Origin of the sequence: Tsukamurella conjunctivitidis (genome assembly GCF_007858475.1) — a bacterium.
GTDB classification, from domain to species: domain Bacteria; phylum Actinomycetota; class Actinomycetes; order Mycobacteriales; family Mycobacteriaceae; genus Tsukamurella; species Tsukamurella conjunctivitidis.
The window spans coordinates 115,344-166,015 of sequence record NZ_VIGX01000008.1 but is presented as its reverse complement, the minus strand read 5'-3'; the positions used below and the strand labels follow the sequence as shown (position 1 = coordinate 166,015).

The window sequence follows — 50,672 nt, the reverse complement described above, 5'->3', positions numbered from 1 at the left end:
TTTCACGGGCGAAAGACGACATACAATCTTACGTACGGTGACTGGAGTTCCCGTCCTCGGGCCTCCGACGGCGCCGCCAGCACAAGCCGACCGGGCCTCGGCGCCGCACCCGCAGCCCCGCCCGCCGGTCGTCCCCTCGCGGCAGGTGGCTGCCGTGCCACGACGACCATCGGGGCCGTCCGCGCCCGCCGGGCACCCGGCGCGGGCCACCGCACCCGGTGCTCCCCCGGCCATCAGCGTGCGGAGCCTGGTCAAGAGCTACGGCGACGTGCGCGCGGTGGACGGCGTCTCCTTCGACGTCGCCGCCGGCAGCACCTTCGCCTTCCTCGGCACCAACGGCGCCGGCAAGTCGACGACGATCAGTTGCATCACCACGCTGAAATCCACGACGTCCGGGACGATCCACGTCGCGGGAATGCAGGTGGGCCACCAGGATCTCGACGTTCGACGCGCGATCGGCGTGGTCTTCCAGGAGTCCCTGCTGGACCCGGTGCTGTCCGTCCGCGAGAACCTCGCCCTGCGCGCGACCTTCTACGGGATCGGCGCGAAGCCGGTGAAGGAGCGGATCGCGGGACTGTCCTCGCTGCTCGGGCTCGAGGAGTTCCTCGACCGCCGGTACAAAGCTCTCTCCGGAGGGCAGAAGCGTCGCGCGGACATCGCGCGGGCACTGATCCATCAGCCGCGCATCCTGTTCCTCGACGAGCCGACGACGGGCCTCGACCCGGACTCGCGCGATCGCGTCTGGTCGACGATCCTGGACCTGCAGAAGCGCCTGCGGCTCACTGTCTTCCTCACCACGCACTACATGGAGGAGGCCGAGCGCGCCGACCGCATCGCGATCATCGACCACGGCCGGATAGTCACGGCGGGCACGCCGACGGAGCTGCGGAGCGCCCACGCGCGGGACGAACTGCGCGTCACCCTGCGGAACCCGCGGCGCTTCGACGAGACCTTCGGCCCGCGTGCACGACGCAACGGGGCCGAGCGGCGGATCGCCGTCGAGTCGAGCCGCGAAGCCATGGCACTGCTCCGCGACTTCGACGCCGACATCGCCGATTTCGAGTTCCGGCACGGGACCATGGACGACGTCTTCCTCGCGATCACCCGAGGAGGCGACCGGTGATGTTGTTCCATCTGACCCGGCGGAACGTCGTCGTCTTCTTCCGCGATCCCGCGGCGGTGTTCTTCTCGCTGCTGTCGCCGATCATCCTGTTCATCCTCTTCTCGGCGTTCCTCGGCGGCGTGCAGACCGATGCCCTGCAGAAGTCCGTGCCATCCGCGAGCGCCGACGACGTCGACGCCTTCGTCTACTCCTGGGTGATCGCCAACCTGGTCATGATCACCACCGCCACGACCAGCCTGTCGGCTCTCGTCGTGTTCGTGAACGACAGGGTGGGGAACGTCTTCCGGGACTTCCTGGTCTCGCCGATCAGCCGACTCCAGATGATCCTGAGCTACCTGCTCGGCGCCTTCGTGGTGTCGGTCGCGCTGAGCGCGACGGTGTTCGTCCTCGCTGACGTCTACCTCGGTGTCGTCCACGCGGCGGCGCTCCCCGTCGGCGCGTTCGCGCAGGTGCTGACCCAGTTGATCGGCTTCTGCCTGCTGTTCTCCGCGATCTGGAGCCTCGTGGTCACCTTCATCGGGTCCACCGGCGTCTTCACCTCCGTCGCCACGATCGTGGGCACGGCGGGCGGCTTCCTCGCGGGTGCGTACATCACCGTCGGTGCCCTGCCGAGCGGCGTGGTGACGTTCATGAACCTGCTCCCCCTGAACCAGGCCGCGACACTGATGCGGGGTCCGTTCACCCGTGCCCCGCTCGACGCCCTCGTCGGCTCGTCGGAGCAGGCACGCGAAACGGTCCGCGAGGAGTACGGCCTGATCCCCCACATCGCCTCGGCGCCGGTCCCCGAGTGGACGATCTGGCTGCTGTTCGCGGGCCTGTTCATCGTCTTCGTCGCCCTCGGCGCCTGGCGCATCGGCCGCAGGCTCGGGTGAGCGGTCGTAGCCTGGCGGTATGACCTCCACGAGCTACGCGGTCTCGATCCCGCAGATCCTCGACGGCGACTTCGACGCGGCGGGTGTCCGGGACTATCTCGTCCGCGCGGAGGAACTCGGGTTCGAGGGGGCCTGGACGTCGGAGCAGACGGTGGGCGGGGCGGCGATGCTCGCACCGCTCGAGCTGCTCTCGTGGGCGGCTGCGTGCACGGGCCGGCTGCGCCTCGGGGTGGCGGTGATCGTCTCCTCGCTGCACGATCCGCTGCACCTCGCGGCCGCGGCCACCTCGGTCGACCGGCTCAGCCACGGGCGACTCGACCTCGGAGTGGGCTCCGGCGGCGACTTCCGGCCCTTCGCGGCCTTCGGCGTCGCACGCGAGACCTTCATCGCGTCCTACACGGAGGGTATCGACCTCATGAAGGCGGCGTGGGCGGACGATCCGACGGTGACCTTCCACGGCCGCTTCCGCGAGGTCGAGGGCGTCTCGATCCCGCTCAAGCCCGTGCAGCGACCGCACCCTCCTCTGTGGTTCGGTGGCGGCGCCCCCAAGGCGCTCGCCCGCGCGGTGCGCCTCGGCGACGGCTTCATGGGCGCGGGGTCCTCGACCACGGCGCACTTCCGCGGTGCCGCCGCCACCATCCGCGACGAGCTCGCCCGGCAGGGGCGCGACGCCGCGGGCTTCCGGATCGGCAAACGCGTCTACGTGGCCGTCGATGACGATCCCGCGCGCGCCCGGCGACGCGCCGACGAGGGCCTCGACCGGATCTACGGCGCGCTGACGGCGCGGTTCGGCGACGTCGCCGTCACCGGGACGCCCGAGCAGGTCGCCGACGGCATCGCCGAGGTGGTCGCCGCGGGCGCGCAGACGGTCCTGCTCAATCCGCTGGGCCACGACGTCGCCGCGGACCGCGAGCAGGTGGAGCGGCTGCACGCCGACGTGCTCCCGCGGCTGCGATGAGACCGCGGGAGGCACCCGCCGCACGGGAGTCAGCACGTCCCGGCGCGCAGCCGGTGACACCGTCGTAACAATCCGGCTCGCCCCCGGAAACACCGCGCGGGCACGGTGGCGGCATGGATGTGGAGACGGTGTGCGGGTACTGCGGGGTGGGCTGCGGCCTCACGCTGCAGGTGCGCGACGGTGCCGTCACGGGCTCCGTCGGCACGAAGAACCACCCGGCGAACCGGGGCCGGCTGTGTACGAAGGGGACGACCACCGTCGACCTGCTCGCCGCGGGCGGCCGCCAGACCCGCGCCGAGCTGCGCCAGGACCGCGACGCGCCCCGGGGCCCCGTCGGCCTCGCGGAGGCCATCACGGCGACCGGCGAGCGCCTGCGCGCCATCCGCGACGAACACGGTCCCGACGCGATCGCCCTGTACGTGAGCGGACAGATGACGCTGGAGGCGCAGTACCTCGCCACCAAGCTGGCGAAGGGCTACCTCCGGACGAAATGGATCGAGTCCAACTCGCGACTGTGCATGGCGAGCGCCGGTACCGGTTACAAGCAGTCCCTCGGCGCCGACGGGCCGCCCGGCAGCTACGACGACCTCGACCACGCCGACGTCTTCCTCGTCATGGGCGCCAACATGGCCGATTGCCACCCCATCCTGTTCCTACGGATGATGGACCGGGTCAAGGCGGGCGCGCGCCTCATCGTGGTCGATCCGCGCCGCACCGCCACGGCCGCGAAGGCCGATCTCCACCTCGCCGTCCGCCCGGGCACCGACCTCGCGCTGCTCAACGGGATCCTCCGGCTGCTGGCCGAGAAGAACGCGCTCGACCTCGATTTCATCGCGCACCACACCGAGGGCTGGGACGCCATGCCCGCCTTCCTCGAGGACTACCCGACGGACCGCGTCGCCGAGATCACGGGCCTCGCCGCCGCCGACATCGAGCGCGCGGCCGAGCTCATCGGCGGCGCCGCGAACTGGACCAGCCTGTGGACCATGGGCCTGAACCAGTCCACCCATGGCACGTGGAACACGATCGCGCTCTGCAACCTGCACCTCGCCACCGGCGCGATCTGCCGTACCGGCTCGGGCCCCTTCAGCCTCACCGGCCAGCCGAACGCGATGGGTGGCCGCGAGATGGGGTACATGGGACCGGGCCTGCCCGGACAGCGGTCCGTCCTCGACGAGGGCGACCGCGCCCGCACCGAGGACCTCTGGGGCCTGCCCGAGGGCACGATCCGCGCGGAGGCCGGCCAGGGCACCGTCCAGATGTACCGCGATCTCGCCGCGGGCTCGATCAAGGCCGCCTGGATCATCTGCAGCAACCCCGTGGCGTCGATGGCGAACCGTTCCACCGTGATCGACGCCTTGCGGTCGGCCGAGCTGGTGGTGGTGCAGGATGCGTACACGGGCACCGAGACCTCGGAGTACGCCGATGTCGTGCTACCCGCCGCGCTGTGGGCCGAGACCGACGGCGTGATGGTCAACTCGGAACGCTCCCTCACCCGGACCGCCGCCGCGACGCCCCCGCCCGGTGACGCGCTCCCCGATTGGAAGTTGATCTGCCTCATCGCCGCCGAGCTGGGCCACGGTGCGGACTTCGACTACCCCGACGCCGCGGCGGTCTTCGACGAGCTCAGCGCCTTCCACAACCCCCGAACCGGCTGGGACGTGCGCGGCGTGGACCACGCGCGCCTGGCGCGCGGACCCGTGCAGTGGCCCGCCGCACCGGGCGGCCCCGACCGGAATCCGGTGCGTTACCTCGACCCCGAGGACACCGCGCGCGGCCCCGTCTTCGCCACCCCGTCCGGACGGGCACGATTCCTCCCGCGGCCCTACCTCCCGCCCGCGGAACTGCCCGACGACGAGTACCCGCTGATCCTCACCACCGGTCGGCTCGCGCACCAGTGGCACACCATGACCAAGACCGGGCGGGTCGCCAAACTGAACCGTCTCAACCCCGCGCCCTTCCTCCAGGTCAATCCCGAGGACGCCGACCGGCTCGGCCTCACCCCGGGGGCGCGGGTGCGGGTCTCCAGCCGCCGCGGCGGCGCGACCCTGCCCGTCGCCGTCGACGACGCCGTCCGGCCCGGGGTCTGTTTCGCCCCCATGCACTTCGCCGACTCCTTCGGAGAGGATGTGGCCGTGAACGCGGTGACCAACGACGCCGTCGATCCCGAATCACTGCAGCCCGAGTTCAAGGTGAGTGCGGTCGCGCTCACCCCGCTTCCGGCCGACCCGCCGGCCCCGGCCCCGGCTCCCGCCGCGGCCCATGCTTCGCCGCTCGCGACGGCGCTCGCGCCGTTCGCCTCGGGCCCGGGCGAGTTGACCGCGGAGGCCTCGGGATTCCTCGGCGGGCTGTTGACGGGCCTGAGCGTCGCGCCCCCGTCGGGTGTGCCGACGGTGCCCGGCGACGCGCCCCTCGCCCCGATCGCGCGCGCCTGGCTCGAGGGCGTCCTTGCGGGCGTGTACGGCGCGTCCCCGGCCGAGACGCAGCCCCCGGGCGCGACAGTCAGCATCGTATGGGCGTCGCAGACGGGCACGGCCGAGGCGTACGCCGCCGATTGCGCCGAGGCACTGAGCGGCGCCGGCATGACGACGACGATCCTCGGCGCCGAACAGGTCTCGCCCGCGCAGTTGACGGGCACCGTGCTGTTCCTGGTCGCCACGACCGGCGACGGCGAAGCGCCCGACAACGGCGTCGCGCTCTGGGACGCGCTCGCCTCGGCGGAGCCCGGCGACCTGGGCGGCCTGCGGTTCTCCGTCCTCGGCTTCGGCGACCCGTCGTACGCCGACTTCTGCGGCTTCGCCCGCAAGCTGGACGCGCGTCTCGAGCACCTCGGCGCGGCCCGGCTCGCGCCGCGTTCCTCGTGCGAGCCCGACTACGCCGAGACCGCCGCCGCGTGGCTCGGCACGGTGGTGACCGCGCTGGACCCCGAGGCCGCGCCGCCGCAACGGACGGCGGAGCGGTCGGGCCGCTCCCGGACCAACCCGCTGCGGACCCGCCTGGTGGAATCCGAGCGACTGTCCGGGGAGGGTTCGGCGAAGGACGTGCGCCGCTTCACCTTCGAGCTCCCGGCGGCGGAGCTGAGTTATCGCGCAGGCGACGCCCTCGGGATCCTCCCGGTGAACTCGGGGGCCGTGATCGAGGAGTTCTGCGCGCGCACCGGTGTGCGGCGCGACGTGGCGGATCTCGACCGCAAGGACCTCACCCGGATCACCCCCGAGCTGCTGCGCTTCGTCGCCGACCGCTGCGAGGTGAACGACGAGCTGCGCGGTGTGCTCGACGACCCCACGAAGTTCGCCTCGTGGACGTGGGGCCGTCAGCTGCTCGACCTTCTCGCCGCGCACCCGGTGCAGGCCGATCCCGCGGAGTGGGAGGCCCTGTTGCGGCCGCTCACGCCCCGGTTGTACTCGATCTCGTCCAGTCCTCGCGAGGACCCCGACCGGGTGTCGATCACCGTCTCCGTCGTGGCCTTCGAGCACGCCGGACGCCGCCGCGGCGGCGCCTGCTCGACGCACCTCGCCGGGCTCGACGCGGGCGGCGAGGTGGACGTCTTCGTACAGCCCACCCGCGCTTTCCTGCCGCCGGAGGACCCCGACGCCCCCGCGATCATGATCGGCCCGGGCACGGGCATCGCCCCCTTCCGCGGCTTCCTGCACGACCGGGCACGCGCCGGAGCGACGGGACCGAACTGGTTGTTCTTCGGCGAGCAGCACGAGGCCAGCGACTTCTACTACCGCACGGAGCTCGACGTCCTCGCCGCCGAGGGCGTGCTCACCCGCGTGGACACCGCCTTCTCCCGCGACAGCGCCCGAAAGGTGTACGTGCAGGACCGGATGCGTGAGCACGCCGCCGAGCTGTGGGAGTGGATCCGGCGCGGCGCACACGTGTACGTGTGCGGCGACGCGGCCCGCATGGCCCGCGACGTGGACGAGGCCCTGCGCGGTATCGTCGCCGAACACGGCCACATGGCCCCCCGCAGCGCCGATGCCTACCTCGCGGCGCTGTCCGCCGAACGGAGATACGTGCGTGACGTCTACTGACCGCGACCCGGCCGCGTCCTGCGACGCGGCCGTGGTCGTGGCAGGTGGCGGGGCACGCCGTCTGGGGCGCGACAAACCCGAGATCGTAGTGGGCGGGCGACGTCTGCTCGACGCGGCGATCGCCGCTGCCCGCGGCGCGCGCACCGTCGTCGTGGGCCCGCCGCGCGCGGTACCGGATCACGTCACCGTGGTCCGCGAGGACCCGCCGGGCGGTGGTCCCCTCGCCGCGATCGCCGCGGGCCTCGCCGCCGTGCCCGCGGATGCGCGGACGATCGCGGTCGTGGCCGCCGACGTTCCCGAGGTGGAGCCGTCGACCCTGGCCGGGCTGGCCGCCCTGCGTGCCGCGACCGGCGCCGCCGTGGCGATCGCCGAGGACGTGCACGGCAGACCGCAATACCTGCTCGCCGTATGGGAGGCGGACGCCCTGCGCGCGGCACTGGTGGGCATCGACGAGCCGTCCGGCGTACCGGTCCGAGCGATCGTCCCGCCGGACGCGCCCCGGCTGCGGCAACCGCTCGCCGATGTGGACACGCCCGAGGACCTGGCCCGCGCCCTCGCGTCCCCGCTCGCCGTGCGCCGGCTCCTGCGCACGACGCTCCCCGCACTGCCTGCATCTCCCGGACCGCTGGTGCCCGGGGCGGTCCTCGCGGATCCGCTCGTCGCGGCGGCTCCCTTTCCGCCGTTCGACCAGTCCGCGATGGACGGCTGGGCGGTCGCGGGCCCGCCGCCGTGGCGGCCCGTCGAAGGCGCGGCGGTCGCGGGCCACGACCCGCTGCCGCTCGGCACCGGGACCGCGGTGCGGATCGCCACCGGCGCCCGCCTCCCCATGGGCGCCGATCGCGTGGTCCGCGACGAGGAGATCGTGCGCGACGGCGCGCTGCTCGGGTGCGCGGATCCCGCTCGCGACGATGTCCGGCGCATCGGCTCGGCGTGGCAGGCGGGCACGACGCTCGCACCCGCCGGCACCGCGATCGACCCGGCCACCGTCTCACTCGCGACGGCCGCCGGAGTGTCCTTCCTCCCCTCCCGCGGTCCGGTCCGGATCCGGCTGCACACCTCCGGCGACGAGGTCGGGGCCGCCGGCCGCACCGGCCTGCCCGAGACCGCGTGGGGACCCGTCGCCACGACCTTCGAGACGGCTGGCGCGGACGTGCGGCGGGGGCCGCACCTGCGCGACGCGCCCGCCTCGTTCGGTGCTGCGCTCCTCCCGGACGGCGCCGACGTCGTGGTGATCATCGGCGCGACCGGCCGCGGTGCCGCGGACCGTCTGCGAGACGCGCTCGCCGAGGCCGGGGCGACGCAGCTCGTCGACGGCGTCGACGTCCGCCCCGGTGGCTCGCTCCTCGTGGCGACGGTGCCGGACGGCCCGATCGTGGTGGGCCTGGGCGGAAACCCGATGGCGGCGATGCTGGGCGCCGCACTCCTCGCCCGCCCTCTGTGCGCGGCGCTGCTGAGGGAGGGCCCGCGGACCGTCGACCTGCTCCTCCTCGCCGACGGCAACCCCGACGACCGCTGGCGCATGCTCCCGGTCGAACCCGACGGCGCCGGACGGTGGCTCCTCCCCGCGACCGTTGCGACGCCCCACCTGCGGGACGCCGTGGGCCGCCGCGCGGTGGCGCTCGTACCCCCGCTCGCACGCCCGGGCGACCTCGTCGAACGGCTCGCCTGAGTCCTCACGTCCATGCCTCGCCGCCTGTGAGGAAGGCGTGATCGACGGGCAACACGGCGGCACAGCCCCGCAACACCACCTCCTTAGATTCGGAGCCAACGGTTTCCGGCGAGAGGAGAGGTCCTATGGTCACCCAGCGCACCGTCGTCGTGGTGGGACACGGCATGGTCGGCCACAGGTTCGTCGAGGCGCTCCGCGCCCGTGACGAGGCGGGCGAGTGGCGGGTCGTCGTCCTCGGCGAGGAGACGGACGGCGCCTACGACCGCGTGGGACTCTCGTCCTACGTCGGGACCTGGGACCGCGCCGGACTCGCTCTCGCGGGCAACGACTACGCGGGTGATCCGCTGGTGGAGCTGCGGCTCGGCGTCCGGGTGACCGGGATCGACCGCGCGGCGCGCACCGTCGCGACGGCCGACGGCCCGATCGCCTACGACGCGCTCGTGCTCGCCACCGGCTCCTACGCCTTCGTGCCGCCCGTCCCGGGCCACGACCTGCCCGGCTGTCACGTCTACCGCACCCTCGACGACCTGGACGCGCTCCGCGCGGACGCCGACGCCGCGCTGGCCAGCACGGCCGAGCCCGTCGGGATGGTGGTCGGCGGTGGCCTCCTCGGCCTCGAGGCGGCGAACGCCCTGCGCAGCCTGGGGCTGCGCCCGCACGTGGTGGAGGTCAACCCCCGCCTGATGCCGCAGCAGGTGGACACCGGCGGCGGCGAGCACCTGGCGCGGATGATCGGCGACCTCGGGATCGACATCACCCTCTCGTCCGGCACCACCGACATCTCCCCCGGCGAGCACGGCCTGGCCGTGACGCTCAAGGACGAGACGGTGGTGAACGCGGCCGTCGTGGTCTTCGCGGCCGGTGTCCGGCCCCGAGACGAACTGGCCCGCGAGGCCGGGCTGACCGTCGGCGAGCGGGGCGGGGTCATCACCGACCTCGGCTGCGCCACCTCGGATCCCGCCGTCTTCGCCATCGGCGAGGTGGCGGCGATCGAGGGCCGCTGCTACGGCCTGGTCGGCCCGGGCTACGCCACCGCCGAGGTGGTCGCCGACCGCCTGCTGGGGGGCGACGCGCAGTTCCCCGGTGCCGACCTGTCCACCAAGCTCAAACTGCTCGGGGTCGACGTGGCCTCCTTCGGCGACGCCCTCGGCACCACCCCGGGTGCCCTCGACGTCGTGGTCAGCGACCCGATCGGCGGGACCTACGCCAAGCTCGTCCTGTCGGACGACGCGTCGACGCTGCTGGGCGGCGTGCTCGTCGGCGACGCCTCGCAGTACGGCGTGCTGCGGCCGCTCGTCGGCTCGTCGCTGCCGGGCGACCCGGTCTCGCTGATCGCGCCCGCCGGCGACGGTTCCCCCGGTATCGGGGTGGGCGCGCTCCCCGATGCGGCGCAGGTCTGTTCGTGCAACGACGTCTCGAAGGGCACGCTGTGCTCGGCGATCGCCGAGGGCGCGTGCACGGTGGCGGACCTCAAGGGCTGCACCAACGCGGGCACCTCGTGCGGATCCTGCGTGCCGTTGCTGTCCCAGCTGTTGGAGGCCGAGGGCGTCACCGTCTCGAAGTCGCTGTGCGAGCACTTCACCCAGTCCCGCGCGGAGCTCTTCGAGCTCGTCCAGGCGAGCGGCATCCGCACCTTCTCCGGCCTGATCGAGCGCTTCGGCTCCGGCACCGGCTGCGACCTCTGCAAGCCGACGGTGGCGTCGATCCTCGCCTCCACCAGCTCGGACCACATCCTCTCCGGCGAGCAGGCGTCGCTGCAGGACAGCAACGACCACTTCCTCGCCAACATCCAGCGCAACGGCACCTACTCGGTGGTGCCCCGCATGCCGGGCGGCGACGTGACCGCCGAGCAGCTGATCGTGATCGGCGAGATCGCCCGCGACTTCGGGTTGTACACGAAGATCACCGGCGGCCAGCGGATCGACATGTTCGGCGCCACCGTCGACCAGCTACCGCTGATCTGGCGGCGACTGGTGGACGCCGGCATGGAATCCGGTCAGGCCTACGGCAAGTCGCTGCGCACCGTGAAGAGCTGCGTCGGCAGCGACTGGTGCCGCTACGGTCAGCAGGACTCGGTGCAGATGGCGATCGACCTCGAGCTGCGCTACCGCGGGCTCCGATCACCGCACAAGATCAAGATGGGCGTCTCCGGCTGCGCCCGCGAGTGCGCGGAGGCCCGTGGCAAGGACGTCGGCGTCATCGCGACCGAGTCGGGCTGGAACCTCTACGTCGGCGGCAACGGCGGCATGACCCCCAAACACGCGCAGCTCCTCGCGGGCGACCTCGACCGCGAGACGCTCATCACCTACGTCGACCGATTCCTCATGTACTACATCCGCACCGCCGACCGGCTCCAGCGCACCGCGCCATGGGTCGAGAGCCTGGACGGCGGGATGGATCGCCTGCGCGAGGTGGTCATCGACGATGCACTCGGCCTCAACGCCGACTTCGAGGCCACGGTCGAGCGTCATGTGGACGGCTACGGGTGCGAGTGGAAGGGCGTCCTCGACGATCCCGACAAGCTCGCTCGGTTCGTCTCCTTCGTCAACGCCCCCGGGGCGCCCGATCCGACGGTCGACTTCGGCGAGAAGAACGGCCGCAAGGTGCCGATCCTGCTCGGCACCCCCACCCCGTCGATGCCCCCGAAGAAGGAGAAGGCATGACCACGACCCCCTTCGATCTGCACCGGTGGACCCGCGACTGGACGGCGGCGTGCCCCGCGGCCCGGCTCGAACCGCTGCGCGGCGTGGCGGTGCTCCTCCCCGACGGCGCTCAAGTGGCCCTGTTCCGGCTGGCGGACGACAGCATCCGGGCGATCGGGAACATCGACCCGATCGGGCGGGCCGCCGTGATGTCGCGCGGCATCGTCGGCGACCGGGGCGGCTTCCCCGTCGTCCAGTCGCCGTTGAAGAAGCAGGCCTTCAGCCTGCTCGACGGCCGCTGCCTCGACGCTCCCGGCGTCTCGATCCCGGTGTACGACACCAGGATCTCGCTCGATGGGACGGTCTACGTCGCGAACTCCCCGGAGGTGCGCTTCGGCTTCCGTCCCCGTCCCGGCATTCTGTGATCGCAGCACCGCTACTCTGCTCCTGACTGGTGAAGGAGTAGCGATGACAGGTCACGGCGACCCTTCGGTTCGACTGCGCGACCGGCGGCCCCTGGCGGCCGCCGACGTCGGCTTCCTCATCGGCTCGATCGCGCCCGCCGTCGATGCCCGGGGGCGTGCAGGCACGCCGCACGGACGGATCAGTCCGGCTGCGCTCTCCATCGATCCCGCGGGGAACCCGCAGCTGATCGACGTGTCCGACAGCGACGAGGCCGTGATCTACGCCGCCCCCGAGATCCGGGACACCGGGCTCATCACCGGGCAGTCCGAGGTGTACTCCCTCGGCAACACCACGTACACGCTGCTGACCGGCCATCCGCCCAACCCGTACGGTTTCGCGACGGTGCGCCGCGACCGCCCCGACCTCGGCCCCGGGGTCGACGGCGTCCTCCTCCAGGCGACCGCTCGCTCTCCGGAGTTGCGGTTCGCGACCGCGACCGAGTTCGCGACGGCACTGTCGGAGGCGCTCGACCAGCCCGTCCATGCCTCGACGATCCCGGTGCGGTCCCCGGCCCCCGCGCCGGAGCCGGAACTGGTCGTCCCCGCCCCGGCGGCGCGGGCGGCGCCGGACCCGCGGCGGCGTTTCGAGCTCCCCGAGGCCGCGCTACCGATCGTCTTCCTCCTGCTGATCGTCCTCGCCGCGGCGGGCTTCATGGCGCTGTTCCTCAGCGGCTCCTGACCCGGAGGTGACCCGATGACCGACGGCGACTTCGCCGGCCGCGTCCGTGCGACGGGGCCGCTCGCCGCGAATCAGGTCGCTTACGTCGTCTCGGCGGTGGCCGCGGAGATCGACGGCCGGGCGGCGGCGGGCGACCCGCACGGGCGGCTCAGTCCCGCCGCGATCGCGCTGGCCTCGGACGGCCGCGTCGTCCTCGTCGACCCGGCGAGCCTCGGCGCAGCGCCGGACACCGGCGCACACGCGGCCCCGGAGATCTTCGGCGGAGCGATCCCCGATGCGCGATCCGAGGTCTTCTCCCTGGCCAGCACGGCGTACACGCTCCTGACGGGAACGACGCCCAACTCCTTCCGGATCGCCAATGCACGTCGCGCTCGGCCGGCTCTGGGACCGGGTCTCGAGGCTGCGCTCACCCGGGCGACCTCGCGCGATCCCGCGTTCCGATACCAGTCGGCCACGGACTTCGCCCGCGCGCTCGCAGCGGCGCTCGCACCTCCACCCGCGGACACCGTCGCCCCGGAACTCTTCGACTTCCCGGAGGGAGTCGCCGACCGGGCTCGACGGATGTCGGCACTCCGGCTGCTCGCACTGATCGCCGCCACGCTCGCGGTGCTGAGTGTCCTGTTGTGGGTCGGGATCCTCGTCGTCGACTCGTTGTCCTGACCGGCGCGGCGACCGGCCGGCCGGCTCAGCGACCGACGATGACGTCCCGGCGCGGCGGCGCGGTCAGACCCGCGTGGCGCCGACGCAGGCACGCCAGCCGCACGACGGCCGGGTGCAGGCCCAGCGGAGCGGCGACCACCTCGGCACCGGCGTCCCGCAGGCGCTGCTGGAACAGCCCCTCGGCAAGCAGGTAGGAGGCGACGGCGACGGACCGCGCACCGTCGGCCCGGACGCGCGCGACGACCTCCGGGACGGACCGGTAGCCCTCGCTCTGCTGGCTCGGGGCCGCGAAGGCGATGGAGACCCGGCTCCCCACCAGGGCGGAGAGCGCTGCGGCGGTCCGCCGCAGCTCCCCCTGCGCGTGGATGTCGCGAGTGCCGGCGGCAGCCATGACGACGGCGTCGCCGCGCTGCCAGCCCGCTTCCTGCAGGCGCCCCAACATCGCCCGGGCGAGCTCCGGGGAAGGGCCGAGCGCCGGTGTGACCGTCGTTGCGCGGTGCCGCGATTCGGCGACCTCCCGCGGCAGGTCGTGACGGACGTGGAAGCCGCTGGACAGGAATGCGGGCACCACCACCGTCGGCTCGTGGTCGAGGTCGGCGAGGACCTCCGCCGGGGTCGGACCGAGGACGTCGACGAAGGCCACCCGGACGGTCTCGGACAGCCGCGCGGACATCGCCGCCGCCAGATCGCCTACCATCGCGACGCCGTGGTCGCTCCGGGTGCCGTGCGCCACCAACAGGGTTCCCACGTCAGTGCTCCTCATCGAGTGCGAGGCGGTAGCCGCGTTTGACCACCGTGGCGACGATCTCCTTGTGCCCCAGGCCCGTCCGCAGTCGTGCGACCGCCGCCTCGACGGCGTGCGGATCGTCACCGCCCAGTGCCGCGAGCAGGTCCTCCCGGGAGACGACGGCGCCGGGCTCGCGGGCGAGCAGGCGCAGCAGGACGATCGACGTGGGCGTGAGCTCACGCTCGTCGCCGTCGACGACCGCGCCCCGCGCGCGCAGGCCGAGGCGGTGCCCGGCGACGGGGAGGTCGGGTCTGCGGGCGGGCAGGTCCTGTTCGACCAGGCGTGCCAGTGCTCCGAGCCGCATCCGCTCGGGGGTGACGGTGTCGATCCCCAGGCGGTCGAGCGGAGTCGCGGTCACCGGCCCCACGCAGTAGGGCACGACGGCGCCGCCCAGCGCGCCCCGCACGGCCCCGTCGAGCCCGAGTTCCGCGGCCCGTTCCAGGATGGACGCGGCGGCGGGCGCGGAGGTGAAGGTGACGGCGTCGACTGCGGACGTCGCGAGCGCCTCGATGATCCGGTCGAGCCCGGTCACGTCGGCGGGCCGCTCCCAGCGATAGACCGGGACCTCGACGATCCGTGCGCCGAGGGCCCGCAGCCCGTCGAGGAGGCCCGGGTTCGGGTCCCACTTGTCGGTGGCTCCGTGCAGCTGGACCGCGACCCGGAGCCCGCTGAGATCGGAGGTCGAGAGGTGACTGAGCACCTCGGCGGAGGACTCCGACTCCGGCGACCATTCCTCGCGCAGGCCCGCGGCGCGGAGCGCGCCGGTCGCCTTGGGCCCGCGGGAGATCACCCGGCCGCCCCCGAGGGCCGCGACGAGCTGCTCCGCGAGCCCCCACCCCTCGGCCGCTTCGAGCCAACCGCGGAAGCCGATGCCGGTGGTCGCGACGAGCAGATCGGGTGGACTCGCCAGCAGTTCCTCGGTCGCGGCGCGCAGGCGTTCGTCGTCCGAGAGCGGCACCATCGCGATCGCGGGTGCGGCGAGCACCGCCGCGCCGCGCCGCTCGAGCAGGGTGCCCAGCTCGTCGGCGCGGCGCGCGGCGGTGATCGCCACGGTGAATCCGACTAGGGGGCGGGCCGGCGCCTCGGTCATCGGATCGGACTCCTTCGGTACTGCGGTCATCGGGTGTCGGCGACGGTGAGCGCATCGTCGCGCGGCGTTGCGTCAAGCGTCCCATGTCCGCGCGGGGCGGGCGTACGCACGTAGACCTTCCAGGTGACCAGTGCTGCGAGAACGTAGAAGGCGCCGAACACCCAGAACGCGATCGTCGCCGTGCCGGAGGACTGGTACGAGGCCCGCAGCACCAGGTTGATCCCGACGCCACCGAGGCCGCCGATCGCGCCCGCGATGCCGATGACCGCCCCCGACATGGCGCGGGAGTAGTGGGTGCGGGTTGCCTCATCGGCGTCGAGCGAGCGCGCCTTGGCCTCGAAGATCGACGGGATCATCTTGTAGACCGAGCCGTTGCCCAGGCCGCTGAGCAGGAACAGGGCGATGAATCCGAGGACGTACGCGCCGAGTACGGCACCGGACGGGGCGCCCGAGCCGGCCGTCGTGGCCGCCGCGATGAGGACGCCGCCCGCTGCGATCATTCCCGTGAAGACGTAGAGAGTGACCCGGCCACCGCCCAGCCGGTCGGCGAGCTTGCCGCCGTAGACCCGGGAGATCGAACCGAGCAGCGGACCGATGAAGGCGATCTGCGCGGCATGGAGCGAGGCCTGCGCCGCGGACTCGCCGCCCGCCCGGAAGGTGGCCTGCAGGACCTGGCCGAAGGCGAAGGAGAAACCGATGAAGGAGCCGAACGTGCCGATGTAGAGCAGGGAGACGATCCAGGTGTCCCGGTCGCGGGTGGAAGCCCGCATCGCGGCGGTGTCGACCGTCGGGACCTGGAGGTTGTCCATGAACAGGGCCGCGCCGATCCCGGCCACGGCCAGCAGCGCCAGGTAGACGGCGCACACCCAGTACGGCTCGCGGTTGCCCGCGGTCGCGATGACGAGGAGCCCCACCAGTTGCACAGCGGGCACGCCGATGTTGCCGCCGCCCGCGTTGAGCCCGAGCGCCCAGCCCTTGAGCCGCTGCGGGAAGAAGGCGTTGATGTTGGTCATCGATGACGCGAAGTTCCCGCCGCCGAAACCGGTGAGCGCCGCGCACGCGAGGTACACCCACAGCGGCTGCCCGGGGTTCGCGAGGATCAGCATCGTCGCGATCACGGGGACCGCCAGGACGAAGGCGCTGAAGATCGTCCAGTTGCGGCCGCCGAAACGCGCCGTGGCCAGCGTGTACGGGATCCGCAGGCACGAGCCCACGAGGGTCGCGGTGGCGCCGATGAGGAACTTGTCGGCCGTGCTCAGGCCGTAGACGTCCTGCGGCATGAACAGGACCATCACGGACCACAGGGACCACACCGAGAAACCCACGTGCTCGGCGACGACGGACCACAGCAGGTTCCGCTTCGCGACCTTCTCACCGCCCGACTCCCATTGGCGTCGGTTCTCCGGATCCCAGTCCGTGATCGTGTGTGATCGGCTCATGTCCCAGACCTCTCGGTGCGTCGACGATCTCTTTCGCGTCGAAGGTAGGCAGCCGATGTTGCGGCGCCGGTTCCCGCGGTGTCCGCCCCGTGAACTCGACCTCACGCCCACGCACCACCGGGTGTGAGGCCGACATCGGGGCTGCGGCGACGCCCCGGCTCGTCCGCGGTCTCCGGGTGAGCGAGGCCCCTGCCTCGTCGCCGCACCGGGGCGCGGCCGCGGCCGCTCTAGAAGTCCGGCGCGCCCACGGCGGCCGGTGCGCGGCCGGCCTCGTCGCCCTCGCCCACGACGTCCTGCGCCGGGCCGTCGTGGACGGGGTCACGAACCGAGTCGTCGTCGGCGGGCGTCGCTCCCGCCGCCCGGTCACGATCCGGCCCCCCGGCAGCGGTCTCCAGCGGCGGCGACGCGATCTCCCGGTACCTCTCCCCCGTGCCGACGTACTGGCTCGCGCACATCCGCAGGTTGAGGCCGATCGCGTCGGCCTTGAGATCCAGCGAGCTGTGCCGCTGCCCGTCCGCGCCGTCGAAGGTCTCGTGTTTGAGCTCGCCGTGCACGATGACGGGCCGGCCCTTCGCGATCACGGCGCGCGCGTTGCGGGCGAGCGCGCCGAAGGCCTTGACGTTGAGCCAGACGGTGCTGGTCTGCTTCCACTCGCCGTTCTCGTCCAGGTAGCCGTTGTTGGCCGCCATCGTGAAGCTCAGGAAGTCGTGCCGCTGATCGCGGGTGGACTCCCGGTAGGTCAGGTCGTTCGTGACGTTCCCCGCTGCGAAAACAAGTACCCCGGGCATGACGCGCCTCCTCGTCGTGTCGCGGCCGGTTGTTCCCGGCCGTCGTGAACGAGTGTCATGCGCGGGTCCCGCCCCGGACGGCGTCCAGGGCGGGACCTGTGGAGAAAACACGTTTCGTACGCTTACTTGTGGATGGCGGCGGTCTCGACGGTGCGCGTGTCGGACCGCCGTGGCAGGGTGGCTACGCCAGCCACCCCGCCGCGGTGAAGCCATCGAGGTACCGACCGACGAGTGCACGATCGAGGTGCGGGATGTCGCCGGGCCCCACCTTCGCCTCGCGCACCGCCTCCCGGAACCGGTCGGCCGTCAGCGCCGAACCCGCGCCGGCCGCTGCGGGCCGGGCGAACGAATGCAGCAGCGGGAGGACCGACCGCTGGCGGTCCTCGGCGGGCAGCGCCCGCAGCGCCGCCTCGAACCGTGCGAGCCACTCGGAGTAGTCCGCGACACGCTCGATCGGACGGTCCTCAGCGATCCAGTCGACGAAGTCGTCCAGCCCGGCACCGCCCTCGTCGACGTTGAGGACGTGGAAGGTCCGGAAGCCCTCGCGCCCGGCGGCGCCGAGGGTGACGATCGACTCGGCGGTGAAGTCCACCGGCAGGCCGTCGTAGTGCGCCCGCGGCCCGCTCGGATCGGCGGAGAAGGAGGCGGGCGCGAGCCCCGTCTCGGCGATGCTCAGCAGCAGCCGCGTGAACTGGTCCACCGGGTTGTACTGACCGCGGAACCGACTGTGCGCCAGGATCATGTTCGAGCGGAACACCCGCACCGGCAGGTGCGCGAGGTCGGACGCCTCACGGAGCAGTACCTCGCCCGCCCACTTGCTCACCGCGTAGCCGTTGGCGTAGGCGTCCGCACCGATCCGGCGCTCGGCGCCCGCCACCCGGACGTCGTCGTCCTCCGCCAGGAGGCGGCCGTCGTCCTGCGGGACCACGGCGACCGTCGAGACGTAGTCGATCGACTTGCGCCGCACGGTGATCGCGAGGCGGGCGATCTCCGCCGTGCCCACCACGTTCGGGCCGAAGAGCTGGTCGTAGGGCAGGACGTGGTTGACCATAGCGCCGCAGTGGACCACGTGGTCCACGCTGTTCGCCAAGCGTTCCCAGGTCGGACCGTCGAGGCCGAGGGACGGCGCGCCGAAGTCGCCGGCGACCACTTCGAGGTGACGCTCGGCGAGGCTCGCGAACTCCGTCGTGAGCGCGGGATCGGAGGTCCCGATCGCGTCGAAGACGCGGCGACGTGCGTCGTCGGCGTCGGCGCCGCGGACCAGCGCGACGACGGTGCCCCCGTGCGGCGCGACGCGGCGCAGCCACTCGAGCAGGAGGAACCGGCCGAGGTAGCCGGTTCCGCCGGTGACGAAGACCGTCGAGGGTTCTCCGTGCGGCGCGGGGATCGACGGGGCCGCCGCCAGCAGCCCCGGGTCGATGAACCGGTCGAGGCGCAGGTCGGCCGCGCGCGCCACCTCGGCGTCGGCGCCGTGGATGGACGCGGCGGTGGGAGCCTGAACGCCACCCGCGCGGGCCTCCTCGATGTGCGCGATCACGCCGCCCAGCGTCGCGGTGGGGCCCACGATCGCCTGTACCGGCACGGGGAGGTCGTAGACGCCCTCGAGGGTGGTCGCGAGCGAGAGGGCGGAGAGCGAATCACCGCCCAGGTCGAGGAACCTGGTGTCCTCGTCGAGCTCCTCGGGCAGCACACCGAGGGTGAGAGCAGCGGCCCGCACGACGGTCTCCGCCACCGAGCCGTCGGCGTCCAGCGCGCGCAGTCCGTCGCGGCGACGCTCCTCGGCCGCGGCGTACAAGGCGTCGAGCTCCGCGCCGTAGCGGGCGTTGAGGGCCGGGCGGACGAGCTTGCCGATTCCGGAGCGCAGTCCGTTCTCCTGGGAGAAGGGCTCGCGTTCGATGATCACATCGCGCGGCAGCTCGTACCCGGCGAGGTCGTTGTCGCGCGCGATCGCCGCGAGTCCGTCGAGCACGCGGACACGGGCTTCCGAGTCGCTCTCCCCGTCGGGCCCCGGCGCCGGCACCACGACCCCGAGGAGATACGACCGCTCGCTGGTGCCGTACAGGAAGATCTGGTGCACATCGGGGCCGGCGGCGTACGTGGCCTCGAGCTGCGCGATCGGCACGAACTCGCCCTGCGCCAACTTGATCACGTTGCTGCGGCGGTCGACGTACTGGAGGTGATCGGGCGCGAGCTCGGCCATGACGTCCCCGGTGCGGTAGAAACCCTCGTCGTCGCGGATCCGCTTGTCGGAGTTGTAGTACCCGGGGATGAGCTGCGTCGATTTGACCAGGAGCTCGCCGCGCGGATGCGGGGAGTCGGTGACGAAGTAGCCCAGTTCGGGGACGTCGATGAGCTTGTACTCGGTCACCGGGGGCCGCACGACCACGCCGTCGCGGATGACGCCGCCGGCCTCGGTGGAGCCGTAGCCGATCTGGATGTCGATGCCCAGCAGCCACTCCATGAAGGCCTGCAGGTCGGCGGACAGCGCGGCACTGCCGCACATCGCGGCCTGCAGCCGCCCGCCGAGAACCCGGTCGCGCAGTTCTTCGCGGGCCGTCTCGGTGTCGGTCTCCGCCTCGACGGCGAGGAAGCGTTGGTGGATCAACTCGCACACCCGGGGCACGAGGCCGATCGCGGTCGGGCGCGCGGCTGCGAGGTCCTCGAACAGCGTCGACATGTCGGACGCCCCGGCGAAGTAGCCGGTCCCGCCCGAGGCCAGTCCGGCGATGAGCCAGTTGCGGCCGTACATGTGGCTCATCGGTAGGAAGTGCAGCAAGGACTCGGACGGCAGGTCGACGTCGACGATGCTGTCCACCTTGAGCCACGCGTCGGAGACCAGCTGCTCCGTGTACATCGCGCCCTTCGGGGTCCCGGTGCTGCCCGAGGTGTAGATCAGGGTGACGAGCGGGTCCGAGCCCGGTTCGGGCGCGAAGAGCGCGGGCGCGGGAAGCGCCTCACCCGCGAGGACGTCGGCCTCCAGGCCCTCGTAGCCGGGGTGGTCACCGTCGAAGACGACGACCCGCGGCGTGGCGGAGCATTCCGCCAGCGCCTGCTCGGCGAGGTCGACCTGATCGGCGCTCACGGCGAAGATCTTCGGCCGGGTCTCGTCGAGGATCGTGGCGATCCGGGCGGCGGGGGCGCCGGCCTGCAGGGGAACGTTCGGCGCGCCGAGGATCGTGGTCGCGAGGTCGACGGTGACGAAGTCGGCACTGGTGAAGCCCAGGATCGCGACGAAGTCGCCCGCGGCCAGTTCGCTCTGCCAGGCGGCGGCGAGCGCGGTGACCCGCCGCCAGATCTCCCCGTACGAGACGGTGACGTACGGAGCGCGCGGCCCACCGTCCCGAGTGGCGAACGCGGGCCGGTCCGCGAACCGGGCGAAGATCCGCGCGATCACCTGGGGAAGCCGCTCGTCGTGCGCACCGGCCTGTCCGGTGGCCTCCGAACCGGTGATCGCCGGATCGCTACCCTGCACTGCCTCGATCGACATCTGACACCTCATTTCACTACGGAACTCTAACTAACCCTTTCCCTAGCTTAGCTACTGATCGGTAACTCCGCACGTTCGACGCATCGCGAGTCCAAACCTGGCCCCCGCGACGCCATGGTGGTGGACTTGCGCTCCACATCCCGATCCACCGAACGGAAGGCCGACGTGAGCCCGCGCACCCCCCTCCACCTGCACTGGTTCCTGCCCACCTACGGCGACTCACGGAACCTCATGGCGGGCGGGCACGGCAGTTCGATGAGCGGCGACCGGCCGGCGAACCTGCACTACCTCAAGCAGCTCGCACTCGCCGCGGAGGCGAACGAGTTCGAGGCCGTCCTCATCCCCACCGGGCTGTGGTGCGAGGACGCCTGGCTCACGGCGGCGCTGCTCACCGAGGCCACGCAGAAGCTCAAGTTCCTCGTCGCGTTGCGTCCCGGCCTGGTCAGCCCGTTGCTCTCCGCCCAGATGGCGAGCACGCTGCAGTGGCAGTCCGGCGGGCGGGTGCTGCTCAACGTCGTCACGGGCGGCGAGTCGTCCGAGCAGCGCGCCTTCGGCGACACGCTCAGCAAGGACGAGCGGTACGCCCGCTGCGGCGAGTTCCTGGACATCACGCGGCAACTGTTCAGCTCGACGCAGCCCGTGAACGTCGCCGGCCAGTACGTCTCCGCCGAGAACGCCCTGCTCGCGCGCCGCCCGGACCCCGCGCCCCCGATCTTCTTCGGCGGCAGTTCCCCCGCCGCCGGCGACGTCGCCGCGAAGCACGCCGACACCTACCTCACCTGGGGCGAGCCGCCCGCGCAGGTGAAGAAGAAGCTCGACTGGATCCGCGGTCTCGCCGCCGCACAGGGGCGCGAGCTCACCTACGGAATCCGCCTGCACGTGATCTCGCGCGACACGAGCGAGGAGGCCTGGGCCGAGGCCAACCGGCTGCTGGGCAACCTCGACCCCGCCGCGGTGCGCGCGGCGCAGGCCAACCTCGCCCGGAGCGAGTCGGAGGGCCAGCGGCTCATGCGCGAGCTGCACGGCGGCGGAGCGGCCTTCGACGAGGCCGCCGACGCCCGCTCACTCCAGGTCTACCCGGGACTGTGGACCGGGGTGGGACTGGTCCGCGGCGGGGCGGGTACCGCTCTCGTCGGCTCGCACGACGAGGTCGCCGACCTCATCGCCGAGTACGCCGACCTCGGGCTCGACCACTTCATCCTCTCCGGGTACCCGCACCTGGAGGAGGCCTACCACTTCGGCGAGGGCGTCCGGCCCCGCCTCGCGGCCCGCGGCCTCCTCGGCGCTCCAGGCGCATCGTCGGAGCCCGTGCGCGGCGCCTTCCTGCCCAACCTCTCCCCCACTTCCTAGCCCCGGTTCTCCGACCCGAAGGACTCCGCATGACCACCGAGAAGATCGCCGACGAGATCAAGTTCGCCTACTGGGTGCCCAATGTCTCGGGCGGCCTGGTGACGAGCGACATCGAGCAGCGCACCAGCTGGGACTTCGAGTACAACAAGAAGCTGGCGCAGACAGCCGAACGCGTGGGCTTCGAGTACGCCCTCTCGCAGGTCCGGTACATGGCGAGCTACGGCGCCGAGTACCAGCACGAGTCCACCTCCTTCAGCCTGGCCCTGCTCGGCGCCACGGAGAAGCTCAAGGTCATCGCGGCCGTGCACCCCGGCCTCTGGCACCCGGCGGTCCTCGCGAAGTTCGGCGCCACCGCCGACCACCTGTCGAACGGCCGGTTCGCGATCAACGTCGTCTCGGGCTGGTTCGCCGGCGAGTTCAAGGCCCTCGGCGAGCCCTGGCTCGAGCACGACGAGCGCTACCGCCGCAGCGCCGAGTTCCTCGAGGTGATCCGCAAGATCTGGACCGAGGACAACGTCGACTTCGGCGGTGACTTCTACCGCATCCGCGACTTCACCCTCAAGCCCAAGCCGCTCAACACCCCCGAGCGCCCGAATCCCGAACTCTTCCAGGGCGGCAACTCGTCGGCCGCGCGGATCAACGGCGGGAAGTACGCCGACTGGTACTTCTCGAACGGCAAGGACTTCGACGGGGTCACCGACCAGCTCGACGATCTGCGCCGCGTCGCCCGCGAGGCGCAGCGCGAGGTGAAGTTCGGGCTCAACGGCTTCATCATCGCCCGCGACACCGAGAAGGAGGCGCGGGACACCCTGCGCGAGATCGTCGAGAAGGCGAACAAGCCCGCCGTCGAGGGCTTCCGCGACGCGGTGCAGCAGGCCGGCAAGTCCACCTCCGATGGCCGCGGCATGTGGGCGGACTCCTCGTTCGAGGACCTCGTGCAGTACAACGACGGCTTCCGCACCCAACTGATCGGCACGCCGGAGCAGGTCGCGGAACGGATCGTCGCCTACAAGGAGCTCGGCGTCGACCTCATCCTCGGCGGCTTCCTGCACTTCCAGGAGGAGATCGAGTACTTCGGCGAGAAGGTCCTGCCACTGGTCCGCGAGATCGAGGCGAGCCGCGCCGGGGCGCTGGTGTGACGGTCGCGCCGGTAGCCGACTCGCGGCCCGCCGCGGCGATCGACTCCGCCGCGGCCGCCGTCGACGCGGCGCGCGAACTCGCGGCGCGCTTCGCCGACGGTGCCGCCGAGCGCGACCGCGAGCGGAGCCAGCCCCACGCGGAGGTCGAATACCTCTCCGACGCCGGCCTGTTCGCGCTGACCGTACCGGCCCGCTTCGGCGGGCCCGACCTGCCGCCGTCGGTCGTCGCCGAGGTCTTCCGCACGCTCGCCACCGCCGACCCGTCGTTGGCGCAGATCCCGCACAGCCACTACGTGTACCTCACGGCGCTGCGTCTGGCGGGCTCGGAGATCCTGCAGCGCAGGATCTTCGGTCAGGTGCTCGACGGGGCTCGGATCGCCAACGCCCAATCCGAGCGCGGCGGAAGAACGGTGGCGGACGTCGCGACCACGCTGACGCGCACGGCTGAGGGCGCACACCTCGACGGCGAGAAGTTCTACTGCACGGGCTCGCCCTACGCGCACCTTCTCGCGGTACTGGCGCGCGACGCGGACTCCGGGGAGCAGATCATCGCCTTCGTCCCGGCGGACACCCCGGGCATCACCATCGCCGACGACTGGAACGGGCTCGGGCAGCGGACGACCGGGAGCGGAACAGTGCGCTTCGACGACGTCGCCGTGCCCGTGGACGCGATCCTCCCGCGCTCGCCCGCGGTCTCCGAACCCACCGGCTACGGAGCCTTCGCGCAACTGCTGCACGTCGCAATCGACACCGGTATCGCGCGCGGCGCACTCGAGGCCGCCGCCGAGTTCGTCCGCACCAAGTCCCGTCCCTGGTTCGAGGCGGACGTCGATCGCGCGCAGGACGATCCGCTCGTCATCCAACGCTTCGGCGAGCTCACGGTGACGGTCCGCGCCGCGGAGGCGGCGCTCGCCGTCGCCGCGCGTGCGGTGGACGGCGCCTTCGCGGCGCCGGGGCCCGACACCGCCGCCGAGGCCTCCCTCGCCGTCGCCACCGCGAAGGTACTCGCGGACCGTGCGGCCGTCGAGGTGCCGTCGGCACTGTTCGAGGTGAGCGGCACCCGGAGCGCCGCGGGCGACGCCGGCCTCGACCGGTACTGGCGCGACGGGCGTACCCACACCCTGCACGATCCGGTGCGCTACAAGGTCAATCACCTGGGTCGGTTCACGCTGAACGAGGAGCGGCCGCCGCTGCACGGCGTCGTCTAGCGCCCCGAGCGCTCGATACGGACTGCGGTCCGATTGGTGTACGATGGCGACCGTGAAGATTCCCGAGTTCGGTGTGGACACGTTCGGCGGCGTCACCAAGGACGCGCAGGGCGCGCCGCTGCAGCATCCCCAGGTGATCCGCGACCTCGTCGAGGAGGCCGTCGTGGCCGACCGCGCGGGCCTCGACTTCTTCGGCGTCGGCGAGCATCACCGCGCGGACTTCGCCGTCTCGAGTCCGGAGATGGTGCTCGCGGCGATCGCTGCACGCACCGAGTCGATCCGCCTCGGTTCCACGGTGACGGTCCTGAGCTCGGACGATCCGGTCCGCGTCTACGAGCGCTTCGCGACGCTCGACGCCGTCTCGCAGGGCCGCGCCGAGATCGTCGCCGGCCGAGGATCGTTCACCGAGTCCTTCCCGCTGTTCGGTTACGACCTGCAGGACTACGAGCTGCTGTTCGAGGAGAAGCTGGAACTGCTGGCCGCGCTCCTCACCGAGGAGCCGGTCACCTGGTCGGGCACCACCCGCGCGCCGCTCACCGACCAGCGCGTGTACCCGACCACGGCCGATGGCATCCGCGCCTGGGTCGGCGTCGGCGGCAGCCCCGAGTCGGTGGTCCGCACCGCCCGGTACGGCTTCGGTCTCTTCCTCGCGATCATCGGCGGGCCGGCGGAGCGCTTCACCGCGTACACCGATCTGTTCCGTCGCGCCGAGAACGAGTTCGGCGGTGCCCCGCAACCGATCGCGGTGCACTCACCCGGCCTGGTCGCCGACTCCGACGATCGCGCCCGCGAACTGGTCCACGACGGTTGGCTACAGATGCGCCGCCGCATGGGTGCGGAGCGCGGATGGCCGCCGCCCGCACCCGGCGACTTCGAGCGCGAGGTCGAATCCGGGTCGCTGTACCTCGGCTCGCCGGAGACCGTCGCGCGGAGGATCGCCGCGACGATCCGCACGCTCGGCGTAGACCGGTTCGACCTCAAGTACGACCAGCCCGTGACGCACGCCGACCTGATGCACTCGATCGCGCTCTACGGCGAGCAGGTGGTCCCGATGGTCAAGGACATGCTCAGCGACTGACGCCGTGCCCGCTGTTCGTCCTCGGTGATCCCAACCCCTGCGATGACGTGTCCGCGCGCTGGCGGGGCGCCCTTCGCCCAGGGCGAACTCCGCTCGACGGCACGCCCGAGGAACCGCACATATCCTGGTCGGGTGCCCCCTCCTCGCGCTCTGCGCGGCGCCGTGCAGCGCCCCCTCCTCACCGGTGCGGCGCTGGTCGCCGTCGTGATCATCCTCGCCGCGTTCGCCGCGTGCGGGCTCGGAGGTCGGAGCGCGCCGTCGTTCCAGCGCACCGACCAGGTCGTCGACGGGGCGGGCGTGAACCTGGACACCTCCTTCTTCCGGCCCGACGGTGCCGAGCCCGTCCCCGCAGTGCTCCTCGCGCACGGCTTCGGCGGCTCCAAGGAGGATGTCCGCGCCGAGGCGGAGCAGCTGGCCGGACGCGGCTACGCGGTGCTCACGTACACGGCGCGCGGCTTCGGGAAGTCGACGGGGCTCGTCGGCCTCGATTCCCCCGACGCCGAGGTCGCCGACGCCCGCAAACTCCTCGACTGGCTCTCCGCACGCCCCGACGTGCAGCAGGACGGGACCGGCGATCCCCGCGTCGGTGTAGCCGGCGGGAGCTACGGCGGCGCCCTCGCGCTCCTCCTCGCCGGGCACGACAAGCGCGTCGACGCGATCGCACCGCGGATCACCTACTGGGACCTCGAGCAGGCGCTCTTCCCGGGCGGCGTCTACAAGAAGCAGTGGGCGGGGATCCTGTTCACGATGGGCGGGGGCTGCGCACGGTTCGAGCCGGCCGTCTGCGAGATGTACACGCGGATCGCACAGGGCGGCGCCCTCACCGAGGCCGACCGCGCGCTGCTCGCCGCGCGGAGCCCCGCGTCGGTCGGCGCGGAGATCCGAGTACCGACCTACCTTGCGCAGGGCGAGCTCGACTCCCTGTTCCCGCTCGACCACGCCGACGCGGCGGCGCGACGCATCGCCGCGAACGGCGCGCCCGTCGCCGTCGACTGGATCGCCGGTGGCCACGACGCCGGCAGCGCCGAGGACGCCCGGGTGAACGCACGTACCGCCGAGTGGTTCGACCGCTACCTCAAGGCCGGGGACGCCCCCGCGGTGCCGGCCTTCCAGGTGTCCCGCTCGGGCGGCGTCGACCGCGAGACCGGCGAGCGCACCGTGCGGACCTCGACGACCGACGCCTATCCCGGGCTCGACGGGACCATCACGCGCACCGTCGCCCTACCGGGCGGCCCGCAGCTTGCCGAGAACCCCGCGGGCGGCGCGCCGCCGTCGATCTCCGGCGTCCCGGGGCTGGGCGGCCTGGCGTCGTCCGCGGCGGCACTCGGAGGGTTCGGACTCTCACGCGATCTGCCTGCGCAGGCCGCGGTCTTCGACTCCGAACCGCTGAGCGGACCGGTGACCGTTACCGGCGGCCCGACGGTGACGATCAAGGTCGACTCCCCAGCGCCGGAGGCGGTGCTCTTCGCGAAGCTCTACGACGTCGGCCCCGAGGGCACGCCGATCCTGCCGCAGCAGCTCGCCGCTCCGATCCGGATCCCGCTGACGGCGGGGGCCGCGACGGCCACGATCCGACTGCCCGTCATCGACCACGAGTTCGCGGCCGGACACCGGATGCGTCTGGCGCTCGCGACCACGGACCTGGCCTATCTCTCGCCGAACGCACCGGCGACGCACACGATCACGCCGACGAGCCCGCTGACGGTGCCGGAGGTGCCCGCCCTGAAGACGGCGCCGGCGCCACTGCCCACCTGGGTGTGGGTGCTGCCGATCGCGGCGCTCGCGATCGGCGCGGCCCTGCTGCTCGTGCGCCGTCCGCGCGGCGCGCCGGCCGCGGACCCCGCTCTCGCCGACGTCGCACTGCAGGTCACCGGGCTGTCGAAGAAGTACGCGGGCGGCGACGGCTACAGCGTGCAGGACGTGACCTTCCGCGTGGACCGCGGCCAGGTCCTGGGCCTCCTGGGCCCGAACGGCGCCGGCAAGACGACCACGCTGCGGATGCTGATGGGCCTGATCACACCCGACGAGGGCGGGATCCGGGTCTTCGGACACGCGATCCGCCCGGGCGCGCCGGTGCTCTCCCGCGTCGGCGCCTTCGTCGAGGGCGCGGGCTTCCTCCCACACCTCTCCGGCCGCGCGAACCTGGACCTGTACTGGCGCGCCACCGGCCGCCCCGCCGATCAAGCACATCTCGCCGAAGCGCTCGCGATCGCGGACCTCGGCAGTGCTTTGGAACGCCCGGTCCGCACGTACTCGCAGGGCATGCGGCAGCGACTCGCCATCGCGCAGGCCATGCTCGGACTGCCCGACGTGCTCGTCTTGGACGAACCGACGAACGGGCTCGACCCGTCTCAGATCCGCGAGATGCGCGACGCGATCGTCCGCTACGGCGCCACCGGCCGCACCGTGATCGTGTCCAGTCATCTGCTGGCGGAGGTCGAGCAGACCTGCACGCACGTCGTGGTGCTGCAGCGCGGCCGGCTCATCGCCGCGGGCACGGTCGACGAGATCGTGCAGGCCGGCGCGGACGGCGGCTCCCGCACCCTCGAAGACGCGTTCCTCCAGCTGACGGGAGACGAGGCATGACCACCACCGCGAAGGACTCCGCGATCGCGCGCGACGCGACCCAGGGCGCCGCCCCGGGCTACGCGCCCCGACGCACGCTGACGATCCGCGTGGAGCTCGCCCGGCAACTGCGGCGCCGACGCACCCTGGTGATGGCGGCACTGCTCGCCGCGCTGCCGATCGTGCTCATCATCGCGCTCGCCATCGGGACCGACGACTCGAGCCGCGACAACGGGCGGCCGTCGATGTTCGACGTGGCGACCGCATCGGGGCTCAACCTGACGGCGACCGTCCTCATCGCGGGAACCGGCTTCCTCCTGGTGATCCCGGTGGCGCTGTACTTCGGCGACGCCGTGGCCTCGGAGGCCGACTGGTCCTCGCTGCGATATCTGCTGGCCGCACCCGTCCCCCGGACGCGCCTGCTGGCGACGAAGGCGATCGTGGCGCTGATCCTCTCGGTGGCGTCGGTCGCCCTACTCACGGCGGTGGCGCTGATCGCGGGGACGCTCGCCTACGGCTGGGGTCCCCTGCAGACCCCTGCGAACGCGGCCCTGCCGCCGGCCGAGGGCCTGTGGCGGCTCCTCCTCGCGGCCGGGTTCATCATCGTCTCCGAGCTCGCCACGGCCGGCCTCGCCCTATGGCTCTCGACCCGCACCGACGCGCCGCTCGCGGCGGTCGGAGGAGCCGTGGGCCTCACGGTGATCGGCAGCGTCCTCGATCAGGTCACTGCGCTCGGAGGCCTGCGCGCCGCGTTGCCCGCGCACTGGCAGTACGCCTGGACCGATCTGCTCCAGCCCAGCATCGAGTGGGCGGCGATGGCACAGGGTGCGTCGCTGTCGGTGAGCATCGGCGTCGTCTTCGTCGCACTCGCCGTGCGCGGCTTCCGCACCAAGGACGTGGTCAGCTAGGAACCGGAGGGGGAACAGTGCGGCTGTCGCCGCGGAACTCGGCGATCACCTCGTCGCCGCGGCGCACGGTCACGTCGTAGAGGCCGTTGCGTCCGAATCGCTCCCGCTCGACCGCAGTGGCGGTGAGCACGTCGCCGGCGCGCGTGGCACGGAGGAACCGGATGTCGCCTCGCGCGGCCACGGCGGCGTCGCCCCGGGAGTTGCAGGCGAGGGCGAAGGTGGTGTCCGCGAGTAGGAAGACGTAGCCGCCGTGGGTGATCCCGTGGCCGTTGACCATCGTCTCCCCCACCGTCATCGTGGTCATCGCGGTCCCGGCGCTGAGGTCGACGACAGCGATCCCGAGCGCCCGGGAGGCGTTGTCGGCCGCGAACATCGACCGCGCGGGCTCGCAGCCGCCGCTCACCGCCGTACTCATGCGCTCTCGCCCCCGTCCAGGGTCTTGGCGACCAGCGTCAGCACGTCGTAGGTCGCGACCGGTGCGCCGTCCTGATTGGTGACCACCGCGTCCCACCGCACCTCGCCGTAGTCGGCACCGCTGCGGGGGGTGATCTGCTTGGCGGTGAGGGTGACGGTGAGCGCGTCGTCCGCGCGCACGGGCGTGAGGAAGCGCAGCGAGTCGACGCCGAAGTTCGCCAGTACCGGCCCCGGAGCGGGATCGACGAACAGGCCCGCCGCCAGGGAGACCACGAGGTAGCCGTGCGCGACGATGCCGCCGAACAGCGGGTTCGCCGCCGCGGCCTCGGGGTCGGTGTGGGCGTAGAAGGTGTCGCCGGTGAACTCCGCGAAGTGGCCGATGTCCGCGAGGGTGACGGTGCGCGGGCCGCCGACGATGGTGTCGCCGAGGCGGAGCTCGGCCAGGGACTTGCGGAACGGGTGTTCGTCGCCCTCCGTGCGCGGCGCCCCGGCGACCCACTGGCCGGTCGCGGCGGCGAGCACCTCCGGGGTGCCCTGGATCGCGGTGCGCTGCATGTGGTGCAGCACGCCGCGGATGCCGCCGAGCTCCTCGCCGCCGCCGGCCCGGCCGGGACCGCCGTGCACCAGCACGGGCAGCGGCGAGCCGTGGCCGGTGGACTCGCGGGCGTCCTCGGCGTTGAGGACCAGGAGCCGGCCGTGGAACGGGGCTATCCCGAGCAGCACCTCTCGGGCGAGCTGTGGATCGGCGGTCACAAGGGAGGCGACGAGGCTGCCCCCGCCCCGGGCGATGAGCTCGACCGCGTGGGCGGTGTCGCGGTACCCGATGATCGTCGCGACGGGCCCGAAGGCCTCGATCTCGTGGACCTCGGGCGCTTCGGGATCGGTACTGCGCAGCAGCATCGGCGGCAGGTAGGCACCGGTCGTCGCGTCCCCGCCGACCACTGCGATGTGGTCCGGGTCGCCGACCACGAGCTCGGCGGCGCCGCGCAGCTTGTCGACCGCGGCGAGCACGTCGGTGCGCTGCGAGAGGGAGACGACCGGCCCCATGGTGACCCCCTCGGCGCCGGGGGCACCGACCACGACGCGGTCCAGCCGCGCCCGCGCGGCCTCGATCACCGCCTCGACCATCGGCTCGGGCACGAGGGCCCGGCGGATCGCGGTGCACTTCTGCCCCGCCTTGACGGTCATCTCGGTGGTGAGCTGCTTGACGTACAGCTCGAACTCGGGGTCGTCCGTCGTGACGTCGGCGCCGAGGACGGAGGCGTTGAGCGAGTCGGCCTCCGCGGTGAAGTGCACGCTGCGCTCCACCAGCGCGGGGCGCGCGCGCAGCGTCGCCGCGGTGTGCGCGGAGCCGGTGAAGGCCACGGAGTCCTGGCCGCCGAGGGCGTCGAGGAGCGGCGCCGGGTCGCCGCACAGCAGCTGCACGGATCCCTCGGGAAGCAGGCCGGATTCGATGATCCGGCGGAACACCAGCTCGGTGAGGTAGGCGGTCTGGGTGGCGGGTTTGACGATGGTCGGCACGCCGGCGATGAAGGCGGGCGCGAGCTTCTCGAGGAATCCCCACACCGGGAAGTTGTACGCGTTGATCTGCACGGCGACGCCGCGCCGCGACGTGTGGACGTGGCGGGCGAGGAAGGTGCCCTTCTTGCCGAGCACCTCCACGGGACCGTCGAGGTGGATCACGTCGTTGGGGAGTTCGCGCTTGGCCTTGCTCGCGTAGCTGAGCAGATTGCCGAAGCCGCCGTCGATGTCGACGGCGGAGTCGCGCTCGGTGGCGCCGGTCCGCGCGGACTCGGCGTAGAACTCGGCCTTGCCGGCCATGAGCGTCAGGCCCAGCGCCTTGAGCGCCGCGGCACGCTCGTGGAAGGTCAGCGCGGCGAGCGCGGGCCCGCCCGTCTCCCGGGCGTACGCCGCCATCGCCGCGACGTCCAGCCCGGCGGACGAGACCCGTGCGACCTCGGCACCGTCGACCGGGCTGATCACCGCCCGCCCCTCGTCCGTCGCCCGGTGCCACCGGCCGCACGCGTAACTCTCGACCATCCTGCTGTCCATGAAGCACGCTCCTATTACCGTATGTTCGGTCGGTAATCAGGGTGGCCCGGAACGCCGCCCCGTGTCAAGGGGAACGGTCGATCCTCGATCAGGTCCGGCGCAGCCCGTCGAAGGCGATCGCCACGAGCGCATCGGCGACCTCGCCGACGGGGTGATCCGGGCGCGGCCGGTACCACTCGATGAGCGAGTTGACCATGCCGAACAACAGACGGCTCGTCACCGCCGGGTCGGCGTCGGCGCGCACGTCGCCCTCCGCCACGGCGCCCGTCACCAGGTCGGCGATGACGGCGTCGAACTCGCGGCGGCGCGCCAGCGCTCGCCGCTCGACGTCCGAGTTGCCGCGCACCCGCAGTAGCAGGGTCACGTACGGCAGCTCCGCCACCAGCACCTCAACGCTGCGCCGCAGCACGTACTCGAGCCGATCGACGGACCGCCCCGTGATCGCGCCGGCCTCCGTGGTCACCGCGAACAAGCCGCTCAGTGCGCGATTGAGTGCGAGCTCGAGCAGCTCCTCCTTGCCGGCGACGTGGTGGTAGATCGACGACTTGGTCAGCCCGAGGTTCTTCGCCAGGACGTCCATGCTCGTCGCGTCGTAGCCACGCTCGTTGAACACGCGAACCGCGACGGCGAGCAGGGAATCGAGGTCGTAACCGGGACGCCCCGGCGAGCCGGTGCGACGACGGACGGGTGTTGCGCTCATGCGCCGATTCTCCCATTCATCCCCAGAATCCGATCAAGATCTTGTTACCGACCGAATGATCGGTTATTATTTCGAGGCACCGACCGAAGAGGAAGCGATATGACCGACGCCCCCACGGCAGCCCTTCCCGGCCTCCGCACCGTCTCCGTCACCCGCGCGGACGACCGGTACGTGGTGACGCTCGACCGCCCCGCGGCCCGCAACGCCATCGACGCCGCGATGATCGCGGAGTTGCACACCGTGTGCAGCATGATCGAATCGGACCCCGCCCCCGTCCTCCTGACCGGCGCCGGCGAGCACTTCGCCGGCGGCGCCGATATCGGAGAGCTGCGCGAGCGCGGCCGCGACCAGGCGCTCGCCGGGATCAACCGCACGCTGTTCGACCGGTTCGCCGCACTCCCCCTGCCCACCGTCGCCGCGGTGAGCGGCTACGCACTCGGGGGCGGCGCCGAGCTCAGCTACGCCTGCGACATCCGGATCGCCACCGAGACCGCCGTCTTCGGCAACCCGGAGCCCGGCCTGGGCATCCTGGCCGCCGCCGGCGCGACCTACCGGCTACCGGATCTGGTCGGCCGGTCGGTCGCCAAGCAGGTCCTGCTCGCGGGCCGCACGCTGGACGCCGCCGCCGCGCTCCGGTGCGGCCTCGTCATGGACGTCGTCCCGGACGGGGAACACGTCGCCGCCGCTCACCGCGCCATCGACCGGATCACCGCCTCGTCCGCGCTCGCGCTGCGCCTGACCAAGTCGATCGTCGACGGCACGGGGCGGGCCGAGGACATCGCCCAGGCGGTGCTGTTCGAGACCGCGGACAAGCGAGATCGCATGACCGCCTTCCTGGAGAAGAGGAACCGCCGATGAGCACAGCACCGTCGAACGTCGGCGTCGTCGGCGGAGGCCGGATGGGCGCGGGCATCGCGCAGGTCTTCGCGACACTCGGCGCCACCGTCGTCCTCGTGGAGAGCGGCGACCGGGCCGCGGCGGCGGAGCGGGTCGCCACCGGCCTGCAGCGCGCCGCCGAGCGCGACAAGCTCGGCGGAGCGACGCCCGACGAGGTGCTCGCGCGCGTCGCCTTCGCCGCCGGCATCGACGAGCTGCCCGCGGACGCCGACGTGGTGATCGAAGCCGTGCCCGAGGTAATCGACCTCAAGCTCGACGTGCTGCACCGCATCGAAGGCGCCGTCGGCCCGCAGTGCGTGATCGCGAGCAACACCAGTTCCCTCTCCATCGCCGCCCTCGCGGCCGCCCTGGACGCCCCGCAGCGGCTCGTGGGGATGCACTTCTTCAATCCGGTGCCGGCATCGACGCTGGTCGAGATCATCCGCACCGACGACACCGATGCCGCCGTGGTCGAGCGGGTCCGCGGCTGGGTCTCCCTTCTCGGCAAGCAGGAGGTGCTGGTCAACGACTCCCCCGGCTTCGCCACCAGCCGGCTCGGCGTGTGCCTGGGCCTCGAGGCGATCCGCATGCTCGAGGAGGGCGTCGCCGACGCCGAGTCCATCGACCGCGCAATGGAACTGGGCTATCGCCACCCGATGGGACCGCTGCGCTCCACCGACCTCGTGGGCCTCGACGTGCGGCTCGCGATCGCCGAGCACCTCGCCGCCACGCTGGGCGAGCGGTTCACGCCGCCGCAGCTCTTGCGCGACATGGTCGCCCGCGGCGACCTCGGCCGCAAGAGCGGCCGCGGCTTCCACACCTGGCCCTGACCCGCTGACATCGATCCGAGGAGACCCCATGGATTCCGCCACCCTCACCGTCACCGACGGCCTCGCCGTGCTCACGCTCAACCGCCCGCAGGCCGCCAACGCTCTCGACCTGTCGCTCAAGACCGCACTGCTCGACGGTGTCCGGTCGATCGCCGCCGACGACACGGTCCGGGCGGTGCTGATCCGCGCCGAGGGCCGCAACTTCTGCGTCGGCCAGGACCTCGGCGAGCACGCGGCCGCGCTGGGCCGATCGCCCGAGCGCTCCATGGACACGGTCGCCGAGCACTACAACCCGCTCATCTCCGGCATCGCCGCGCTCGAGGTCCCCGTCGTCGCCGCCGTGCAGGGCGCGTGCGTCGGCGCCGGACTCGGCCTCGCGCTCGCTGCCGACGTGGTCGTCGCCTCCGAGGGCGCGACCTTCGCGACCGCCTTCACCGCCATCGGCCTGGCCTCGGACTCCGGCCTCACCAGGACCCTCGTCGACGCCATCGGCGCGGTCCGCACGCGCGCGTTCATCCTGCTCGGGACGAAGATCCCCGCGGCACAGGCGCTCGACTGGGGACTCATCGCGCAGGTCGCACCCGACGACGAGCACGCCGCCACCGCCGAGAAGATCGCGCGGCGGCTCGCGGGCGGCCCAACCGCGGCGTTCGCCGCGGCCAAGTCGCTCATCGCGGAGTCGCTCCCCTCGCTCGACGACGCCCTCGAACGCGAGCGCGCGAGCGCCGGCCCGCTCGCCGCCACCGCCGACCACCGCGGCGCCGTCGAGGCCTTCCTCGCCAAGCGCCGCCCCGAGTTCACCGGTCGCTGACCCAGCCGCACGGAAGGCACAGCCATGACAGACACCACCACCGAGCTGGAGACCGAGTTCGAGCGGATCGTCCAGTCCGACCAACGCATCGAGCCGCGGGACTGGATGCCGGACGGGTACCGCAAGACCCTGATCCGGCAGATCGCCCAGCACGCGCACTCCGAGATCATCGGCATGCAGCCCGAGGGCAACTGGCTCACCCGCGCGCCCTCGCTGCGCCGCAAGGCGATCCTCATGGCGAAGGTGCAGGACGAGGCCGGCCACGGGCTGTACCTGTATTCCGCCACCGAGACGCTCGGCGTCGATCGCGCCGAGCTCACCGCGAACCTCATCGAGGGCCGCCAGAAGTACTCGTCGATCTTCAACTACCCCACCCTGTCCTACGCCGACGTGGGCGTGATCGGGTGGCTGGTCGACGGTGCCGCCATCTGCAACCAGGTACCGCTGTGCCGCAGCTCGTACGGTCCCTACGGCCGCGCGATGATCCGCGTGTGCAAGGAGGAGTCCTTCCACCAGCGCCAGGGATTCGAACTGCTGATGACCATGATGTCCGGCACGCAGGGCCAGCGGGACATGGTGCAGGAGTCGGTGAACCGCTGGTGGTGGCCCGCCCTGATGATGTTCGGCCCGCCCGACGACCGGTCCCCCAACTCGGCGCAGTCGATGGCGTGGCGGATCAAGCGGCACACCAACGACGAGCTGCGGCAGCGCTTCGTCGACATGTCGGTGCCCCAGGCCGAGGTCCTCGGGGTGACCTTCCCCGATCCGGACCTGGCGTGGAACGCCGAGCGCGGCTCGTACGACTTCGGCGAACCCGACTGGGACGAGTTCATGCAGGTGGTCAAGGGCAACGGCGCGACCAGCGTCGAGCGGATCGCGAACCGTCGCGCCGCGCATGAGAACGGCGCCTGGGTGCGGGAGGCCGCCGCGGCCTTCGCCGCCCGCACCGCCGGATCGGAGAAGGAGTAGAGATGACCGAGCAGACCCGCATCGACTGGCCCCTGTACGAGGTCTTCCTGCGCGGCAAGCGCGGGCTCAACCACGTGCACGTGGGGTCCCTGCACGCCGCCGACGCGGAAATGGCGCTGCGCAACGCCCGCGACGTCTACACCCGCCGCAACGAGGGCGTGAGCATCTGGGTGGTCCGCTCCACCGACGTCGTCGCCTCCAGCCCGTCGGAGAAGGACCCGTTCTTCGCGCCGAGCGGCGACAAGGTCTACCGCCACCCGACCTTCTACGACATCCCCGAGTCCGTCCCGCACATGTGACCGATCGGCCACCATCCGGCCGCTCTCTCGCTCAGCCCGCGAACAGGAATGACAGCCATGATCGATCACGACAGCGCCTACGACGGCCTCGTCGACTCGGACTCCCACGGCCAGTGGGCCTTCGGCACCGGCTTCGACGAGCCCCTCGCCGGCGTGGACACGACGATGCCCGACGGCGCCGACCCGCATGCCCTCGCCGTCTACTGCCTGATGCTCGGCGACGACGCGCTGATCTCCGCGCAGCGGCTCGCCGAATGGAGCACCCGCGCGCCCGAACTCGAGGAGGAGGTCGCGCTCGCCAACGTCGGCCTCGACCTCATCGGACAGGCCCGCCTGCTGCTGGCCCGCGCGGCGGCGGCCGACCCCGCGGTCGTGCCGCACGTCGCGGACGACTCCCCCGTGCCTGCCGAGGACGCGCTGGCCTTCTTCCGCGACGATGCGGCGTTCCGCAACGTCCGGCTGGTCGAACTCGACAACGGCGACTTCGCCGTCTCGATGGTGCGGCTGCTGGTCTTCGCCACCGCCCGCCTGGCCCTGTTCGACCGCCTGCGGACATCGCGCGACCCCGTGCTCGCCGCGGTGGCGGCCAAGGGCGTCAAGGAGATCACCTACCACCGCGACTACGCCGCTCGGTGGGTGGTCACCCTCGCGCAGGGCACCGACGAGTCACGGCGGCGGACCGAGGCGGCGATCGCCAGGGTCTGGCCGTACGTGCCCGAGCTGTTCGAGCCGTCGGCCGAGGAGCTCGCGCTCGCGGCCTCCGGCATCGCCGTGGACCCGCGCGAGCTGCGGGCCGAGTTCGATGCGGTCATGGCGCTCACCTTCGGCGCCGCCGGGCTCCCCGTCCCCGATGCGCCGGGCGTGGCACGCGTCGGCGGGCGAGCCGGGCGACAGGGCCTGCACACCGAGGAGCTCAGCCGCATCCTCGCCGACATGCAGTCCGTGGCACGCGCACACCCCGAAGGGAGGTGGTGACGTGCCCACCACCGCGACCCGCATCGCCCTCGACGTCGTGGGCGCCGTCCTCGACCCGGAGATGCCCCAGGTCACGCTCGCGGACCTCGGCATCGTCCGCGACGTCTCCGAAACCGCCAACGGCACTGTGACCGTGACGATCACCCCCACCTACTCGAGCTGCCCGGCGATGGGCACCATCCGCGCGGACATCGAGAGCGCACTCCGCGCCGCCGGATACGGCGAGGTCACGATCGAGACCGCCCTGTCCCCCGCGTGGACCACGGACTGGATCACCGACGCCGGCCGCGCCAAGCTCCGCGCCGCCGGGTACTCGACGCCCGGCCCCGCGCCCCGCCGCGGCGACGGCCCCATTCCTCTGACCCTGCGGCCTCGGCCGCGCCGGATCGCGTGTCCGGCCTGCGGTTCCACCAGCACGCGCCTCGGCTCCGAGTTCAGCGCGACGCCGTGCAAGGCGCTCTACCGCTGCCTGGACTGCCGCGAGCCCTTCGACCACGTCAAGGAGATCTGATGACCGCCACCGCCCTCCGCGGCCGCGCCTTCCACGCGCTCACCGTGGCCGACGTCGAGTCGCTGTGCGACGACGCGGTCGCCGTCACCTTCGACGTCCCCGCCGACCTCGCCGACGAGTTCGTCTTCGCCGCCGGGCAATCGCTGACGCTGCGCCGCATCATCGACGGGGTCGAGCACCGCCGGTCCTACTCGATCTGCGCCCCGGTCGGCGAGCGGCCCCGCGTGGGCGTCCGCGAGGTCACCGACGGCCTGTTCTCCTCGTGGCTGGTGCACCGGGTCCGCGCCGGCGACACCATCGAGGTGCAGGGCCCCACAGGTACTTTCGCGGCCGACCCCGACGCGGGCGGCGTGCACGTGCTCATCGCCGCGGGCTCCGGCATCACGCCGATGCTGTCGATCGCCGGCACGGTGCTCGCCAATCCCGCGGCCCGGGTGATCCTCATCTACGGCAATCGGCGCACGCGGTCGGTGATGTTCGCCGACGAGATCGCCGACCTCAAGGACCGCTACCACGACCGGCTGGACGTGATCCACGTCCTGAGCCGCGAGCCGCGCGACGTGGAACTGTTCACCGGCCGCGTCGACGCCGAGCGCCTGCGCGCGCTGCTGCGCACCGTCGTCCCGACCGCGGACGTCGACCACTTCTGGCTCTGCGGACCGCACGGCATGGTCACCGACTCGGAGGCCGTCCTCGCCGAACTCGGCGTCGCGCGCACCGCGATCCACCGCGAACTGTTCTACGTCGACGACGGCACCCCGCCGCCCCAGGAGCGGCACCGCGAGCCCGGCGTCACCGGGCCGAGCAGCGCCGTCACCGTCGTGCTCGACGGACGGAGCGCCACCGGCACGATCGCGCAGGACGACACCCTGCTCGACGGTGCCGAGGCCTTCCGTCCCGACCTGCCGTTCGCGTGCAAGGGCGGCGTGTGCGGCACGTGCCGCGCAAAGGTGCTGTGCGGCACCGTCGACATGCGCCGCAACTACGCCCTCGAGGACGACGAGGTGGCCGCCGGCTTCGTCCTGACCTGCCAGACGTATCCGACCAGCGACGCCGTCACCGTCGACTACGACGCCTGAACCCGCCGCGATCAGCCGACCCAGCCCGAGGAAGCCAGCCATGACATCGACCGTCCCGACCGACGACATCGAGTTCGCGACCCGCGACCGGATCTCCGCCCTGCAGCTCGAGCGCATGCAGTGGTCCCTCACCCACGCCTACGAGAACGTGCCCCACTACCGCCGCGCGTTCGACGAAGCCGGCGTGCATCCCAGCGACCTGAAGGAGCTTTCCGACCTCGCGAAATTCCCGCTCACGACGAAAGCCGATCTGCGGGAGAACTACCCGTTCGGCATGTTCGCGGTGCCCCGTGAGCGGGTCGCGCGGATCCACGCCTCGTCCGGCACCACCGGCCGTCCCACCGTGGTGGGGTACACGGCCGACGACATCGCCATGTGGGCCGACGTGGTGGCCCGGTCGCTGCGCGCCGCGGGCGTCCGCGCGGGCGACCGGGTGCACGTCTCCTACGGCTACGGCCTGTTCACGGGCGGTCTCGGCGCGCACTACGGAGCCGAACGCCTGGGCGCGACCGTGATCCCGATGTCGGGCGGGCAGACGGAGAAGCAGATCCAACTGATCCAGGACTTCGAGCCCGACGCGATCATGGTGACGCCGAGCTACATGCTCACCATCGTGGACACCATGCGCGCCATGGGGATCGACCCGCGGGCGACGTCCCTGCGCACCGGCGTCTTCGGCGCCGAGCCCTGGACCGACCGGATGCGCACCGAACTCGAGCAGGAGGTCGGCATCGACGCCGTGGACATCTACGGCCTTTCCGAGGTGATCGGTCCCGGCGTCGCGATGGAGTGCGTCGAGACGAAGGACGGCCTCCACGTCTGGGAGGACCACTTCTACCCCGAGATCATCGATCCGATGACCGGGGAGGTACTGCCCGACGGCGAGCACGGCGAGCTGGTCTTCACCTCACTCACCAAACAGGCCACGCCCATCATCCGGTACCGCACCCGCGATCTCACCCGCCTGCTGCCCGGTACCGCCCGCACGATGCGCCGGATGGAGAAGGTCACGGGCCGCACCGACGACATGATGATCCTGCGCGGCGTCAATCTCTTCCCCACCCAGATCGAGGAGCTGATCCTCGGCATCGACTCCCTCGCACCGCAGTTCCAATGCGTCCTGGACCGCCCCGGACGCATGGACCGGCTGACGGTGAAGGTCGAGCACCGCCACGACCGCCCCCTCGACGAGCGGGCGAGCGACACGCTCACCGAGCTCATCAAGGACAGGATCGGCGTCACCGTCGATGTCGAGGTCCTCCCGCCCGGCGGCATCGAGCGAACCGTCGGGAAGGCCCGCCGGCTCGTCGACAACCGGCCGAAGGACTGACGCTCAGCCCTCGGCGGTGCGCCCGCCGAGGTGCTGCGCCAGGAAGCGCTCCGTCGCCCGGAACATGTCGATCGTGTTCTCCGGATTGACGAAGCCGTGGCCCTCGTCGGCCTTGATCATGTACTCGACGTCGACGCCGCGGGCGCGGAGCGCCTCCACCAGGTTGTCGGACTCGGCCTGGACCACCCGCGGATCGTTCGCGCCCTGGACCACGAGGAGCGGGGTGCGGATCTCGTCGACCCGGGTGATCGGTGAGCGGGCGAGCATGTCGGCGCGCTGATCCGGGTCCGACGGGTCGCCCACGTAGCGGATCCAGTTGTTGGCGAGGTACGGCCGCGCGATCTCGGGCAGCGTCGCCATGAAGTTGGGCAGGCTCGAGATGCCGACGTAGTCGATCGCGGCGGCGAAGACGTCCGGGGTGAAGGTGACGCCGACCAGCGCCGCGTAGCCGCCGTACGAGCCGCCGAAGATCGCGAGCCGCTCCGGATCGGCGATCCCCTCCGCCACGGCCCACTGCACCGCGTCGATAAGGTCGTCATGCATGGCTCCGGCGAGTTCGCCGATGCCCGCCTGCATGTGGGCCTTGCCGTAGCCGGTGGAACCGCGGAAGTTCACCTGCAGCACCGCGTAGCCGCGGTTCGCGAGCAGCTGAACCTCGCCGTGGTAGCCCCAGGTGTCGCGGAACCACGGGCCGCCGTGCACGAGGAGCACCAGCGGCAGGCCGACGGGGTCCACACCCTGCGGCAGCGTGAGGAACGACGGCAGCGCGCGCCCGTCGCGCGCGGTGATCGTGATGGGCCGCATCGGCGCGAGGAGCTCCGGATCGAGGTGCGGGAACGGGCGGAACAGCAACCGGGATCCACCGGTGCGGTGGTCGTAGAGATAGGTGACGCCCGGGTCGCGGTCGTGCACGAAGGAGACCACCCAGCGGTTCCCGTCGAGGTCCGACGACAGGGCACCGATGTCGCCGTCGGACAGGCTGCGCAGTGCCGTCAGCACCTCTCCGAAGCCCGCGTCCAGGGCGTGGATCTCCTGGCGCTCCCCCAGGTAGCGCACGCCCAGCAGGGCGCCGGTGCGGGGGTCGACGATGAGCGGCTGCGGCAGGGTCGGCGCGACCAGGCCGGTGGTGTCGAGGTCGAGCGTCGGGTGCGCGTCCACCTCGGTCAGCGCTCCGGTGCGGCCGTCGACGTGCACGACGCGCGTGCGGTCGGTACCGCGGTTGGACCCGAGCCAGAGGCCGCCGTCGGGCGACGGGACGATCGGGAAGACGCCGAGCGGGTAGTCGATCCCGTCGAACTCCGCGATCGGGCGGAGCTCCCGTGCCGCGGAATCCCAGCGGCGGATCGTGATCGCGCCCTCCGCGTCCTGCGTGGAGGCGAACAGGGTGCCGTCGGCGCCGTACACCCAGCCGGCGACGTTGCCGGGGTTGCGCTCGATCTCGGTGAGCGTTCCAGTGGCGATGTCGATCTCGAAGACGTCGAACTCGTCGACCTTGCGCGCGTTGGTCGAGACGATGGCGACGCCGGGGCGCGCGATCGGGAGATCCATCAGGAACGTGGTCGCCCCCTCGAAGGGGGTGAGGTCGACGGCGGACGCGTCCGGGTCGTCCAAGTCCGCCCGCAGCAGGTGCCAGCGCTCGTCGCCGCCGTTGTCCTGCAGGTAGATCAGCCAGCGCGGATCGGTGGTCCAGTAGAACATCTGAACGCTGCGGGTCGCGTCGGCGGTGACGCGTCGGGCGGGTTCGTCCCCATCGAGGTCCTCGACCCAGACGTTGAGCCGCCCCTCCGACGGCGCCAGGAAGGCGATCCGGGTGCCGTCGGGCGAGATCTTCGCGGCGGCCCGGACGGGCGATGCGAAGAACTCCTCGACGGTGATGATGTTCGGTAGCGGCATGGCGATCTCCTCTCGGCGGGGTGGCTCCAGGAGAAACCATGACGTCGCGGCATGGTCAAGCGCGCCGGTCGCCGGCGCCGGATCCGGCGTGGGCGATCAGGCGAAGACGCGCGCGAGGAAGGGCGTCGAGTCCTTCATCGACTGGAGCACGGCGCCGCTGTGATCGGCGGTCGGGTACTGGTGCAGTTCGACCGTCGTGCCGCTCTTCTTCAGCGCCGCGGCCAGGGCGATCGACGACTGGACCGGCACATCGGTGTCCTTGAGTCCGACGCCCAGGAAGACGGGCCGGTCGTACCCCGAGGTGGGGGTCCCCATGTACCGGTCGAGCGCCGCACTCGCTCCCGGCACGGTGCTCACCTTCGCGCTCACGAAGTCGGTCGGCTTCTGCCCGGCGAGTGTGGTGCTGAGCTGCGCGTAGCACTGGATCTCCGCCTTCGCGGCGGCCGCCTTGCCACGCGGTGTGAGCACCGAATCGAAGTCCACGCCGGGATTCGCCTCGCGGATCCCTGCGAGGATGTAGGCCGTGTAGGAGGTGGCCGCGGAGCTCAGGCCGCCGGGCAGATCGGTCGCGGGGCCGACGTTCTTGACGACTTCTTCGATCTTGAACGGCGTCCCCGTGGCGACGACGCCGCGGTAGTCCAGGCCGCTCCCGGCACTGAACTCCGTCGCCCAGCGCGCGCTGTTGACGGCCGCTCCGCCGCCCTGCGACTGGCCGACGATCGCCCACTTCTTCGACAGGTTCAGCGACCGGTCCTTGTGTGCGGCCACCACCGAGTCGACCACGTTGTGCGCGGTCGAGACGCTGTTCAGGTAGCTCATGAGGCCCGGCGTCCCGAGGCCCGCGTAGTCGGACGCCACGATCGCGTAGCCCTGTGCCAGCCAGTGCCCGAGGTACTCGCGGTCGCGGGCCGAGCGGGGGTTCGCCGACGGGGCGCAATCATCACCGAGGCCGACGGTGCCGTGGGCCCACGCGATCACGGGCCAGCCGCCCGCGGGGGCCGCTCCCTCCGGCAGGAAGATCGCCCCCGTGCTGGTAGCGGGTTTGCCGTGCTGATCGGTGGTCGAGTAGAGCACCCGCTTGGCCGTCCCCGCGCCGGGGAGCGACAGTCCCTGCGCGAGCGGGACGGACCTGATCTGCTCGCCGCCCTCTCCCGGGACCGGTCCCGAGTAGTTCGCCGCGTCCAGCCCCGACCAGACGGGCGCCGCGCCGGCCGGCGCGGCCACCAGCCCGGCCCCCAGCAGTGCGGTAGTGGCGGCAGCGAACGCGAGCCGAGTGATTCTCATGCGATGGACTCTAACGCCAACATCGTCGCGGCACCCGGGGAGTCGATCGATCGGTTCCCGGCGCGCGGAAGTCGGCTCAGCTCAGTGCGTACCGCTGCCGGGGGCGGCCGGTGGTCCCGTACTGGAGCGCCATCGTCAGCGTCCCGTCCCGCACCAGTTCCGCGAGGTAGCGGCGCGCGGTGGCGGGTGAGACCCCGACGTCGGAGGCGATGTCGTCGGCGAGCATCGGTTCTCCGGACCCCCGCAGCGCCTCGACGATCCGGCGTTCCGTCACCGAACCGCCGTCGTCGCGGCGCGGGGCGGGACGCTCGCTGCGCAGCACCGAGGACGCGGCGTCGACCTGTTCCTGGGTGACCTCCGCGGAACCGAGGATCCGGCGGTACGCGGTGTAGGCGCCCAGCCTGCGTGCCAACTCCGTGGCGGGGAAGGGCTTGATCAGGTACTGCAGCGCGCCCGCCGCGAGTCCCGCGCGGACGCTGGCGGCATCGTCGGCGGCACCGAGGATGAAGGCGTCGCACCGCAGCTCCCGCACCAGGTCGATGCCCGAGCCGTCGGGGAGGTAGACGTCCACCAGCGCGAGGTCGACCCGCTCGCGCTCGAGGATCGCCCGCGCCTCGGAGACCGTGCGCGCGGAGCCGACCGTGGTGAGTCCGACCATCGTGTCGACGATCTTCGCGTGCAGTGCTGCCACGCGGAAGTCGTCGTCCACGACGAGGATCCGCACGTCGTCAGACATCGTCGCGCACCCCCTCGGGCAGCGTCGCCATCACCGTCGTGGGCGCTGCTGCGCCGCCTCGCTCCACCACGACCACCTCTCCCCCGTGGCCCCGTGCCACCTGCCGGGCGATGACGAGCCCGAGCCCGCGACCGCCGGGCACCGTCGGGTCGGCGCGCGTGCTGACGCCCTCCACGAACGGATCGTCGACCGTGAAGCCGGGGCCGCTGTCGACGACGATGACGGCGAGGTCGTCGCCGTCGCGCAGCACGTCCACCTCGACCTCTCTGGGTTCGGCGCCCTCGGCGGCGGCGTCGATGGCGTTGTCGAGGAGGTTCCCGACGAGGGTCGTGGTGTCGACGGGGTGCGCGAGCACTCCGACGAACGACGTATCCGCTCCGACGCGCAACAGCACGCCGCGTTCGCGGGCCCGCGCCGCCTTGGCGGAGACGAAGGCCCGCAGGTGCGGCTCGTCGAGGCGGTCGAGGCCCGGGACGGGCAGGACGCCCGTGCGTCCGGCGATCTCATCGAGGTACGCCACGGCCTCATCGGTGCGGCCATCGCGGAGGAGGCCGGCGACCACGTGGACCCGGTTCGCGGACTCGTGCCGCTGGGCCCGCAGTGCGGCGCTCATGGCCTGCACGGAGTCGAGTTCGCGGGTCAGGGCCTCGACGTCCGTCCGGTCGACGGCCGTCAGCACCGTGCCGAGGTCCGTGTCGCCGCGGTGCACGCGGCGGGACGTCACCAGCACGACTCTCTCGTTGACGGCCGCCGCGACCGGCGCTTCGGTGGGCGTCGCGACGACCCGGGCGACGCGCTCGGTCAGGCCCAGATCCGCGAGCGGCGTCCCGGCCGCTGCGGTGACGCCGAGAAGTTCGCGCGCCCGGTCATTGATCACGCGGACGATGCCCTGCGCGTCGATGGCGATCACTCCTTCCGAGCCCGAGTACAGCACCGCGTTCTGCTCGCGGATCAGTTCCGCCATCTCCTCCGGTTCCAAACCCAAGGTCAGACGGCGCCACCGTCGGGCCAGGAGGGCGGAGCCGAGGACGCCGACGGCGAGGGCGAGGGCGGCGAGCCCTGTCAGCAACAGGAGGGTGTGCCGTGCCGCCCGCGCAACGGTCTCCGTGGAGATGCCGACGCTCACCAGGCCGACGACGGTGCCGTCGGCACCCAGGACCGGGGCCTTGGCGCGCACGGAGTCGCCGAGGGTGCCCTGCTGCCGCGTGACCTCGACATCGCCGCCGAGGGCGGTGGACGGGTCGGTGCTGAGCGGCGCGCCCAATTGAGCGGGGTCCGGATGGGCGATGCGGTACCCGGCGTCGTCGGCGATCACCACGAAGAGCACGCCGGTCCGCTCGGTGATGGCGAGCGCCTGGCGCTGCAGCGGCGCCGCTCCCAGTTCCTCCCGGGAGGCGGGACGGCCGGCGCGCCGCGCGGCCGACTGTGCCGCGGCGCCCGCGCGGACATCGGTGTCCGAGGCGACGGTCTCGGCGATCACCGCCGCCCGCTGCCCGTACTCGGTGCGGGTGTCGGTGTCGACCCGGTGCAGCACGATGCCGAAGCCGGCGGCCAGGCTGACGATGATGATCACCACCTGGAGGAGGAGGATCTGCGTGCGCAGCCGGATCCCGGGCATCGTCTGAGCCTAGCCATTCGCCGCCCGTTCAGAACGGGATCTGGCCGAGGAGGACACCGACCACCAGCATGACGATCGAGACCACGAAGGCGCGCCAGAGCACCTTCTTGTGGTGATCGGCCAGGCCGACGCCGGCGAGCGCGACGAGCAGCAGGATGGCGGGGACCAGGGGGCTCTGCATGTGGAAGGGCTGGCCGGTGATCGAGGCCCGGGCCATCTCGGCGGCGCTGATGCCGTAGTGGCTCGCGGTCTCGGAGAGAACGGGCAGGATGCCGAAGTAGAAGGCGTCGTTGGACATCAGGAAGGTGAAGGGGATCGACAGGACGCCGGTGATGACGGCCAGGTGCGGCCCCATCGAGGACGGGATGATGCCGGTGACCCAGGCCGCGACGGAGTCCACCATGCCGGTCCCCTTGAAGACACCGGTGAGAACCGCTGCCGCGAAGACCATTCCGACCACGGAGACGATCGACGTCGAATGCCGCGTGATGGCCTCCTGCTGATCGGCGACCTTCGGGAAGTTCACGGCGAGTGCGATCGCCGCGGCGATCATGAACAGCACGGGGATCGGCAACAGATCCAGGGTGAGCACGGAGAGCAGCGCGACCGTGAGAGCGGCGTTGAACCACATCAGCTTCGGGTTGCCGTGCGCCCCGGCGACCGCCGTCAGGGCGCTGTCGGAGGTTCCGCCGGTGGGCGGAACGGACGCGTCCGCACCGTCGCCGCCGACGGTGCCACCGGACCCGCCCGCTCCGACGCCGGAGAGGACGCGCTCACGGATCACGATGCTGCCGAGACGCTTCCGCTCCATCAGGCCGAGGTGCCACGCGAAGGCGAGGACCACGATCATGCCCGCGACGAGCGACGGGATCATCGGCACGAAGACGTCCGACGGCGAGATCTTCAGCGCGGCAGCCGCACGCGCGGTGGGCCCGCCCCACGGGAGGATGTTCATCGTGCCGTTGGCGAGGCCCGCGACCACCGTGAGGACGACCGGGCTGACACCCAGCTTGAGGTACAGGGGCAGGAGCGCCGAGGTGGTCACGATGAACGTGGTCGAACCGTCACCGTCGAGCGAGACGACACCCGCCAGGACCGCCGTGCCGAGCACGAGCTTGGCGGGGTCCTCGCCCACGACGCGCACGACCGCGCGCACGACCGGGTCGAACAGCCCGACGTCGATCATCACCCCGAAGAAGATGATCGCGAAGAACAGCATCGCGGCGGTCGGCGCGAGGTCCTCGATGCCGCCGACGATCATCGTGCCGATGCCCGTCCCCGCTCCGGCGAGCAGGCCGAAGACCACCGGGACGGCGATCAGTGCGACGATGGGCGTCGCGCGGCGAGCCATGATGACGACCATGAACGCGGCGACCATGGTCAGTCCCAGGACTGTCAGCATGGGGTTCTCCTCGTGAATCACGTGATCGGGGTAACACGAGGAGCATGGTGGTGACGGGCTTCACAGCGCGCTCTTGTGCGTCTTAGTCGCACTTCTGCGCGTTTTGCGCGCTGATCCGGTACCCGTCGAGCCCGCGATCAACCGAAGGTGAACGAGTAGGCCGTCAGCCCGGGACTCAGGCCGATGGTGACCGTGCCGGCGCCGGAGGCGGGCCGGTCGACGACGGTGCGGATGTCGGGCGGACCGTCGACGGGGATCGTCCGGACGGCCCCGCCCTCGGTGACGGTCAGCGTGCCGGTGCCGCCGACGTCGAGGAAGACGCGCTGCGCCGTGTAGGCGAGGGTGAGGGCGGCCCGTTCGCCGGCGCGGATGTCCTCGGCGCCGACCGTCCAGGTCCCGTCGAGCGCGAACCTGTTCGGCTGCACCACGTCCGGTCGGGTGAATACGCGGGTGCCGGCCGCGTAGTCCCCGGTGCCGCCGTAGCCCTGCTGCTTCTCGGCACCGAGGTAGAGCTCCGGCGTGCGACCCGCGTTACGGGGCGTCGCGTCGGGGATGTCGGTCGCGGGTGGCAGGGTCGCACCCGGACGGGCCGCGAGCAGGAGCGAGCGAATGGCGCTCTCGGCCTTGTCGTAATGCCCCTCGCCGAGGGTGACCAGCCGGATCGTGCCCGTGGCGTCGACGAGGTAGCCCGCCGGCCAGGCGACGTTGCGGTAGGCCGCCCAGGTCGCGGACCGGTTGTCGACGGCGATCGGGAAGGTCAGGCCGAGCTTGCGCGCGCCGGCGGTGACGTTGCCGACGTCGTGCTCGAAGGCGTACTCCGGAGTGTGCACCCCGATGACCTCGAAGCCGAAGTCGCGGTAGTTCTTCCACCAGGCCTCGGCGTGCGGGAGCTCGCGCTGGCAGTTGATGCACGAATACACCCAGAAGTCGATCAGGACCACTGTGCCACGCAGGTCCGCCATGGTGCGCGGCGCGGCGCCGAGCCACGGTCCGAGGCCGGCGAACTCCGGGGCCCGCCCGCAATCGGTGAGCTGCGCCGTTCCCGTGAACGCGGCCTGCTGGCACTGCTGCAGCGAGCCCGCACCCGTGACCTGCGGGGCGACGGCGACCGCTCCCAGCCGGTCGCCGACCGCCTGCGTGTAGTCGGGCACGCGGCGCTGGATGAGGTCCGTGACGTTCAGCGCGAGCGCGACGGCGAGCGCGATCACGAGCACGCCGCCCACGGCCCGGATGGTCCGCTGGCGGCGCTGCAGCGCGCGGACCCGGTCCGCCAGGCGGTGGCCGGTGAGGGCGATCGCGAGCAGCGGGATCGCGGTGCCGACGGCGAACGACGCCGTGAGGATCAGGGTGCGCGGGCCGATCGTGTCGGTGGCGCCGGCCAGCGCGATCGCAGCCAGGACCGGCCCCGCGCAGGGCACGTAGACCGCGCCGAGGGCGACGCCGAGCGCGAAGCCGCCCGCGGCGCCGTCGCCCCGGAATCCAGGAATCCGCTGCGGGATCCGCGCGAAGGGCCGCTCCACCAGACGCTCGAGCGGCGGGAACAGCATGGCCGCGCCGAGCACCAGCAGCGCAGCGATCCCGACCCAGCGGATCAGCCCGGTGGGCAGGTGCAGGAGCGAGAGGACGACGGTGCCGAACAACGTGAACAGGGAGAAGCTGAGCACCAGGCCCGCGACGATGGCGATCGGGCGGGCCCGGGAGGTGCGGTGACCGTCGGCACCCGTCCCGGCGCTGCCGAGTAGGACGATCGGCAGCACCGGGAGCACGCACGGGGAGACTCCCGCGAGGACGCCGCCGACGAGTCCGACGAGCGGGAGCGCGAGCTCGCTCACGTCACCAGGTGGTCCCGTTCATTCCCGGGATCACGCAGTGCCCCCACTTGTCGACCCGACCGATGATCATCATGTCGTAGCCCGTGCACGAGGAGTTGACCTTCGCGCACGTGTGAATAGTGGTGATCACTTTGTTCTCGCCCGGCTTGCCGCACTGCGAGCCGACCGGCGGTGGCGCGGGGGTGGGATCGGCCGAGGCCGCGCCGGCCCCGCCTCCACCGAAGAGCGCGACCGCGCAGGCCGCCACCGCGAAGGTTCGTACTGTCCGCTTCATCGAGCACCTCCTGTGAGGCCCCCACGTCACCGTTGATCGTAACGCCGCACGCGCGGCCGAGGACACCCCATTTCGACCGGTTTTTGCAGGTCGGATCACGTACGCGTACGCGCCGCGACGCTCAGATGTTGTGCGCCCCCGGCAGGAATCGAACCTGCGACATTCGGATTAGAAGGCCGATGCTCTATCCAACTGAGCTACGGAGGCAGTGGTGCGAGCACATCTTATCGGCACCTCCGGCTGCACCGGATCAGTGCATCCACACGCAGTGCAACTAGTTGCATAGTCGACGGAGCGGCGGTAGCGTCGTGCACGTGGCACTCGAACACGCGCTCCTGGTGTCCCTGAGCGAGCGCTCGGGCACCGGGTATCAGCTCACCCGGCGCTTCGACCGCTCGATCGGGCACTGGTGGCGCGCCTCGCACCAGCAGATCTACAAGACGCTGGCGCGGATGACGGAGAACGGCCTCGTCACCTACGTCGAACAGGCGCAGGACGGCAAGCCGGACAAGAAGGTCTACTCGATCACCGAAACGGGTCGGAAGACCCTGTCAGAATGGATCCGCACCCCGAGCAAGGACGCGGCGGACCGGCGCGAGCTGGCCACCCGGATCCGCGGTGCGGCACCGTCGGACCTGCCCGAACTGGCGACGGAGATCCGGCGCGTCCGCGATCTGCACGCCGAGCGGGCCGAGCTCTTCCGCACCCTCGAGAGCCGCGACTACCCCACCCCCTCCACCCTCACCGGCACGGAGCTGCAGCAGTACCTCGTACTGCGCGGCGGCGTGCTCTCGGAACAGGGCACCGTCGACTGGCTCGACGAGGTCCTGGCCGCGCTCGAACCAGCCTCCACCAGCCCCAGCCCCGTCTCAGCGGATTAAGAGGAACAGCCATGTCAGCCAAGTACCCCCACCTCTTCGAGCCCCTCGACCTCGGTCACACGACGCTGAAGAACCGCGTCGTCATGGGGTCCATGCACACCGGCCTCGAGGACATGCCGTGGGACATCGGCAAGCTCGCGGCATATTTCGCGGCGCGCGCCAAGGGCGGCGTCGGCCTCATCATCACCGGCGGCTACTCCCCCAACATCACCGGCTGGCTGCTGCCCGCGGGTGCGAAGATGTCCAGCCCCATCGACGCGATCCTGCACAAGCGCGTGACCGACGCGGTCCACAAGGAGGGCGGCAAGATCGCGATGCAGCTGCTCCACGCGGGCCGCTACTCGTACAACCCGCTCAGCGCCTCGGCCAGCGCGATCAAGGCGCCCATCAACCCGTTCAAGCCCCGCGCGATGTCGGGCTTCGAGGTCCGCAAGACCATCCGCGACTTCGGCAACGCCGCGCGCACCGCACAGAAGGCCGGCTACGACGGCGTCGAGGTGATGGGCGGCGAGGGCTACCTGATCAACCAGTTCCTCGCGGCGCACACGAACAAGCGCACCGACGAGTGGGGCGGCTCCGCCGAGAACCGCCAGCGGTTCCCGGTCGAGATCGTGCGGGAGATTCGCAAGCGCTGCGGCAAGGACTTCATCGTGGTCTTCCGCCTGTCGATGGCGGACTTCGTCCCGGACGGGCAGACGCGCGACGAGATCCTCACCCTCGCGCACAAGCTCGAGGACGCCGGCGTCGACATCCTCAACACCGACATCGGCTGGCACGAGGCCCGGGTACCCACGATCGTGACCTCGGTGCCGCGCGCCGCGTTCGCGGCCTTCACCGCCGACGTCACCCGCGCCGTGAACATCCCCGTCTGCGCCGCGAACCGCATCAACATGCCCGCCACCGCCGAGGAACTCCTCGAGCGCGGCGACGCCCAGCTGGTGCAGATCGCCCGCCCCCTGCTCG

Annotated in this window: 41 protein-coding genes and 1 tRNA gene (1 of these 42 only partly in view); 26 read left to right on the top strand and 16 right to left on the bottom strand. The window is 71.9% G+C overall.

Annotation, left to right across the window (positions count from 1 at the left end; genetic code table 11):
* Positions 1–154 precede the first annotated feature (154 nt).
* The 9 genes from FK530_RS15660 to FK530_RS15620 all read left to right on the top strand — a co-directional run bounded on the left by FK530_RS15660 (position 155) and on the right by FK530_RS15620 (position 13,104).
* Positions 155–1,123: an ABC transporter ATP-binding protein gene (locus tag FK530_RS15660; RefSeq protein WP_166443298.1), complete on the top strand. Its 969-nt coding sequence runs from the start codon at positions 155–157 to the stop codon at positions 1,121–1,123.
* Complete coding sequence (locus FK530_RS15655; protein ID WP_231706662.1) at positions 1,123–1,995, top strand: ABC transporter permease; 873 nt, start codon at positions 1,123–1,125, stop codon at positions 1,993–1,995. Before FK530_RS15660 ends, FK530_RS15655 begins: the two co-directional genes overlap by 1 nt.
* A 19-nt stretch (positions 1,996–2,014) precedes the next feature.
* Complete coding sequence (locus FK530_RS15650; RefSeq protein ID WP_146487961.1) at positions 2,015–2,953, top strand: LLM class flavin-dependent oxidoreductase; 939 nt, start codon at positions 2,015–2,017, stop codon at positions 2,951–2,953.
* A 113-nt stretch (positions 2,954–3,066) separates the two neighbouring features.
* Positions 3,067–6,990: a bifunctional nitrate reductase/sulfite reductase flavoprotein subunit alpha gene (locus tag FK530_RS15645; protein ID WP_146487960.1), complete on the top strand. Its 3,924-nt coding sequence runs from the start codon at positions 3,067–3,069 to the stop codon at positions 6,988–6,990.
* The gene (locus FK530_RS15640) at positions 6,977–8,659 is read left to right on the top strand and encodes an NTP transferase domain-containing protein (RefSeq protein ID WP_158645114.1); all 1,683 of its coding nucleotides are present in this window, start codon (positions 6,977–6,979) and stop codon (positions 8,657–8,659) included. Before FK530_RS15645 ends, FK530_RS15640 begins: the two co-directional genes overlap by 14 nt.
* Before the next feature lie 125 nt (positions 8,660–8,784).
* On the top strand, positions 8,785–11,322 hold the full coding sequence (gene nirB / locus FK530_RS15635) for a nitrite reductase large subunit NirB (protein ID WP_146487958.1): 2,538 nt from the start codon (positions 8,785–8,787) through the stop codon (positions 11,320–11,322).
* Positions 11,319–11,726: a nitrite reductase small subunit NirD gene (gene nirD / locus FK530_RS15630; RefSeq protein WP_146487957.1), complete on the top strand. Its 408-nt coding sequence runs from the start codon at positions 11,319–11,321 to the stop codon at positions 11,724–11,726. Before nirB ends, nirD begins: the two co-directional genes overlap by 4 nt.
* Positions 11,727–11,769: 43 nt before the next feature.
* Entirely contained in the window at positions 11,770–12,444 is a 675-nt protein-coding gene (locus FK530_RS15625) for a serine/threonine-protein kinase (protein ID WP_146487956.1), read from the top strand.
* A gap of 15 nt (positions 12,445–12,459) precedes the next feature.
* Entirely contained in the window at positions 12,460–13,104 is a 645-nt protein-coding gene (locus tag FK530_RS15620) for a protein kinase family protein (RefSeq protein ID WP_146487955.1), read from the top strand.
* A gap of 25 nt (positions 13,105–13,129) precedes the next feature.
* Here the strand turns inward: FK530_RS15620 and FK530_RS15615 are convergent, their stop codons facing one another.
* From FK530_RS15615 to car, 5 genes are all read right to left on the bottom strand, one after another.
* Entirely contained in the window at positions 13,130–13,852 is a 723-nt protein-coding gene (locus tag FK530_RS15615; RefSeq protein ID WP_146487954.1) for a sirohydrochlorin chelatase, read from the bottom strand.
* A gap of 1 nt (position 13,853) precedes the next feature.
* On the bottom strand, positions 13,854–15,011 hold the full coding sequence (locus FK530_RS15610; RefSeq protein WP_231706660.1) for a uroporphyrinogen-III synthase: 1,158 nt from the start codon (positions 15,009–15,011) through the stop codon (positions 13,854–13,856).
* Positions 15,008–16,420, bottom strand: coding sequence for a nitrate/nitrite transporter (locus FK530_RS15605; protein ID WP_146487953.1), 1,413 nt, complete (start codon positions 16,418–16,420; stop codon positions 15,008–15,010). The genes FK530_RS15610 and FK530_RS15605 overlap by 4 nt, the downstream gene beginning before the upstream one ends.
* 227 nt (positions 16,421–16,647) lie before the next feature.
* Positions 16,648–17,208, bottom strand: a complete 561-nt coding sequence (locus FK530_RS15600) for a single-stranded DNA-binding protein (RefSeq protein WP_158645113.1) — start codon at positions 17,206–17,208, stop codon at positions 16,648–16,650.
* Positions 17,209–17,389: 181 nt separating this feature from the next.
* Positions 17,390–20,695: a carboxylic acid reductase gene (car, locus tag FK530_RS15595; RefSeq protein ID WP_231706659.1), complete on the bottom strand. Its 3,306-nt coding sequence runs from the start codon at positions 20,693–20,695 to the stop codon at positions 17,390–17,392.
* A 231-nt stretch (positions 20,696–20,926) separates the two neighbouring features.
* On the opposite strand from car, the gene FK530_RS15590 reads away from it, so the two are divergent.
* The 6 genes from FK530_RS15590 to FK530_RS15565 all read left to right on the top strand — a co-directional run bounded on the left by FK530_RS15590 (position 20,927) and on the right by FK530_RS15565 (position 28,943).
* Entirely contained in the window at positions 20,927–22,045 is a 1,119-nt protein-coding gene (locus tag FK530_RS15590; RefSeq protein ID WP_223120280.1) for an LLM class flavin-dependent oxidoreductase, read from the top strand.
* Positions 22,046–22,074: 29 nt separating this feature from the next.
* Positions 22,075–23,184 carry a dimethylsulfone monooxygenase SfnG gene (gene sfnG, locus FK530_RS15585; RefSeq protein ID WP_146487949.1) on the top strand — a complete coding sequence of 370 codons (1,110 nt, stop codon included), beginning with the start codon at positions 22,075–22,077 and terminating at the stop codon, positions 23,182–23,184.
* Positions 23,181–24,392: an SfnB family sulfur acquisition oxidoreductase gene (locus FK530_RS15580; RefSeq protein ID WP_146487948.1), complete on the top strand. Its 1,212-nt coding sequence runs from the start codon at positions 23,181–23,183 to the stop codon at positions 24,390–24,392. The genes sfnG and FK530_RS15580 overlap by 4 nt, the downstream gene beginning before the upstream one ends.
* Before the next feature lie 43 nt (positions 24,393–24,435).
* Positions 24,436–25,470: an Atu2307/SP_0267 family LLM class monooxygenase gene (locus FK530_RS15575; protein WP_146487947.1), complete on the top strand. Its 1,035-nt coding sequence runs from the start codon at positions 24,436–24,438 to the stop codon at positions 25,468–25,470.
* A gap of 132 nt (positions 25,471–25,602) precedes the next feature.
* Positions 25,603–28,056, top strand: coding sequence for an alpha/beta fold hydrolase (locus FK530_RS15570; RefSeq protein WP_231706658.1), 2,454 nt, complete (start codon positions 25,603–25,605; stop codon positions 28,054–28,056).
* The gene (locus tag FK530_RS15565) at positions 28,053–28,943 is read left to right on the top strand and encodes an ABC transporter permease (protein WP_146487945.1); all 891 of its coding nucleotides are present in this window, start codon (positions 28,053–28,055) and stop codon (positions 28,941–28,943) included. The genes FK530_RS15570 and FK530_RS15565 overlap by 4 nt, the downstream gene beginning before the upstream one ends.
* Here the strand turns inward: FK530_RS15565 and paaI are convergent.
* The 3 genes from paaI to FK530_RS15550 form a co-directional block, all read right to left on the bottom strand.
* Positions 28,936–29,358 carry a hydroxyphenylacetyl-CoA thioesterase PaaI gene (gene paaI, locus FK530_RS15560; RefSeq protein WP_231706657.1) on the bottom strand — a complete coding sequence of 141 codons (423 nt, stop codon included), beginning with the start codon at positions 29,356–29,358 and terminating at the stop codon, positions 28,936–28,938. The two genes, FK530_RS15565 and paaI, sit on opposite strands and share 8 nt — an antisense overlap.
* Positions 29,355–31,409 carry a phenylacetic acid degradation bifunctional protein PaaZ gene (gene paaZ, locus FK530_RS15555; protein WP_146487944.1) on the bottom strand — a complete coding sequence of 685 codons (2,055 nt, stop codon included), beginning with the start codon at positions 31,407–31,409 and terminating at the stop codon, positions 29,355–29,357. Before paaZ ends, paaI begins: the two co-directional genes overlap by 4 nt.
* A gap of 88 nt (positions 31,410–31,497) precedes the next feature.
* Positions 31,498–32,109, bottom strand: a complete 612-nt coding sequence (locus FK530_RS15550) for a TetR/AcrR family transcriptional regulator (protein WP_146487943.1) — start codon at positions 32,107–32,109, stop codon at positions 31,498–31,500.
* Between the two features lie 99 nt (positions 32,110–32,208).
* Between FK530_RS15550 and FK530_RS15545 the strand changes: the two genes are divergently transcribed.
* From FK530_RS15545 to paaK, 9 genes are read left to right on the top strand one after another with little or no spacing between them, the layout of a single operon-like run.
* Entirely contained in the window at positions 32,209–32,967 is a 759-nt protein-coding gene (locus FK530_RS15545) for an enoyl-CoA hydratase/isomerase family protein (protein WP_146487942.1), read from the top strand.
* Complete coding sequence (locus tag FK530_RS15540) at positions 32,964–33,815, top strand: 3-hydroxyacyl-CoA dehydrogenase family protein (RefSeq protein WP_146487941.1); 852 nt, start codon at positions 32,964–32,966, stop codon at positions 33,813–33,815. Before FK530_RS15545 ends, FK530_RS15540 begins: the two co-directional genes overlap by 4 nt.
* A 28-nt stretch (positions 33,816–33,843) precedes the next feature.
* Entirely contained in the window at positions 33,844–34,626 is a 783-nt protein-coding gene (locus FK530_RS15535; RefSeq protein ID WP_146487940.1) for an enoyl-CoA hydratase/isomerase family protein, read from the top strand.
* A gap of 24 nt (positions 34,627–34,650) precedes the next feature.
* The gene (gene paaA, locus FK530_RS15530) at positions 34,651–35,595 is read left to right on the top strand and encodes a 1,2-phenylacetyl-CoA epoxidase subunit PaaA (RefSeq protein WP_146487939.1); all 945 of its coding nucleotides are present in this window, start codon (positions 34,651–34,653) and stop codon (positions 35,593–35,595) included.
* 2 nt (positions 35,596–35,597) lie between these two features.
* The gene (gene paaB / locus FK530_RS15525; RefSeq protein WP_146487938.1) at positions 35,598–35,894 is read left to right on the top strand and encodes a 1,2-phenylacetyl-CoA epoxidase subunit PaaB; all 297 of its coding nucleotides are present in this window, start codon (positions 35,598–35,600) and stop codon (positions 35,892–35,894) included.
* A gap of 57 nt (positions 35,895–35,951) precedes the next feature.
* Positions 35,952–36,869, top strand: coding sequence for a 1,2-phenylacetyl-CoA epoxidase subunit PaaC (paaC, locus tag FK530_RS15520; RefSeq protein WP_146487937.1), 918 nt, complete (start codon positions 35,952–35,954; stop codon positions 36,867–36,869).
* A gap of 1 nt (position 36,870) precedes the next feature.
* Complete coding sequence (gene paaD, locus FK530_RS15515) at positions 36,871–37,380, top strand: 1,2-phenylacetyl-CoA epoxidase subunit PaaD (protein ID WP_146487936.1); 510 nt, start codon at positions 36,871–36,873, stop codon at positions 37,378–37,380.
* On the top strand, positions 37,380–38,459 hold the full coding sequence (gene paaE / locus FK530_RS15510; protein WP_146487935.1) for a 1,2-phenylacetyl-CoA epoxidase subunit PaaE: 1,080 nt from the start codon (positions 37,380–37,382) through the stop codon (positions 38,457–38,459). The genes paaD and paaE overlap by 1 nt, the downstream gene beginning before the upstream one ends.
* Positions 38,460–38,499: 40 nt before the next feature.
* Positions 38,500–39,789: a phenylacetate--CoA ligase PaaK gene (gene paaK / locus FK530_RS15505; RefSeq protein ID WP_146487934.1), complete on the top strand. Its 1,290-nt coding sequence runs from the start codon at positions 38,500–38,502 to the stop codon at positions 39,787–39,789.
* A 3-nt stretch (positions 39,790–39,792) separates the two neighbouring features.
* Here the strand turns inward: paaK and FK530_RS15500 are convergent, their stop codons facing one another.
* The 8 genes from FK530_RS15500 to FK530_RS15465 form a co-directional block, all read right to left on the bottom strand.
* The gene (locus FK530_RS15500) at positions 39,793–41,682 is read right to left on the bottom strand and encodes a S9 family peptidase (protein ID WP_146487933.1); all 1,890 of its coding nucleotides are present in this window, start codon (positions 41,680–41,682) and stop codon (positions 39,793–39,795) included.
* A gap of 96 nt (positions 41,683–41,778) precedes the next feature.
* Positions 41,779–42,966, bottom strand: coding sequence for an alpha/beta hydrolase family protein (locus FK530_RS15495; protein ID WP_146487932.1), 1,188 nt, complete (start codon positions 42,964–42,966; stop codon positions 41,779–41,781).
* 76 nt (positions 42,967–43,042) lie between these two features.
* The gene (locus FK530_RS15490; RefSeq protein WP_146487931.1) at positions 43,043–43,702 is read right to left on the bottom strand and encodes a response regulator; all 660 of its coding nucleotides are present in this window, start codon (positions 43,700–43,702) and stop codon (positions 43,043–43,045) included.
* Positions 43,695–45,320, bottom strand: coding sequence for a sensor histidine kinase (locus FK530_RS15485; RefSeq protein WP_146487930.1), 1,626 nt, complete (start codon positions 45,318–45,320; stop codon positions 43,695–43,697). The genes FK530_RS15490 and FK530_RS15485 overlap by 8 nt, the downstream gene beginning before the upstream one ends.
* Positions 45,321–45,348: 28 nt before the next feature.
* Positions 45,349–46,722 (bottom strand): CitMHS family transporter, encoded by a 1,374-nt coding sequence (locus FK530_RS15480; RefSeq protein ID WP_146487929.1) that lies wholly within the window; start codon positions 46,720–46,722, stop codon positions 45,349–45,351.
* A gap of 137 nt (positions 46,723–46,859) precedes the next feature.
* Positions 46,860–48,554 carry a cytochrome c biogenesis protein CcdA gene (locus FK530_RS15475; RefSeq protein ID WP_146487928.1) on the bottom strand — a complete coding sequence of 565 codons (1,695 nt, stop codon included), beginning with the start codon at positions 48,552–48,554 and terminating at the stop codon, positions 46,860–46,862.
* Position 48,555: 1 nt separating this feature from the next.
* Positions 48,556–48,828, bottom strand: coding sequence for a hypothetical protein (locus FK530_RS15470; RefSeq protein WP_146487927.1), 273 nt, complete (start codon positions 48,826–48,828; stop codon positions 48,556–48,558).
* A 133-nt stretch (positions 48,829–48,961) separates the two neighbouring features.
* A tRNA-Arg gene (locus tag FK530_RS15465) sits at positions 48,962–49,035 on the bottom strand.
* 107 nt (positions 49,036–49,142) lie between these two features.
* Between FK530_RS15465 and FK530_RS15460 the strand changes: the two genes are divergently transcribed.
* Both FK530_RS15460 and FK530_RS15455 read left to right on the top strand, forming a co-directional pair.
* Entirely contained in the window at positions 49,143–49,709 is a 567-nt protein-coding gene (locus tag FK530_RS15460) for a PadR family transcriptional regulator (protein ID WP_146487926.1), read from the top strand.
* 11 nt (positions 49,710–49,720) lie between these two features.
* Positions 49,721–50,672: the start of an NADPH-dependent 2,4-dienoyl-CoA reductase gene (locus FK530_RS15455; protein ID WP_146487925.1), read on the top strand. The gene runs 1,079 nt beyond the window's last position; 952 of the gene's 2,031 nt are visible here — the first part of the coding sequence; it begins with the start codon at positions 49,721–49,723; its stop codon lies off the right edge, out of view.

Coding starts and splice junctions, on each gene's coding strand:
- FK530_RS15655 (WP_231706662.1), top strand. CDS start 1,123: ATGTTGTTCCATCTGACCCGGCGGAACGTCGTCGTCTTCTTCCGCGAT.
- FK530_RS15650 (WP_146487961.1), top strand. CDS start 2,015: ATGACCTCCACGAGCTACGCGGTCTCGATCCCGCAGATCCTCGACGGC.
- FK530_RS15645 (WP_146487960.1), top strand. CDS start 3,067: ATGGATGTGGAGACGGTGTGCGGGTACTGCGGGGTGGGCTGCGGCCTC.
- nirB (WP_146487958.1), top strand. CDS start 8,785: ATGGTCACCCAGCGCACCGTCGTCGTGGTGGGACACGGCATGGTCGGC.
- nirD (WP_146487957.1), top strand. CDS start 11,319: ATGACCACGACCCCCTTCGATCTGCACCGGTGGACCCGCGACTGGACG.
- FK530_RS15625 (WP_146487956.1), top strand. CDS start 11,770: ATGACAGGTCACGGCGACCCTTCGGTTCGACTGCGCGACCGGCGGCCC.
- FK530_RS15620 (WP_146487955.1), top strand. CDS start 12,460: ATGACCGACGGCGACTTCGCCGGCCGCGTCCGTGCGACGGGGCCGCTC.
- FK530_RS15610 (WP_231706660.1), bottom strand. CDS start 15,011: ATGACCGCAGTACCGAAGGAGTCCGATCCGATGACCGAGGCGCCGGCC.
- FK530_RS15605 (WP_146487953.1), bottom strand. CDS start 16,420: ATGAGCCGATCACACACGATCACGGACTGGGATCCGGAGAACCGACGC.
- FK530_RS15600 (WP_158645113.1), bottom strand. CDS start 17,208: ATGCCCGGGGTACTTGTTTTCGCAGCGGGGAACGTCACGAACGACCTG.
- car (WP_231706659.1), bottom strand. CDS start 20,695: ATGTCGATCGAGGCAGTGCAGGGTAGCGATCCGGCGATCACCGGTTCG.
- FK530_RS15590 (WP_223120280.1), top strand. CDS start 20,927: ATGGCGGGCGGGCACGGCAGTTCGATGAGCGGCGACCGGCCGGCGAAC.
- sfnG (WP_146487949.1), top strand. CDS start 22,075: ATGACCACCGAGAAGATCGCCGACGAGATCAAGTTCGCCTACTGGGTG.
- FK530_RS15575 (WP_146487947.1), top strand. CDS start 24,436: ATGGCGACCGTGAAGATTCCCGAGTTCGGTGTGGACACGTTCGGCGGC.
- FK530_RS15565 (WP_146487945.1), top strand. CDS start 28,053: ATGACCACCACCGCGAAGGACTCCGCGATCGCGCGCGACGCGACCCAG.
- paaI (WP_231706657.1), bottom strand. CDS start 29,358: ATGAGTACGGCGGTGAGCGGCGGCTGCGAGCCCGCGCGGTCGATGTTC.
- paaZ (WP_146487944.1), bottom strand. CDS start 31,409: ATGGACAGCAGGATGGTCGAGAGTTACGCGTGCGGCCGGTGGCACCGG.
- FK530_RS15550 (WP_146487943.1), bottom strand. CDS start 32,109: ATGAGCGCAACACCCGTCCGTCGTCGCACCGGCTCGCCGGGGCGTCCC.
- FK530_RS15545 (WP_146487942.1), top strand. CDS start 32,209: ATGACCGACGCCCCCACGGCAGCCCTTCCCGGCCTCCGCACCGTCTCC.
- FK530_RS15540 (WP_146487941.1), top strand. CDS start 32,964: ATGAGCACAGCACCGTCGAACGTCGGCGTCGTCGGCGGAGGCCGGATG.
- FK530_RS15535 (WP_146487940.1), top strand. CDS start 33,844: ATGGATTCCGCCACCCTCACCGTCACCGACGGCCTCGCCGTGCTCACG.
- paaA (WP_146487939.1), top strand. CDS start 34,651: ATGACAGACACCACCACCGAGCTGGAGACCGAGTTCGAGCGGATCGTC.
- paaB (WP_146487938.1), top strand. CDS start 35,598: ATGACCGAGCAGACCCGCATCGACTGGCCCCTGTACGAGGTCTTCCTG.
- paaC (WP_146487937.1), top strand. CDS start 35,952: ATGATCGATCACGACAGCGCCTACGACGGCCTCGTCGACTCGGACTCC.
- paaE (WP_146487935.1), top strand. CDS start 37,380: ATGACCGCCACCGCCCTCCGCGGCCGCGCCTTCCACGCGCTCACCGTG.
- paaK (WP_146487934.1), top strand. CDS start 38,500: ATGACATCGACCGTCCCGACCGACGACATCGAGTTCGCGACCCGCGAC.
- FK530_RS15500 (WP_146487933.1), bottom strand. CDS start 41,682: ATGCCGCTACCGAACATCATCACCGTCGAGGAGTTCTTCGCATCGCCC.
- FK530_RS15495 (WP_146487932.1), bottom strand. CDS start 42,966: ATGAGAATCACTCGGCTCGCGTTCGCTGCCGCCACTACCGCACTGCTG.
- FK530_RS15490 (WP_146487931.1), bottom strand. CDS start 43,702: ATGTCTGACGACGTGCGGATCCTCGTCGTGGACGACGACTTCCGCGTG.
- FK530_RS15485 (WP_146487930.1), bottom strand. CDS start 45,320: ATGCCCGGGATCCGGCTGCGCACGCAGATCCTCCTCCTCCAGGTGGTG.
- FK530_RS15480 (WP_146487929.1), bottom strand. CDS start 46,722: ATGCTGACAGTCCTGGGACTGACCATGGTCGCCGCGTTCATGGTCGTC.
- FK530_RS15470 (WP_146487927.1), bottom strand. CDS start 48,828: ATGAAGCGGACAGTACGAACCTTCGCGGTGGCGGCCTGCGCGGTCGCG.